The 57671-nt window shown below is 62.7% G+C and carries 49 protein-coding genes and 1 tRNA gene (1 of these 50 only partly in view); 29 read left to right on the plus strand and 21 right to left on the minus strand.

Annotated elements, in window-relative coordinates; genetic code table 11:
- The 5 genes from E8E68_RS14440 to E8E68_RS14460 all read left to right on the plus strand — a co-directional run.
- Positions 1-1673 carry the 3' portion of a TonB-dependent receptor gene (locus tag E8E68_RS14440; protein ID WP_280342407.1) on the plus strand. Its footprint begins 367 nt before the window's first position, so the window shows 1673 of its 2040 coding nt (coding positions 368-2040); its start codon lies beyond the left edge, outside the window; it ends in the stop codon at positions 1671-1673.
- Between the two features lie 386 nt (positions 1674-2059).
- Entirely contained in the window at positions 2060-3394 is a 1335-nt protein-coding gene (locus E8E68_RS14445; RefSeq protein WP_266028794.1) for a carbohydrate porin, read from the plus strand.
- Between the two features lie 30 nt (positions 3395-3424).
- Entirely contained in the window at positions 3425-5836 is a 2412-nt protein-coding gene (locus E8E68_RS14450) for a glucose/quinate/shikimate family membrane-bound PQQ-dependent dehydrogenase (RefSeq protein WP_110742739.1), read from the plus strand.
- Positions 5837-5994: 158 nt separating this feature from the next.
- On the plus strand, positions 5995-8412 hold the full coding sequence (lon, locus tag E8E68_RS14455) for an endopeptidase La (protein WP_266028795.1): 2418 nt from the start codon (positions 5995-5997) through the stop codon (positions 8410-8412).
- Positions 8413-8546: 134 nt separating this feature from the next.
- A complete protein-coding gene (locus E8E68_RS14460; RefSeq protein ID WP_266028796.1) occupies positions 8547-8939 on the plus strand; it encodes a protease inhibitor I42 family protein in 393 nt (130 codons plus the stop codon).
- A 6-nt stretch (positions 8940-8945) separates the two neighbouring features.
- On the opposite strand, the gene E8E68_RS14465 is transcribed toward E8E68_RS14460, so the two are convergent.
- Positions 8946-9881, minus strand: a complete 936-nt coding sequence (locus tag E8E68_RS14465; RefSeq protein ID WP_266028797.1) for an alpha-xenorhabdolysin family binary toxin subunit B — start codon at positions 9879-9881, stop codon at positions 8946-8948.
- Position 9882: 1 nt separating this feature from the next.
- Positions 9883-11073 (minus strand): alpha-xenorhabdolysin family binary toxin subunit A, encoded by a 1191-nt coding sequence (locus tag E8E68_RS14470; protein ID WP_266028938.1) that lies wholly within the window; start codon positions 11071-11073, stop codon positions 9883-9885.
- A 200-nt stretch (positions 11074-11273) separates the two neighbouring features.
- Between E8E68_RS14470 and cmoA the strand changes: the two genes are divergently transcribed.
- Both cmoA and cmoB read left to right on the plus strand, forming a co-directional pair.
- Positions 11274-12017, plus strand: coding sequence for a carboxy-S-adenosyl-L-methionine synthase CmoA (gene cmoA, locus E8E68_RS14475; protein WP_266028798.1), 744 nt, complete (start codon positions 11274-11276; stop codon positions 12015-12017).
- Complete coding sequence (cmoB, locus tag E8E68_RS14480; protein ID WP_266028799.1) at positions 12014-12970, plus strand: tRNA 5-methoxyuridine(34)/uridine 5-oxyacetic acid(34) synthase CmoB; 957 nt, start codon at positions 12014-12016, stop codon at positions 12968-12970. Before cmoA ends, cmoB begins: the two co-directional genes overlap by 4 nt.
- A gap of 68 nt (positions 12971-13038) precedes the next feature.
- Here the strand turns inward: cmoB and E8E68_RS14485 are convergent, their stop codons facing one another.
- Positions 13039-13242, minus strand: coding sequence for a hypothetical protein (locus tag E8E68_RS14485; RefSeq protein ID WP_266028800.1), 204 nt, complete (start codon positions 13240-13242; stop codon positions 13039-13041).
- Positions 13243-13521: 279 nt separating this feature from the next.
- Here E8E68_RS14485 and E8E68_RS14490 point away from each other — a divergent pair, with 279 nt between their 5' ends.
- Both E8E68_RS14490 and E8E68_RS14495 read left to right on the plus strand, forming a co-directional pair.
- The gene (locus E8E68_RS14490; RefSeq protein ID WP_110742726.1) at positions 13522-14196 is read left to right on the plus strand and encodes a heavy metal response regulator transcription factor; all 675 of its coding nucleotides are present in this window, start codon (positions 13522-13524) and stop codon (positions 14194-14196) included.
- Positions 14193-15575, plus strand: a complete 1383-nt coding sequence (locus tag E8E68_RS14495) for a heavy metal sensor histidine kinase (RefSeq protein ID WP_266028801.1) — start codon at positions 14193-14195, stop codon at positions 15573-15575. Before E8E68_RS14490 ends, E8E68_RS14495 begins: the two co-directional genes overlap by 4 nt.
- A 49-nt stretch (positions 15576-15624) precedes the next feature.
- On the opposite strand, the gene pdxJ is transcribed toward E8E68_RS14495, so the two are convergent.
- The 10 genes from pdxJ to rpoE all read right to left on the minus strand — a co-directional run bounded on the left by pdxJ (position 15625) and on the right by rpoE (position 25527).
- Positions 15625-16365 (minus strand): pyridoxine 5'-phosphate synthase, encoded by a 741-nt coding sequence (gene pdxJ, locus E8E68_RS14500; RefSeq protein WP_266028802.1) that lies wholly within the window; start codon positions 16363-16365, stop codon positions 15625-15627.
- Between the two features lie 43 nt (positions 16366-16408).
- On the minus strand, positions 16409-17092 hold the full coding sequence (gene recO, locus E8E68_RS14505) for a DNA repair protein RecO (RefSeq protein WP_266028803.1): 684 nt from the start codon (positions 17090-17092) through the stop codon (positions 16409-16411).
- 54 nt (positions 17093-17146) lie between these two features.
- Positions 17147-18049, minus strand: a complete 903-nt coding sequence (era, locus tag E8E68_RS14510; protein WP_003252061.1) for a GTPase Era — start codon at positions 18047-18049, stop codon at positions 17147-17149.
- Positions 18042-18731, minus strand: coding sequence for a ribonuclease III (gene rnc / locus E8E68_RS14515; RefSeq protein WP_110742722.1), 690 nt, complete (start codon positions 18729-18731; stop codon positions 18042-18044). The genes era and rnc overlap by 8 nt, the downstream gene beginning before the upstream one ends.
- A gap of 163 nt (positions 18732-18894) precedes the next feature.
- The gene (lepB, locus tag E8E68_RS14520) at positions 18895-19749 is read right to left on the minus strand and encodes a signal peptidase I (RefSeq protein WP_110742721.1); all 855 of its coding nucleotides are present in this window, start codon (positions 19747-19749) and stop codon (positions 18895-18897) included.
- 5 nt (positions 19750-19754) lie between these two features.
- Complete coding sequence (gene lepA, locus E8E68_RS14525) at positions 19755-21554, minus strand: translation elongation factor 4 (protein ID WP_266028805.1); 1800 nt, start codon at positions 21552-21554, stop codon at positions 19755-19757.
- A gap of 181 nt (positions 21555-21735) precedes the next feature.
- Positions 21736-23169 (minus strand): DegQ family serine endoprotease, encoded by a 1434-nt coding sequence (locus E8E68_RS14530; protein ID WP_110742720.1) that lies wholly within the window; start codon positions 23167-23169, stop codon positions 21736-21738.
- Positions 23170-23345: 176 nt separating this feature from the next.
- Positions 23346-24311 carry a MucB/RseB C-terminal domain-containing protein gene (locus E8E68_RS14535; RefSeq protein ID WP_266028807.1) on the minus strand — a complete coding sequence of 322 codons (966 nt, stop codon included), beginning with the start codon at positions 24309-24311 and terminating at the stop codon, positions 23346-23348.
- A gap of 12 nt (positions 24312-24323) precedes the next feature.
- Complete coding sequence (locus E8E68_RS14540) at positions 24324-24914, minus strand: RseA family anti-sigma factor (RefSeq protein ID WP_110742718.1); 591 nt, start codon at positions 24912-24914, stop codon at positions 24324-24326.
- A gap of 31 nt (positions 24915-24945) precedes the next feature.
- Complete coding sequence (gene rpoE, locus E8E68_RS14545) at positions 24946-25527, minus strand: RNA polymerase sigma factor RpoE (RefSeq protein ID WP_003252049.1); 582 nt, start codon at positions 25525-25527, stop codon at positions 24946-24948.
- Between the two features lie 435 nt (positions 25528-25962).
- On the opposite strand from rpoE, the gene nadB reads away from it, so the two are divergent.
- Complete coding sequence (nadB, locus tag E8E68_RS14550) at positions 25963-27567, plus strand: L-aspartate oxidase (protein WP_110742717.1); 1605 nt, start codon at positions 25963-25965, stop codon at positions 27565-27567.
- Positions 27568-28125: 558 nt separating this feature from the next.
- Here nadB and E8E68_RS14555 read toward each other — a convergent pair.
- Complete coding sequence (locus E8E68_RS14555; protein WP_266031768.1) at positions 28126-28584, minus strand: protein YgfX; 459 nt, start codon at positions 28582-28584, stop codon at positions 28126-28128.
- Complete coding sequence (locus E8E68_RS14560; protein ID WP_110742715.1) at positions 28568-28822, minus strand: succinate dehydrogenase assembly factor 2; 255 nt, start codon at positions 28820-28822, stop codon at positions 28568-28570. Before E8E68_RS14560 ends, E8E68_RS14555 begins: the two co-directional genes overlap by 17 nt.
- Before the next feature lie 133 nt (positions 28823-28955).
- Between E8E68_RS14560 and E8E68_RS14565 the strand changes: the two genes are divergently transcribed.
- Together E8E68_RS14565 and E8E68_RS14570 are read left to right on the plus strand one after the other, a co-directional pair.
- The gene (locus E8E68_RS14565; RefSeq protein ID WP_110742714.1) at positions 28956-29897 is read left to right on the plus strand and encodes a folate-binding protein YgfZ; all 942 of its coding nucleotides are present in this window, start codon (positions 28956-28958) and stop codon (positions 29895-29897) included.
- Between the two features lie 54 nt (positions 29898-29951).
- Positions 29952-30758, plus strand: coding sequence for an HDOD domain-containing protein (locus tag E8E68_RS14570; protein WP_266031770.1), 807 nt, complete (start codon positions 29952-29954; stop codon positions 30756-30758).
- Between the two features lie 45 nt (positions 30759-30803).
- Here the strand turns inward: E8E68_RS14570 and E8E68_RS14575 are convergent, their stop codons facing one another.
- Entirely contained in the window at positions 30804-32183 is a 1380-nt protein-coding gene (locus tag E8E68_RS14575; RefSeq protein WP_266031771.1) for a sensor histidine kinase, read from the minus strand.
- A complete protein-coding gene (locus E8E68_RS14580) occupies positions 32176-32847 on the minus strand; it encodes a response regulator (RefSeq protein WP_110742711.1) in 672 nt (223 codons plus the stop codon). Before E8E68_RS14580 ends, E8E68_RS14575 begins: the two co-directional genes overlap by 8 nt.
- Positions 32848-33046: 199 nt before the next feature.
- Here E8E68_RS14580 and E8E68_RS14585 point away from each other — a divergent pair, with 199 nt between their 5' ends.
- The 5 genes from E8E68_RS14585 to E8E68_RS14605 all read left to right on the plus strand — a co-directional run bounded on the left by E8E68_RS14585 (position 33047) and on the right by E8E68_RS14605 (position 38458).
- Positions 33047-34336, plus strand: coding sequence for an OprD family porin (locus E8E68_RS14585; RefSeq protein ID WP_280342432.1), 1290 nt, complete (start codon positions 33047-33049; stop codon positions 34334-34336).
- A 44-nt stretch (positions 34337-34380) separates the two neighbouring features.
- Positions 34381-35361, plus strand: a complete 981-nt coding sequence (locus E8E68_RS14590; RefSeq protein ID WP_110742709.1) for a tripartite tricarboxylate transporter substrate binding protein — start codon at positions 34381-34383, stop codon at positions 35359-35361.
- Between the two features lie 96 nt (positions 35362-35457).
- Positions 35458-35916 carry a tripartite tricarboxylate transporter TctB family protein gene (locus tag E8E68_RS14595; RefSeq protein ID WP_266031773.1) on the plus strand — a complete coding sequence of 153 codons (459 nt, stop codon included), beginning with the start codon at positions 35458-35460 and terminating at the stop codon, positions 35914-35916.
- A 3-nt stretch (positions 35917-35919) separates the two neighbouring features.
- Positions 35920-37434, plus strand: a complete 1515-nt coding sequence (locus tag E8E68_RS14600; RefSeq protein ID WP_110742707.1) for a tripartite tricarboxylate transporter permease — start codon at positions 35920-35922, stop codon at positions 37432-37434.
- Positions 37427-38458, plus strand: coding sequence for an AbrB family transcriptional regulator (locus E8E68_RS14605; protein WP_280342439.1), 1032 nt, complete (start codon positions 37427-37429; stop codon positions 38456-38458). The genes E8E68_RS14600 and E8E68_RS14605 overlap by 8 nt, the downstream gene beginning before the upstream one ends.
- A gap of 120 nt (positions 38459-38578) precedes the next feature.
- Here E8E68_RS14605 and ung read toward each other — a convergent pair whose 3' ends face one another.
- Positions 38579-39271 (minus strand): uracil-DNA glycosylase, encoded by a 693-nt coding sequence (gene ung / locus E8E68_RS14610; RefSeq protein WP_266031776.1) that lies wholly within the window; start codon positions 39269-39271, stop codon positions 38579-38581.
- Positions 39272-39397: 126 nt separating this feature from the next.
- Here ung and E8E68_RS14615 point away from each other — a divergent pair, with 126 nt between their 5' ends.
- Positions 39398-40504 (plus strand): enoyl-CoA hydratase/isomerase family protein, encoded by a 1107-nt coding sequence (locus E8E68_RS14615; protein ID WP_266031778.1) that lies wholly within the window; start codon positions 39398-39400, stop codon positions 40502-40504.
- A gap of 41 nt (positions 40505-40545) precedes the next feature.
- Here E8E68_RS14615 and E8E68_RS14620 read toward each other — a convergent pair whose 3' ends face one another.
- On the minus strand, positions 40546-40992 hold the full coding sequence (locus E8E68_RS14620) for a hypothetical protein (protein WP_280342441.1): 447 nt from the start codon (positions 40990-40992) through the stop codon (positions 40546-40548).
- A 212-nt stretch (positions 40993-41204) separates the two neighbouring features.
- Here E8E68_RS14620 and E8E68_RS14625 point away from each other — a divergent pair, with 212 nt between their 5' ends.
- From E8E68_RS14625 to E8E68_RS14655, 7 genes are all read left to right on the plus strand, one after another.
- Entirely contained in the window at positions 41205-42686 is a 1482-nt protein-coding gene (locus tag E8E68_RS14625) for a sensor domain-containing diguanylate cyclase (RefSeq protein ID WP_280342443.1), read from the plus strand.
- Complete coding sequence (locus tag E8E68_RS14630; protein ID WP_280342446.1) at positions 42679-42891, plus strand: cysteine-rich CWC family protein; 213 nt, start codon at positions 42679-42681, stop codon at positions 42889-42891. The genes E8E68_RS14625 and E8E68_RS14630 overlap by 8 nt, the downstream gene beginning before the upstream one ends.
- Before the next feature lie 8 nt (positions 42892-42899).
- Positions 42900-43592 (plus strand): 16S rRNA pseudouridine(516) synthase, encoded by a 693-nt coding sequence (locus tag E8E68_RS14635; RefSeq protein WP_280342449.1) that lies wholly within the window; start codon positions 42900-42902, stop codon positions 43590-43592.
- A 357-nt stretch (positions 43593-43949) separates the two neighbouring features.
- Positions 43950-44837 (plus strand): (R)-3-hydroxydecanoyl-ACP:CoA transacylase, encoded by an 888-nt coding sequence (gene phaG, locus E8E68_RS14640; RefSeq protein WP_280342452.1) that lies wholly within the window; start codon positions 43950-43952, stop codon positions 44835-44837.
- A 112-nt stretch (positions 44838-44949) separates the two neighbouring features.
- Positions 44950-45023: transfer RNA gene (locus E8E68_RS14645), tRNA-Gly, on the plus strand.
- 211 nt (positions 45024-45234) lie between these two features.
- Entirely contained in the window at positions 45235-46941 is a 1707-nt protein-coding gene (locus E8E68_RS14650) for a SulP family inorganic anion transporter (RefSeq protein ID WP_110742698.1), read from the plus strand.
- Positions 46942-47075: 134 nt separating this feature from the next.
- Entirely contained in the window at positions 47076-48086 is a 1011-nt protein-coding gene (locus E8E68_RS14655) for a DUF4917 family protein (protein WP_280342457.1), read from the plus strand.
- Positions 48087-48117: 31 nt separating this feature from the next.
- Here E8E68_RS14655 and E8E68_RS14660 read toward each other — a convergent pair whose 3' ends face one another.
- Positions 48118-49332, minus strand: a complete 1215-nt coding sequence (locus tag E8E68_RS14660; protein WP_266031791.1) for an SAM-dependent methyltransferase — start codon at positions 49330-49332, stop codon at positions 48118-48120.
- A gap of 154 nt (positions 49333-49486) precedes the next feature.
- Positions 49487-50104 carry a TPM domain-containing protein gene (locus E8E68_RS14665; protein WP_266031793.1) on the minus strand — a complete coding sequence of 206 codons (618 nt, stop codon included), beginning with the start codon at positions 50102-50104 and terminating at the stop codon, positions 49487-49489.
- Between the two features lie 186 nt (positions 50105-50290).
- Between E8E68_RS14665 and bglX the strand changes: the two genes are divergently transcribed.
- From bglX to E8E68_RS14685, 4 genes are all read left to right on the plus strand, one after another.
- Complete coding sequence (gene bglX / locus E8E68_RS14670) at positions 50291-52582, plus strand: beta-glucosidase BglX (RefSeq protein ID WP_266031795.1); 2292 nt, start codon at positions 50291-50293, stop codon at positions 52580-52582.
- A gap of 143 nt (positions 52583-52725) precedes the next feature.
- Positions 52726-54483, plus strand: coding sequence for an ATP-binding protein (locus tag E8E68_RS14675; RefSeq protein WP_266031797.1), 1758 nt, complete (start codon positions 52726-52728; stop codon positions 54481-54483).
- Entirely contained in the window at positions 54477-55808 is a 1332-nt protein-coding gene (locus E8E68_RS14680; RefSeq protein ID WP_266031799.1) for a sigma-54 dependent transcriptional regulator, read from the plus strand. The genes E8E68_RS14675 and E8E68_RS14680 overlap by 7 nt, the downstream gene beginning before the upstream one ends.
- 281 nt (positions 55809-56089) lie before the next feature.
- Positions 56090-57409, plus strand: a complete 1320-nt coding sequence (locus E8E68_RS14685; RefSeq protein WP_110742901.1) for an MFS transporter — start codon at positions 56090-56092, stop codon at positions 57407-57409.
- The last annotated feature ends 262 nt before the right edge of the window (positions 57410-57671 follow it).

The following is a 57671-nucleotide window of genomic DNA, read 5'->3' on the forward strand; positions in this document are numbered from 1 at the left end:
ACCGTGTCGAAATCGTCCGTGGCCCGGCCGCCTTGCTGTATGGCGGCAATGCCATCGGTGGCGTGGTCAACACCTTCGACAACCGCATCCCGGACTCGCCGATCGAGGGCATCCACGGTGCCGGTGAACTGCGCTACGGCGGCGCCGACACCACCCGCAGCAGCGCCGGCAAGCTGGAGGCCGGCAACGGCGCCTTCGCCCTGCACCTGGACGCCAACAGCCGCCAGTTCAACGACCTGCGCATCCCGGGCTACGCACGCAGCGCCAAAGTGCGCGATGCCGACGAGCCCGGTAGCAAACACCGCCTGGAAAACAGCGACGGCCGCCAGGACGGCGGGGCAATCGGTGGTGCCTACCACTGGGACCACGGCTACGCCGGCCTGTCGTACAGCCGCTACGACAGCAACTACGGCTCGGTGGCCGAGTCCGGCGTGCGCCTGGACATGAAGCAGGATCACTACGCCTTCGCCTCCGAGCTGCGCGACCTCGACGGCCCGTTCAGCTCGGTCAAGGTAGATGCCGGCTACACCGACTACGAACACAGCGAAATCGAGGAAGGCGAGGTCCATACCACCTTCAAGAACAAGGGCTACGAAGCCCGCATCGAAGCCCGCCACCAGCCGCTCGGGCCGATTGAAGGGGTGATCGGTGCCCAGGTCAGCCGCAACGAATTCTCTGCCCTGGGCGAGGAAGCCTTCGTCCCGCAAACCGATACCGACAGCCTGGCGCTGTTCATGCTGGAGCAGTGGCAAGCCACCGAACGCCTGAACCTCAGCCTGGGCGCGCGTATGGAGCACACCCGCGTAGACCCGGACGCCAAAGGTAACGAGAACTTCGTCGACGCCGACAGCGCCAGCAGCTTCAACGCCTTCAGCCTGTCTTCAGGCGCGGTGTACCAGCTCGACCCGGTCTGGTCGCTGGCGGCCAACCTCGGCTACACCGAGCGCGCCCCAACGTTCTACGAGTTGTATGCCAACGGCGCCCACGTGGCCACCGGTGCTTATGAAGTTGGCGATGCCAGCCTGAACAAGGAAAAGGCCATTTCCGCTGACCTGGCGCTGCGCTTCGACAACGGCACCCACAAGGGCAGTGTTGGGGTGTTCTACAGCCACTTTCGCAACTACATCGGCCTGATCGGCACCGGCAACCTGCGTGAGGGCGGGCATGATCACGATCATGACGAAGATGACCACGATCATGACGACGGCTACCCGGAATATCAGTACCAAGGTGTGCGGGCGCGCTTCTACGGAATCGAAGCCCAGGACCGCTGGCAACTGCTCGAAAACCGTTACGGCAGCTTTGCGTTGGAGTTGTCTGGTGATTACACCCGGGCCAAGAACCTGGACAGCGGCGAGCCACTGCCACGCATCGCCCCGCTGCGCCTGAACAGCGGCCTGGTCTGGGAACTGGATCGCTGGCAGGCGCGGGTAGACGTGCAGCACGCTTCGTCGCAGCACCGCAAGCCGGCCAACGAAACCAGCACCGATGGCTACACCACGCTGGGGGCCAGCGTTGGCTACCGCTTCGAGGTTGGCCAGAGCCAGTGGCTGGCATTCGTACGCGGCGAAAACCTGACCGACCAGACTGTGCGCTATGCCAGCTCGATTCTGCGCGATATCGCACCGGCGCCGGGGCGCAGTGTGGAAGTGGGGTTGCGTACGACCTTCTGAAACAGAAGCGACGAAGACGGGTGTGGGAGAGTCTATGTTTTCTGGCAATGGCATCAGGGTTGCCAAGTGCCCGTCACAGCCTCTTCAGCGCCTGTGAGATCGAGCGCCGCCCGCGCGGCGGTCGATCTCGCAGGCGCTGAAGATCTTGTGGCCAACATCTGTCAGCCCTTATGCGATCTCTGTGGCGGGTTCACCCGGCCACGACTGTTGCCAGTTCAGCAACAATCAACTGCGACAATTTGTCTTTTTTTCTTACAACTTCCCCTATATCCTCCCCGCCGGAAGCTGAAACGCTTCACTTCACCCTCTTGTCGTCATATCCATTGAAGGGCCTGCCCTTCGATGCGCTTACCGTTTTTTCCATAATCAGAAGATAGCGCTATCTCATGCTCCAACTGCCCAAATCCTGTTACATCGGCCTTGCCCTCAGCGCCTTGGCAACCCCCGTCGGCGCCAGCGAAATGTTCGCCAGCGACTCCCCGTGGATGCTCGGCGACTGGGGCGGCACCCGCAGCCAGTTGCTGGAACGAGGCTATGACTTCACCCTTGGCTACACCGGCGAGATGGGCAGCAACCTGCGCGGCGGCTACGACCATGATCGCACCGCGCGCTACAGCGACCAGTTCACCTTTGGCAGCCACCTTGACCTGGACAAGATCCTCGGCTGGCACGACACCGAGGTGCAGCTGACCATCACCGAGCGCCACGGCGACAACATCAGCAACGACCGCATCAACGACCCGCGCGTCGGCGGCTTCACTTCGGCACAGGAAGTCTGGGGCCGCGGCGAAACCTGGCGGCTGACGCAGCTGTGGATCAAGCAGAAGTACTTCGATGGCGCGCTGGATGTGAAATTCGGCCGCTTCGGTGAGGGCGAGGACTTCAACAGTTTCCCTTGCGACTTCCAGAACCTGGCTTTCTGCGGCTCGCAGGTTGGCAACTGGGTAGGCGGTATCTGGTACAACTGGCCGGTCAGCCAGTGGGCCTTGCGCGTGCGCTACAACCTCAACCCCGAGCTGTACGCCCAGGTCGGGGTGTTCGAACAGAACCCCTCCAACCTCGAGTCGGGCAACGGTTTCAAGCTCAGCGGCAGCGGCACCCAGGGCGCGGTCATGCCGATCGAACTGGTATGGAGCCCACGTATCCAAGGCCTGAAAGGGGAATATCGCGCCGGCTACTACTACAGTAATGCCAAGGCACAAGATGTTCTCAAGGACAGCAACGGCCAGCCGGCAGCCCTCAGCGGCGCCGCCTACCGCAGCAGCTCGAGCAAGCACGGCTTGTGGATCGGCGCCCAGCAGCAGGTCACTTCGCTGGCATCCGACCAGTCGCGTGGCCTGAGCTTGTTCGCCAACGCCACGGTGCACGACAAGAAGACCAATGCCATCGACAACTATGTGCAGGCAGGATTGGTATACAAAGGGCCCTTCGACGCCCGCGCCAAGGACGACATCGGTTTCGCCCTCGCCCGCGTGCACGTCAACCCCGCCTACCGCAAGAACGCCCGCCTGGCCAACCAGGCCGCAGGCATCGACGACTATGACAACCCTGGTTTCCTGCCCGTGCAGGACACCGAGTACAGCGCCGAGCTGTACTACGGCATTCATCTGGCCGACTGGCTCACGGTACGCCCCAACCTGCAGTACATCCGCCACCCGGGCGGGGTGTCGCAGGTCGATGGCGCCCTGATCGGCGGCCTGAAGATCCAGAGCAGTTTCTAACCCCTTTATCGACCTGACGGAGAACCTACGATGAGCACTGAAGGTGCCAACCATGGAAGCCGCTGGCTACCGCGCCTGATCGGCGTGCTGCTGTTACTGATGGGCCTGGCCCTGCTGGCCGGCGGCATCAAGCTTAGCCAGGTAGGCGGATCGCTTTACTACCTGATCGCCGGTATTGGCTTTGCCCTGTCGGGCGCCCTGCTGCTAGCCCAGCGCCGCATCGCGCTGGGCCTCTACGGCCTGGTGTTGCTGGGCAGCACCGTGTGGGCCCTGCTTGAAGTCGGCCTGGACTGGTGGCAACTGGTACCGCGCCTGGCGCTGTGGTTCGCCATCGGCGTGGTGTTGCTGCTGCCGTGGGCACGTCGCCCGCTGATCGGCCCGGCCAGCAAGGTCAACACTGCCCTGCTCGGCGTTGCCGTGGTCGCTTCGGGCGCCTGCGCCCTGGGCAGCCAGTTCACCCACCCCGGCGAGGTGTTCGGCGAACTGGGACGGGACAGCAGCGAAATGGCCAGCGCCGCCCCGTCGATGCCTGACGGTGAATGGCAGGCCTATGGCCGTACCGAACATGGCGACCGCTACTCGCCGCTGCGCCAGATCACCCCGCAGAATGCTTACCGCCTGGAAGAAGCCTGGCGCATCCGCACTGGTGACTTGCCGACTGAGAACGACCCGGTGGAGCTGACCAACCAGAACACCCCGCTGAAGGTCAATGGCATGCTCTACGCCTGCACCGCGCACAGCCGCCTGCTGGCCCTGGACCCGGACACCGGCGCGGAAATCTGGCGCTACGACCCGCAGGTAAAGAGCCCGACCGGCACCTTCAAGGGCTTTGCCCACATGACTTGCCGCGGCGTTTCGTATTATGACGAAAACCGCTACGTCAGCCGCGACGGCAGCCCAGCGCCGAAAATCACCGACGCAGGCCAGGCCGTAGCCCAGGCCTGCCCACGCCGCCTTTACCTGCCAACCGCAGATGCCCGGCTGATCGCCATCAACGCCGACAACGGCAAGGTCTGCGATGGCTTCGCCAACCAGGGTGTCATCGACCTGACCACCGGCATCGGCCCGTTCACGGCCGGGGGCTACTACTCCACCTCGCCTGCCGCAATCACCCGTGACCTGGTGATCATCGGTGGCCACGTCACCGACAACGAGTCGACCAATGAGCCGTCCGGGGTGATCCGCGCCTACGATGTGCACGATGGCCACCTGGTGTGGAACTGGGACAGCAACAATCCGGAAGACACCAAGCCATTGGCCGCTGGCAAGCAGTACAGCCGCAACTCGGCCAACATGTGGTCGATCGCCAGCGTCGATGAAGACCTCGGCATGATCTACTTGCCATTGGGCAACCAGACCCCGGACCAGTGGGGCGCCGATCGCACCCCGGGCGCCGAGAAGTACAGCGCCGGCGTGGTGGCCCTGGATCTTGCGACCGGCAAGGCCCGCTGGAACTACCAGTTCACCCACCACGACCTGTGGGACATGGACGTCGGCAGCCAGCCGACCTTGGTGCACCTCAAGACCAACGATGGCGTCAAACCGGCAATCATCGTGCCGACCAAGCAAGGCAGCCTGTACGTGCTGGACCGCCGCGACGGCACGCCAATCGTGCCGATCCGTGAAATCCCCACCCCGCAAGGCGCGGTGAAGGGCGACCACACCTCGCCGACCCAGGCCCGTTCCGACCTGAACCTGCTTGGCCCGGAGCTGACCGAACAGGCCATGTGGGGCGCCACGCCGTTCGACCAAATGCTGTGCCGCATCCAGTTCCGCGAGCTGCGCTACGAAGGCCAGTACACCCCACCGTCCGAGCAGGGCTCGCTGGTCTACCCGGGCAACGTCGGAGTGTTCAACTGGGGCAGCGTGTCGGTCGACCCGGTACGCCAGCTGCTGTTCACCTCGCCCAACTACATGGCCTTCGTATCGAAGATGGTCCCACGTGAGCAGGTTGCCGAAGGCAGCAAGCGCGAGAGCGAGACCAGCGGCGTGCAGCCCAACACCGGCGCGCCGTATGCAGTGACCATGCACCCGTTCATGTCGCCACTCGGCGTACCGTGCCAGGCCCCAGCCTGGGGCTACGTCGCCGCCATCGACCTGTTCACCAACAAGGTGGTGTGGAAACACAAGAACGGCACCACCCGCGACAGCACCCCGGTACCGATCGGCCTGCCGGTGGGCGTGCCGAGCATGGGCGGCTCGATCGTCACTGCCGGTGGCGTCGGCTTCCTCAGCGGTACCCTCGACCAGTACCTGCGCGCCTATGACGTGAACAACGGCAAGGAATTGTGGAGTGCTCGCCTGCCAGCAGGTGGCCAGGCCACGCCGATGACCTACACCGGCAAGGATGGCAAGCAGTATGTGCTGGTGACCGCAGGCGGCCATGGCTCGCTGGGCACCAAAATGGGTGACTACATCATCGCTTACAAATTGGCTGAGTAAGTTGCCGAGCCCTGCTTGCAGCGCTCATTCCCCTGTACCGGCCTAACGGCCGGTGCAGGCAATCAAAGATGAAACCCTCCCCCGCTCCGTTCGTTTACCATTGAAACCCATTCCCCACCGCCCCATCTAAGCACCATAGCCATTCACGCAGGTGCCCCATGAGCAACCAGCAGGATTTCCCGGAACACCCCGACGAACACAGCGAAGTCGAACACACCACCCCGGCCGAACCCGGCCACGCCCTCGCCCTGCCCGGCCAGCAGCTGCCGGACAAGGTCTACGTGATCCCGATCCACAACCGCCCATTCTTCCCGGCCCAGGTGCTGCCGGTCATCGTCAACGAAGAACCCTGGGCCGAAACCCTCGACTTGGTGGCCAAGTCCCCCGACCACTGCCTGGCACTGTTCTTCATGGACACCCCGCCAGAAGACCACCGCCACTTCGACACCGCGGCACTGCCGCAGTACGGCACTCTGGTCAAGGTGCACCACGCCAGCCGAGAAAATGGCAAGCTGCAGTTCGTCGCCCAAGGGCTGACCCGGGTCCGTATCCGCACCTGGCTCAAGCACCATCGCCCGCCTTATCTGGTCGAAGTCGAGTACCCGCGCCAGCCCGCCGAACCGACCGACGAGGTCAAGGCCTACGGCATGGCCCTGATCAATGCGATCAAGGAGCTGCTGCCGCTCAACCCGCTGTACAGTGAAGAACTGAAAAACTACCTCAACCGCTTCAGCCCCAACGACCCGTCGCCGCTCACCGATTTCGCCGCCGCGCTCACTTCGGCCACCGGCAACCAGTTGCAGGAAGTGCTCGACTGCGTGCCCATGCTCAAGCGCATGGAAAAGGTTCTGCCGATGTTGCGCAAAGAGGTGGAAGTTGCGCGCCTGCAGAACGAAATCTCGGCCGAGGTGAACCGGCAGATCGGCGAGCACCAGCGTGAGTTCTTCCTCAAGGAACAGCTCAAGGTGATCCAGCAGGAGTTGGGCCTGACCAAGGACGACCGCAGCGCCGACCTGGAACAGTTCCAGCAGCGCCTCGAAGGCAAGACGCTGCCACCCCAGGCGCGCAAACGTATCGATGAAGAGATGGGCAAACTGGCCATCCTCGAAACCGGCTCACCCGAATACGCCGTCACCCGCAATTACCTTGAATGGGCCACCGCACTGCCGTGGGGCGTGTACGGCAAGGACAAGCTAGACCTCAAGCACGCGCGCAAAGTGCTCGACCAGTACCACGCTGGTCTCGATGACATCAAGGAACGCATCCTGGAATTCCTCGCGGTGGGCGCCTGGAAGGGTGAGATCAGCGGCTCGATCGTGCTGCTGGTAGGCCCGCCCGGGGTGGGCAAGACCAGTATCGGCAAGTCGATCGCCGAGTCGCTCGGCCGGCCGTTCTACCGCTTCAGCGTTGGCGGCATGCGCGACGAGGCCGAAATCAAAGGCCACCGCCGCACGTACATCGGCGCACAGCCTGGCAAGCTGGTCCAGGCCCTCAAGGACGTCGAAGTGATGAACCCGGTGATCATGCTCGATGAAATCGACAAGATGGGCCAGAGCTACCAGGGTGACCCTGCGTCGGCGCTGCTGGAAACCCTCGACCCGGAGCAGAACATCGACTTCCTCGACCATTACCTCGACCTGCGGCTCGACCTGTCCAAGGTGCTGTTCGTGTGCACCGCCAACACCCTGGACTCCATCCCCGGGCCGTTGCTCGACCGCATGGAAGTGATTCGCCTGTCCGGCTACATCACCGAAGAGAAACTGGCCATCGCCAAACGCCACCTGTGGCCCAAGCAGCTGGAAAAGGCCGGTGTGGCCAAGACCAGCCTAAGCATCAGCGACAGCGCCCTGCGCCTGGTAATTGAAGGGTATGCCCGCGAGGCCGGCGTCCGTCAGCTGGAAAAACAACTGGGCAAACTGGTACGCAAGGCGGTGGTCAAGCTGCTGGAAGACCCGCAAGCGAAACTGAAGATTGGCCCCAAGGACCTGGAGGCCGCACTCGGCATGCCGGTGTTCCGCAGCGAGCAGGTGCTGGCTGGCAAAGGCGTGATCACCGGCCTGGCCTGGACCAGCATGGGCGGCGCCACGCTGCCGATCGAGGCAACCCGCATCCACACCCTCAGCCGTGGCTTCAAGTTGACCGGCAAACTTGGGGATGTGATGAAAGAGTCGGCTGAGATTGCCTACAGTTACGTCAATTCCAATCTGAAGCAGTTTGGTGGCGACCCGGGCTTCTTCAACGAAGCGTTCATTCACCTGCACGTCCCCGAAGGGGCGACGCCCAAGGATGGTCCTAGCGCGGGCATCACCATGGCCAGCGCCCTGCTGTCGCTGGCCCGCGACCAGGCACCGAAAAAAGGCGTGGCCATGACTGGCGAGCTGACCCTCACTGGCCAGGTGCTGCCGATTGGCGGTGTGCGCGAGAAGGTCATTGCAGCACGGCGGCAGAAGATCTTCGAACTGATCTTGCCGGAACCTAACCGTGGTGACTTCGAAGAACTGCCGGACTATCTGCGTGAGGGCATGACGGTGCACTTCGCCAAACGCTTTGCTGACGTGGCGAAAGTCCTGTTCTGAGGCTGACGCAATCGGTGCAGGAGCGGCTTTGCGGTCCTTTCACGACACATGGCCGCTGCTGCACTGACCGCGTCAGGCGCACTGTGCACCGAACATCGGTTATCCTGAGGGCATCGCCAGCCTCCGGAGCCAACATGACCACCGCCCGTCTGCTCGTTCCCCTGAGCTTCGCCCTGCTTTCTGCCTGCGCCCAACAGCCGACGCAGCCCGTCGAACTGGACGCCGAAAGTGAATGCCCCACGCGCCTGCAAGTCGGCCAGGCACTGACCCTGAGCTTGCCCAGCAACCCTTCAACCGGCTATCGCTGGCGTGTAGAAAATCCCGCATCGAGTGTACTCCGCAGCCTCGGCCCGGAGGTATACAGCGCACCCGAGGATGAAGACGTGGTCGGCAGTGCCGGTGTTTCCACCTGGCGCTTCCTGGCCAACAGCACCGGGGATGCACAACTGGTGCTGGTCTACCAGCAGCCATGGGCCGCAGACGTTGCCCCGGTGCAAACCTTCGATTGCAAGGTTGTCGTCCGTTGAGCAGGATCAGATGCGGTCATACCTCAGCTGTACCACCATCAGGTATTCGCACAGGCTCCTCAATGCAGTCGTAGCAGCGTCCAGGTCCATCGTCGCACTGAGTGGCGCGGCCTGAGCCAGCCACTCCAGTTCAACCTTGCGAAGCTCGTTTAGCCACTCATTCTTGAGTGGCACAAGACCAGCCAAAGCGCTTACTGCCTCCTGTTCATTCCGCGCCGCTTGCAAGGCTCGCTGCACCTGCCGCTGGTCACCCAATGCTTCATCGATTCTGGCATCGAGCCGGGCACGGGCCTTGCCCAGGTCGCTGAATGTCTTGGCGCCCTCCAGCGCATCTGCGTGACTGGCGAGCTTCTGCGTCACAACCTTGAGCAAGCCAGCGTCAAGTTTCGGGTCGGTGATCAACCCTGTGATCTGATCGATTTCGTCGTCACTCGGGATGAGGCCCTTCAGTGCGCTGGCAATCGAAGGCTTCTCGAACAATTCGATAGCCTGGGTGATATCTGCCCGCTGTTGACGCAACGTCGCCAACCGTTGATCGAAAGCGACCGCCTGTTCTTGAAGAACATCCGTTCGTGCTTCCGCGGCCGCCAATGCGTCGACAATGGCCGACAGCGAGAACAGCTCCAGCCGCAGGTTTTTATTTGCCAGCCGCGCATGATGCTGGCCCAAGCGCTCCAGTACACTGGCAAGCCTGTGGTGCGTACCGATGCCCCCGTTCCCCGGGATGAAATCCCGCTCGTCCAGCAACACGATGCCGCCTATCAGGCTCTCCTTGAACGCGCGTTCGACGACCAGCAACAGCGCGCGCAGTTCAACCAACTGCTCGCGCGCTGCGGGAAGCACTTTCATCTCCCAATCTTCCATGAGCTCGAACATGCGTTCCTGCACGTTTTGCATGTGTAAAAAATCGGGCATGACGGTTTCAGTCTTGGCAACATCCATATCAGGCTTCCTCGTACTCTTCAACCAACTCATTGAACAACTCGGACAGTACATGGCAAATACTGCCTATCTTTGTCCACGGCTTGATAACTTCCGAGAAGTCATGCACGAAGGATTCAAGCTGGGCTATCGTGCTCAGCTCTTTGGCCTCACTGACAGAGTTATGGGCATACGAAGCGAGGAACAACCACACATCCGCCAACCGTTTAGTGGCCGCCGAGAGGTCCTTGCACCTGAACTGCAAGTCTCTGATCAGCGTCGAAACACGCTCGACATCTTTCAGGACCGGCTCGAGGTTGCCCAACTCACGCGCCAATTCTTCGCGCTGCTCAATGAGCGCATTCTTGGTGGCCCTGATTTCTTCTGCCCTGGTACCGAACACACCACCGGTTATCACCAAGCCAATCGGCCCAAGCAGGATACCGGTGAACGCGTAACCCACATTGGCATCGTACTCGGATTTCAGCTCATCGATCTGCTCGTCCCACGCATCGAGTTGCCTGCGCTTTACCAGTGTTTTCTCCGGGGAAACTTTCTCGTCGAAGTGCTTCAACAAGCGCCCCATGCGCGGTTTGAGCTCCCGTTTGATTTCACTGTTGAACCAGTTCGCGCGGGCATCGACGGCATCGATCCGCCGCTGGGTACCTTCAATTTCCCTGACCAGCTCGGAAATGCCCCGGGTCAGGACATTGGCGATTTGCGCTTGCTCCTCTTCGCTCAGCTGCGCGGTGTAAACATCGTCGCCCTGCTCGGCCTTGCGTTTCCTGATCGCCATGAAAACTTCGCTGCTTTCAAGGTTCTCCAACAGGCTACCGCCACGCTGTACCAGGCTTTCGGCGAACAGTTCAACTTCTGGCCCCAACTGCTTTATGCTGCGTTCCAGTTTGTCCCATTCATTGGCATGCCGATGCAGCGCGACATAAAGGTCATTGACCATCGACGCCTCGATACCCAAGGCGGCGTAATTAGCCTCCCTCTCTATCTCCACCTGCGTACGGGGGAGCTGATGGACAGTACTGACGTAGCGCTTGATAACTTTCAAATTTTCAGGCGTCAGTAAACCGCCAACTTGCTGACTGCCGCCCAGCCGACTTTCAATGAATGAGAAATAGCGTTCGGGCAACACTTTGACTTTGGACACCAGGTCCAGTTCTTCTACCGGCAGTTCTTCCTGCCCTGTGGCGGTATTCATAATCACCTATGAACTCAATAGATTAAAGGCCACTGAAGTTTCCACCCGCACGCCACTCAATACAGTGGCTCGAATAACTAAACAGTGTGGGAAAGTTCACTGCCATCCGCATGAATGCTCCGACCCTGAAGCATTGCCATGGCAAGATGCGCAGCCATTGGATAAAATGCGCTCCCGTTTCACCCTGTATCGAGCCCACCGTGAGCAAACAACCAGACCGCCTTTTCTCCCAACCCTTGGAGCAGGTGCCTGACTTCGTCTTCAACGAGGACGTGGTGCGCGTGTTTCCGGACATGATCAAGCGCTCGGTGCCCGGTTACCCCACCATCGTCGAAAACCTCGGCGTGCTGGCCGCGCGCTTCGCCCAGCCAGGGACTGCGCTTTACGACCTGGGCGCATCGCTGGGCGCTGTCACCCAGTCGCTACGTCGCCATGTGCGCAGCGACGGCTGCCGGGTGATTGCGGTGGACAATTCCGCCGCCATGGTCGAGCGCTGCCGCCAGTACCTCACCGCCCAGGACTCGATGTTCCAGGAGCTGCTGCCGGTGCAAGTGCTGGAAGCGGATATCCTTGCCCTGCCCTTCGAGCCCGCCTCGGTAGTGGCGATGAACTTCACCCTGCAGTTCATCGCCCCCGACCAGCGCCTGGCATTACTGGGCCGCATCCGCCAGGCGCTGCTGCCTGGCGGCGCGCTGATCCTCTCGGAGAAGCTGCGCTTTGCCGATGAACAAGAGCAGGACCTGCTCAATGAACTGCACCTGGACTTCAAGCGGGCCAATGGCTACAGCGAACTGGAAATCGCCCAGAAGCGCAGCGCCATTGAAAACGTGATGCGCCCCGATACCCTCGAAGCCCACCAGGAGCGCCTGCGTGCCGCCGGTTTCTCGAAAGTGGTGCCTTGGTTCCAATGCCTTAACTTTGCCTCGTTGATAGCCCTGCCATGATCGATCTGTCCCCCCTCGTCCGCCGCCTGGCGGGCACGCCCCTGGCTTCCTGGTCGCAAGGCCTGCAAGCACAACTGGACGCCAAGCTGGAAAAGGGCCACGGTGACCTCGACCGTTGGCGCGGCGCACTCGATGCCCTGCCCGCCTTGAAACCCAGCGAAATCGACCTGGTCAACGGATTACGCCTGGACTGCGACTGCGACGACAGCAGCCGCGCACAGATGCGCCAGGCATTGATGGGCCTGTCGCCATGGCGCAAAGGGCCGTTTGACCTGTTTGGTGTGCACGTCGATACCGAATGGCGCTCGGACTGGAAATGGTCCCGGGTCGGCCCTCACCTGAACCTCCAGGGCAAGCGCGTGCTCGATGTAGGCTGTGGCAACGGCTACTACCAGTGGCGCATGCTCGGTGCCGGCGCCGACATGGTGATTGGCGTCGACCCCAACTGGCTGTTCTTCTGCCAGTTCCAGGCCGTACAGCAGTACCTGCCGGAACTCCCCGCCTGGCACCTACCGTTCGCCCTGGAAGAACTGCCGGCCAACCTGGAAGGTTTCGACACGGTGTTTTCAATGGGCGTGTTCTATCACCGCCGCTCACCTATCGAGCACTTGCTGGCGCTCAAGGACTGCCTGGTCAAAGGGGGTGAGCTGGTACTGGAAACGCTGGTGATCGAGGGTGACGAAAACCAGGTACTGGTCCCTGAAGACCGCTACGCCCAGATGCGCAACGTCTGGTACCTGCCGTCAGTGCCCGCGCTTGAGCGCTGGTTGCGCCGGGCCGGCTTCAGCGATGTGCGTTGCGTCGACGTGAGCGTGACCACCGTCGAGGAGCAGCGCAGCACCGAATGGATGCGCTATCAGTCGCTGGGCGATTTCCTCGATCCGCATGACCATAGCAAGACCGTCGAAGGGCTGCCGGCCCCACGCCGCGCCACGCTGGTGGCGCGCAAATAAAAAAGGCGCCCACCCGGGCGCCTGAATGCACCTGCGCCGAGGAGCTGTCGCAGCGCAGGTGCTGTTGCCTAGTCTTTGGCCACTTCGCGGGCGTTCTCTTGCGCCTTGCGCTCGCGTTCGGCCATGGCCTGCTGCTTGTCACCGTGCAGGCGCTGCTGGTCTTCGCGGAACGCTTGCCAGAACTGCCTGGAGCGTTCCGCACCGCCCTCGGCGTAAACACTGGCGCTGCCCAGGGCCAGGGCGGCCAGCAGCAGGTACTTGGTCAGGTGCATCGTGTTTGCCTCGTGATAACCGATCAGACAGGGCCATCCTGGCAGAGGCTGGCTAACGGCAAGGTGAGGCGGGGATTACAGTCCTGCAATGTGGGGTTTGATGCAGGCCTCGTCGTGGGCCTGCTCGGTAAGAGGCCGGAACAGACAGCCAGATAACGCCAGGATTACAAATCCGTTATCTGCGCTGCAGCCCTGCTCTCATGCCGTAACATCCTGCCCCTTGACCCTGATGTCACTACAGGGTCGAGAATCGCGCCCTTTCATCGAACCGAGCCCCCCATGCGCCTACTCATCATCGAGGACGAACTGCGTACTGCCGACTACCTGCACCAAGGCCTGCGCGAAAACGGCTACGTGGTCGACTGCGCCCATACCGGCACCGACGGCCTGCATCTGGCCCGCCAGCAGCCTTACGACCTGGTCATCCTCGACGTCAACCTGCCCGAGCTCGATGGCTGGACCGTACTGCAGCGCCTGCGCGCCGAATCTTCTACGCGCATCATGATGCTCACCGCTCACGGCCGCCTGGCCGACCGGGTCAAAGGCCTGGATCTGGGCGCTGACGACTACCTGCTCAAGCCGTTCGAGTTCCCTGAACTGCTGGCACGCATCCGCAGCCTGCTGCGCCGCAACGACCAGCAACTGCAGCCCAGCACCCTGCGTGTCGCTGACCTGGAGCTGGACCCCGGCCGCCATCGTGCCTACCGCGGCGGGCAGCGCATCGACCTGACCGCCAAAGAGTTCGCGCTACTTCACCTGCTGATGCGCCAGACCGGCGAAGTGCTTTCGCGCACGCAGATCATTTCGCTGGTGTGGGACATGAACTTCGACTGCGACACCAATGTGGTCGAGGTCTCGATCCGGCGCCTGCGGGCAAAGATCGACGACCCCTTCGACAACAAGCTGATTCATACCTTGCGCGGCGTCGGCTACGTCCTGGAAGCCCGCTTTTGAAAACCGCCAGCCTGTCGCTACGTCTGGGCCTGAGCGTGACGCTGATGGGCGCTGCGCTGGTGCTGTTACTGGGCTGCCTGGCCGTGTTCGCCCTCGATCACGAGCTGGACAGCCGCGCACGCAAGGACCTGACGCGCAAAATGCTGCAGGTCGAGCACAACCTGCGCGTCGACCTGCGCAGCGAGGATTTGGGCAGCCGGGCCCACCCACTGCTCGACCTGGTGATGGGGCACGATAACCTCAGCCTCAGCGTGCTGGCCCTCGAAAGCCGACACCCGCACTTGCTAAGCCTGGGGCCGGCGCTAGAGTCGCAGGTCGGCGATTTGCCCACCCATGCCCGCCTGGCCTTCTACGCCTGGCGCGACAGCAGCGGTAACCAGATCCTCACCGTGACCCGGCTGATGCAGCTGCGCGACGACACCCCGGTCAAGGTCATGATGTCGCTCAACCGCGCCGACGATAACGCCCTGTTGCAGGCCTACCTGCACTCCACCTTGCTGGCGCTGCCGCTGCTGCTGGTCCTGATCGGTGCGGGCGCCTGGTGGCTGATGCAGCGCGGCCTCAAGCCGCTGCGGCACTTTCGGCGCATTGCCGGGCAGGTCTCGGCCCAGGACCTGCAGCATCGCCTGCCCGACAGTGGTCTGCCGCTTGAGCTGGAAGAACTGGCGCACAGTATCAATGTGATGCTCGACCGCCTCGACCAAGGTGTCAGCCAGCTGTCGCAGTTTTCCGACGATCTGGCCCACGAACTGCGTACGCCATTGAGCAACCTGATGGGTAAGGCACAGGTGACCCTGGCCCGTGAGCGGGACACCGCCAACTACCGCGAAGTACTGGAAGACAGCATCGATGAGCTGACCCGGCTCAACCGCATCATCAACGACATGTTGTTCCTCGCCCAGGTCAGCCAGCCGCAGGCGCAGGTGGCACTGAAACCCTTGGCGTTGGCTGACGAGGCGGCACGGGTTGTCGAGTTGTTTGCCTTCAGTGCCGAGCTGAAAGCGGTTGAGCTACGGGTTCGCGGCTGGGGCACGGCGCTCGGTGACCGGTTGATGTTCCAGCGGGTGTTGTCGAACCTTCTGAGCAATGCCATTCGGCACAGTCCCGAGCATGAGCCCGTCGAATTGCATATCGAGCGCGCGGGCGGTGAGATACGTCTATCGGTAGAGAACCGGGGGCCTGGCATCGCGGCCGAGCACCAGCAGCGCTTGTTCGAGCGGTTTTACCGGGTGGGCTCGGGGCGCTCGCGGCTGGAGGGCGGAACCGGGCTGGGGCTGGCGATCGTGAGGTCGATCATGCAGTTGCACGGTGGAAGGGTCGAAGTGAGTAGCAGCCCGTTGGGGCCTACCCGCTTCACCCTCGTATTCGCCGCCGAGTGATCGGCTGCCTGCGCTGGCCGCGAAAGGGCCAGTACAGGCAGCCAATAAATCAGCGCGAAGCCGCGACGATCAGCGCCTTCATCTCGGCTACAGCAGCCTTGAAACCAACGAACAGGGCATGTGCCACCAGCGCATGGCCAATGTTCAACTCATTAATGCCCTTGATCGCCGCCACCGCCTCCACATTGTGGTAATGCAGGCCATGGCCGGCATTGACGATCAGCCCCTGGCCCACGCCAAAAGCCACGCCATCGACAATGCGCTGGAGCTCTTGCGCCACTTCCGTCGGGGTTTCGGCATCGGCATAACGGCCGGTGTGCAACTCGATGGCCGGCGCGCCTACCCGACGCGAAGCCTCGATCTGCCGCTCGTCTGCATCGATGAACAACGAAACCTCGGCACCAGTACGCGCCAGGCGCTCCACCGCCGCCTTGATCCGTGCTTCCTGCCCCGCAACGTCCAGGCCACCTTCGGTGGTCAGTTCCTGACGGGTTTCCGGTACCAGGCAGATGTGCGCCGGGCGAATCTTTTCGGCAAAGGCCATCATCTCTTCGGTGACGCCCATCTCGAAGTTCATGCGGGTCTGCAGCACATCCTTGAGCAGCACCACATCACGCTCCTGGATGTGCCGGCGGTCTTCGCGCAGGTGCACGGTGATGCCATCGGCGCCTGCTTCCTCGGCATCCAGAGCAGCCTTGACCGGGTCAGGGTAACGCGTGCCGCGGGCCTGGCGCAGGGTCGCCACGTGGTCGATGTTGACGCCAAGAAGCATGCGGTTGCTGTGAGTCACGAAAGGCTCTCCTGAAGATTGAGCCACACAGCATACGTCGTGATCAGCGCTTGCGAAACAGTTCGCGACTGACCAGGGGTTTTGCCCCCAGGTGAACGGCCAGCGCCTGGCGCATCAGGCGCTTCGCGGCGAGCAACGCGCCAGGTGCGTCCCAGTCGGCTTCAGCCAGGGCCAGCAACTCGATCCCGCGAAACAGGCCGGGCTGCAACAGCTCGACCCGCTCCAGGCCGGCATCCACGCGCAGGCGATACAGACCGTCGGCAGCGATAGGCTGGTCGTTGACGTCTTGGCTCAATGAAAACGCATACCCCAGCTCATCAAGCAGCCGCCATTCGAACGAACGCAGCAGAGGTTCCAGCGGGCGGCCTTCGCCCAGGGCCTGCAAGGTCAGGGTGTAGTGGTCGAAAATTGCCGGAAACGGTGCTTCGGCGGGCAGCAGCCGCATCAGCAACTCATTCAGGTACAGCCCGCTGAACAGCGCATCGCCATGCAGCCAGGCGGCGATGCCGCTGCTGTCCATGCGACCGACATTCTTTAGCTCGCCGCGCCCCCGCAGCTCTAGCTCCAGGGGTACGAACGGCCGCACCAGGCTGCCACCCTTGCCGCGTGCACGACGCAGCACGGCGCGCATGCGGCCCTGCGGGGTGAAAAAGTCCACCAGCGCGCTGGTTTCCTTGTAGGCACGGCTGTGCAGCACATAGGCTGGCTGGCCGACAGGTTGTTCCATTAAGAATCACTCGCCCCGAGGGTTGCACTCGCCCTTGTGGGAGCGGCGCGCGGCTTACAGGTCGCCGTAGCCCAGCGAACGCAGTGCGCGCTCGTCATCGGACCAGCCGCCCTTCACCTTGACCCACAGGTTGAGCATGACCTTGGAGTCGAACAGCACTTCCATGTCCTTGCGCGCCTCGGAACCGATACGCTTGATGCGCTCACCCTTGTCGCCAATGATGATCTTTTTCTGGCCGTCGCGCTCCACCAGGATCAGGGCGTGGATGTGCAGCACATGGCCCTGCTGCTTGAATTCCTCGATTTCGACGGTGATCTGGTACGGCAGCTCCGCACCCAACTGGCGCATGATTTTCTCGCGTACCAGTTCGGCGGCGAGGAAGCGGCTGCTACGGTCGGTGATCTGGTCTTCGGGGAAGAAATGATCGTTCTCGGGCAGGTGCTTGGCGATCTGTGCTTCCAGCGCTTCAAGGTTGTGCCCCTGCTGCGCGGAAATCGGCATCACCTCGGCGTTCGGCAGTTGCTCTTGGAGCCACTGCAGGTGCGGAATCAGCTCGGCTTTCTCTTCCATGCGGTCGGTCTTGTTGACCGCGATGATCAGCGGGCCGGTCACATACTGCACGCGCTCCAGAACCAGCTGGTCCTCGTCGGTCCACTTGGTACGGTCGACCACGAAGATAACCACGTCGACGTCCTTGAGGGCCGCCGAGGCGTTGCGGTTCATGTAGCGGTTCAGCGCCTTGTCGTTGGCCTTGTGCATGCCCGGGGTATCGACATAGATCGCCTGCACATCACCTTCGGTCTTGATGCCGAGCATGTTGTGCCGGGTGGTCTGCGGCTTGCGCGAGGTAATCGCCAGCTTCTGACCGAGGATGTGGTTGAGCAGGGTCGACTTGCCGACGTTGGGGCGGCCGACAATGGCTACGTAGCCACAGCGGGTCGGGTTGCTATCAGTCATTGCCATTCTCCACGCCCAGGGCGATCAGTGCAGACGCGGCAGCGACTTGCTCGGCAATACGCCGGCTGACGCCCTGACCACGGCTCTTGTTGTTCAGCAGCACCACTTCGCATTCGACGAAGAAGGTCCGGCAGTGCGGTTCACCCTGGATATCCACTACTTCGTAACGCGGCAGCTCACAGCTGCGCGACTGCAGGAACTCTTGCAGGCGGGTTTTCGGATCTTTGTTGGTGTCGACCAGGGTCAGACCTTCGAACTCGTCTGCCAGCCAGGCCAGTACGCGTTCGCGGGCCGTTTCCATGTTCGCGTCCAGGTAGATGGCGCCAATCAGCGCCTCCAGGGCATCGGCCAGGATCGACTCACGGCGAAAACCGCCGCTTTTGAGTTCACCGGAACCCAGGCGCAGGTACTCACCAAGGTCAAAGCCACGGGCCAGACGAGCCAGGGTTTCACCCTTGACCAGGCGGGCACGCAGGCGCGAAAGCTGGCCTTCGCGGGCCTGCGGGAAGCGCTCGAACAGCGCTTCGCCTGCAACGAAGTTGAGGATGGCGTCACCGAGAAACTCCAGGCGCTCGTTGTTACGCCCGGCGTAGCTGCGATGGGTCAGCGCCAGGAGCATCTGGTCCTGGTTCTTGAAGGTGTAACCGAGCTTTCGCTCGAGATGGGCAAGGGAAGCACTCATGCGGCCACCCGTTGGTTGTTCAACGCGTTGTTCAAATCAACATCCTGAAAGACTGTTTGGCTGTGGTCCGCCGCGCGATGTGCGGCGAATCTCCCGATCCCTGAGAACACAGCCTATGTCAGAAATGCATTCGGCGCTGTCTGCTGGACAGCGCCGAAGGGTATCAATGGATCAGGCCGACCCGCGACAGGTTGGGCAGGTGGCTGAGTTTCGGCTCTGGCCAGCTCATCCAGACTGCGAAGGCCTTGCCGACGATGTTCCGGTCCGGAACCATGCCGTGCAGTTCCTTGGGAATGTTCGGGTCATCCCAGAAACGGCTGTCGTTGGAGTTGTCGCGGTTGTCGCCCATCATGAAGTAATGGCCTGCCGGTACGGTCCACTGCTGGTCCGGCGGCATGCGATAACGGCTCATTTCCTTGCGGATCAGGTGTTCGGCCTCGCCGAGCTTTTCCTTGTACAGCTCGGCGCTGCCCAGGGTGCCCGGTTCGCTGCCCACCAGTTGTTCGGCAATCGGCTGACCGTTGACGAACAACCGCTTGTCGTTGGTGTAGCGCACCACATCGCCCGGCAGGCCCACTACACGCTTGATGTAGTTGACGTTGGGGTCGCTCGGGTAGCGGAATACCATTACATCCCCGCGCTGCGGATCACCCACCTCGATGACCTTCTTGTCGATCACCGGCAAGCGAATACCGTACGAGAACTTGTTCACCAGGATGAAGTCGCCCACCTCCAGGGTCGGTTTCATCGAACCCGAAGGAATCTGGAACGGCTCGACCAGGAACGAGCGCAGCACCAGCACGATGAACAGTACCGGGAAGAACGACTTACCGTATTCGACCAGCAACGGCTCTTTGTTCAGGCGCTCGACCACGGCCAACTCGGGCTGGCTTACGCTGCCCTGATAGTTGGCAATTGCCGCACGCCGGCGCGGGGCCAGGAACAGCAGGTCGATCAAGCCCAGCAGACCGCAGACGAATACGGCGATAACCAGCAACAGCGGGAAATTTAGCGACATAGGACCTAGCTATCCAACCTGAGCACGGCAAGGAAGGCTTCCTGTGGAATTTCCACGTTGCCCACCTGCTTCATGCGTTTCTTACCGGCCTTCTGCTTCTCAAGCAGCTTCTTCTTACGGCTGACGTCACCGCCGTAGCACTTAGCCAGTACGTTCTTTCTGAGCGCCTTGACGGTTGTCCGCGCAATGATCTGGCCGCCAATGGCTGCCTGGATCGCCACATCGAACATCTGCCGAGGGATCAGTTCTTTCATCTTCTCGGTCAATGCACGGCCTTTGTAAGCCGCATTGTCGCGGTGCACGATCAATGCCAAGGCATCGACCTTGTCGCCGTTGATCAGCACGTCCAGCTTGACCAGGTTGGCCGACTGGTAGCGATCGAAATGATAGTCCAGCGAAGCATAGCCGCGGCTGGTGGATTTGAGGCGGTCGAAGAAGTCCAGTACCACCTCGTTCATCGGCATGTCATAGCGCACTTGCACCTGGCTGCCGAGGAACTGCATGTCGCGCTGTACGCCACGCTTTTCGATGCACAGGGTAATGACGTTACCCAGGTGCTCCTGCGGCACCAGGATGGTCGCGGTGACGATCGGCTCGCGGAAGTCGGCCACGGCCGACACGTCCGGCAGCTTGGACGGGTTGTCGACGACGATGGTTTCGCCGGTTTTCAGTTCCAGCTCGTAGATCACGCTTGGCGCGGTGGTGATCAGGTCCAGGTCGTATTCGCGCTCCAGGCGCTCCTGGATGATCTCCATGTGCAGCATGCCGAGGAAGCCGCAACGGAAGCCGAAGCCCAGGGCGTCGGAGCTCTCCGGCATGTACTGCAGCGACGAATCGTTCAGGGTCAGCTTCTGCAGGGCATCGCGGAAGTCTTCGAAGTCGTCGGAGCTCACCGGGAACAGGCCGGCGTAGACCTGCGGCTGGATTTTCTTGAAGCCTGGCAGCACTTCGACCTCAGGGGTCGAGGACAGGGTCAGGGTGTCACCCACCGGAGCACCGTGAATGTCCTTGATGCTGGCGATGATGAAGCCTACTTCGCCGGCTTTCAGATCAGCGGTCTGGGTGTGTTTCGGGGTGAATACACCGACGCTGTCGACCAGGTGCACCTTGCCGGTGGACTTGACCAGGATCTTGTCGCCTTTCTTGACCCGGCCCTGGCGCACGCGCACCAGCGAGACCACGCCAAGGTAGTTGTCGAACCAGGAGTCGATGATCAGCGCTTGCAGCGGTGCATCGATCTCGCCTACCGGCGCAGGGATCGAGTGCACCAGGCGCTCGAGCACCTCGTCCACGCCCATGCCGCTCTTGGCGCTGCACGCCACGGCGTCGGTGGCGTCGATGCCGATGATCTTTTCGATCTCGTCCTTGACGCGGTCCGGGTCAGCCTGGGGCAGGTCCATCTTGTTCAGGACCGGCATGACCTCCAGGCCCTGCTCGATGGCGGTGTAGCAGTTGGCCACGGATTGGGCTTCGACGCCCTGGCCGGCGTCGACAACCAGCAGTGCACCTTCGCAGGCCGCCAGCGAGCGCGAGACTTCGTATGTGAAGTCGACGTGGCCGGGGGTGTCGATGAAGTTCAGCTGGTAGGTCTTGCCGTCCTGCGCCTTGTAGTGAAGCGTGACGCTGTGGGCCTTGATGGTGATACCGCGCTCGCGCTCCAGGTCCATGGAATCGAGCACCTGGGCTTCCATCTCGCGTGCCGACAGGCCACCGCACATCTGGATGAAACGGTCGGCCAGCGTCGACTTGCCATGGTCGATGTGGGCGATGATGGAGAAATTGCGGATATGACTCAAATCACTCACGGGTCAACACTCGAAAAGGCTGCGAGCCGGACGCCCGCCGAAAAATAGCCGGGAATTGTACCTTAAGCTGCTGGGTTATGGGAGATTCCTCTGTCCGACTGTACACAGCAATGCTTCACTCAATTGTGAAGATTCATGAAAAAGGGCAGCCGAAGCTGCCCTTTTCGCCTTGCCAAGCCGCTTATTCAGCGAGCTTGAAGGTAATGAAGCTGGCGCGGCCCTGACGCAGCACACGCATCGACACCGAACGGTTTTTCGGCAGTTCCTTGGCGATTTCGGTGAACTCCTTGGCCGAACCGATGGCCTGGTTGTTCAGGTGGCTGATGACATCGCCCGGGCGCAGACCAATCAGCGCAGCCGGGCCATCCTGGACTTCCTTGATGACCACGCCGCCCTTGAGCTCAAGGGATTTCTTCTGCTCTGCGGTCAGGTCGGCTACCGATACCCCCAGGCGGTTGCTGCTGCGCTCGGCGGTGCCTTCGGCGCCGGTACCGATCTCCGCGTCGTCATCCGGCATTGCACCCACGGCAACCTCCAGGTTCTGGCGCTTGCCGTTGCGGATGATTTCCAGCTTGGCCTTCTCGCCGTCCTTGAGGCTGCCGACCAGATGCGGCAGGTCGGCCGACATGACGATCGGCTGGCCGTTCATGCTCAGGATCACGTCACCCACCTGCAGGCCGCCCTTGGCTGCGGGGCCGTCTTCCAGCACCTGCGCCACCAGGGCACCAGCCGGCTTGTCCAGGCCGAAGGATTCAGCCAGGTCCTTGTTGACCTCCTGAATCACCACGCCCAGCCAGCCGCGGCTGACCTTGCCGTCCTTCTTGAGCTGGTTGGAAACGTCGATCGCCACGTCGATCGGGATAGCGAACGACAGGCCCATGAAACCGCCGGAACGGGTGAAGATCTGCGAGTTGATACCCACCACTTCGCCCTTCATGTTGAACAGCGGGCCGCCGGAGTTACCCGGGTTGATGGCCACGTCGGTCTGGATGAACGGTACGTAGGTGTCATTCGGCAAGGTACGGCCCTTGGCGCTGACGATACCTTTGGTCACGGAATGGTCGAAGCCGAACGGCGAACCGATGGCCAGGACCCACTCGCCCACCTTGAGCTTTTCGGAATCACCCAGCTTCACGGTCGGCAGGTTCTTGCCCTCGACCTTGAGCAGGGCCACGTCGGTGCGCGGATCGGTGCCGATCAGCTTGGCCTGCAGCTCACTGCGGTCCGACAGGCGAACGATGATCTCGTCGGCGTCGGCCACCACGTGATTGTTGGTCAACACGTAGCCATCGCTGGAAATGATGAAGCCCGAGCCCAGCGACATCGCCTCACGCTGGCGGTCACCGCGCGGCGAGCGCGGCTGCTGGGGCATGTTGCGCTCGAAGAACTCGCGGAACATTGGCGGCAGCCCTTCCAGGTCCGGCATCTGGCCTTGGGCGACGCGGCGGTCCGGTAGCTTCTGCTTGGTACTGATGTTGACCACCGCCGGCGAGGCTTGCTCGACCAAGGTGGTGAAGTCCGGCAGGGCTTCCTCGGCCTGGGCGCTGAGCACCTGGCCGAGCATCAGCACGGCGGCGAACATCGTTAGGTAGGATTTCAAGCGTGGTATTGACATACGGCTCCCGTCACAACGAGCGGTAGTTTAGAAAGGCCCCTGCACAAAGCAGGAAAGGCCAGGCTCCTGAGAGCCTGACCTATAGGAAATTTACCGATGGATTGCAAATGACAATGCTTTAATTTCATTTCAGCCGCATGTCCGCCTACCTTGGCACAGCCCGCAAAGGCCCGCCTTTACTGGCGTGCCTGAGCGTCCTGAGGGCGCATCGAGAGGGCGACGCGTTCTGCCGTACCCAGCGGAATTTCGCCGACCACGGTCACCATCACCTTACCCTTGGGGGTGTTAAGGCGACGTGAAACCGCCGAAGTCGGGCCCAGCTGGGTGCGCATGTCGGTACCGCCGTCATCATTTACCGGCTCGAGAAACACCGAGAAACGCGCCAGGCCGTCGTCATACATCAGGCTGCTGACCGAGCTGTTGCGCTTGGGGTCGCTGCGCATCGAGCTGTTGACCAGCTCGAAGCCCGGCGGCAGCCAGTCCGAGCGCCAGCCGGCGACGCTGTCGTCGCTGGTAGCCGTGGCATGCCGCACCGGCTTGCACTCTGCCCCGGGACGCATGTCGGCATCACTGGGCAGTTCGTCGGTATCAAGGCGGGTCATCTGGAAGCGCTCCAGCAACTGCCCTTTGTCGTTGAGCATCAACGAGCGCAGCGGCAGGCCGGTTTTTTTATCCAGGTGCAATTCGAAGGCATAGCGATGCTGGTCCCGCGGGGTAAGCGTGACAATCACGGCGTCGCGCCCGGCGACCCGTGACTTGCCCGCCACGTTCAAGTCGTACCAGCTCATCAGTTTGAGGGGATCAAGCACACGTGACGAGGTGTCCGGGGGTGCCGAGACACTGCTGGCCAGGGCCCCGCTCACGCATTCCACCTTGCCATCCACGCGCACGATTTCCTGGGCGGCGCCATCGAGCTGCAACAGCCGCTCGCTGACCTTGCCGCCTTCGACCCTGTGCCAGATGTCATGGGAGGAGAAGCTGCCGTTACGTTCGTAGACAAAAGAGCCTTGATAGCTCTGCTTTTGCTCGGCCTGTGCCAGCTTGTTCAGCCACTCGCTCGCCTCGGGCGAAGAATTGGCCGCCAACGCTGGCACCGTCATGCAGCTGCCAATCAGCAGCGACAAGAGAGGTAGCGCGCGCATGATCCTCCTTACTTAACGGTTTTCCAGGCTAGCGGCGCGAGCGTAGGGCAATGCGGTTTCAGTGCCCTTCAGCGCAGACTCCTGGGCATGCTGGCGCAGGTAGCCTGGCAGACGCTGATCCCAGCCGGCCTGGTTCTGCAGCACGCCGTTGGCCATCGGCCCGGTCGGTTGCTCACTGCTTTCACTATAGCCTGCCAAAACGGCTGGGCCCTGTGCTTGTGGCACGCTCAGGCCCTGCTGAGCAGGTTGCTGGGCAGCCAGCTCGGCGCCAGTGATCTCGTCCTGGTTGTACATACGTACGCCAGCCAGTACGGCCACGGTAACCGAAGCAGCAACCGCCAGACGGGCAATGCTGCGCCAAGGCCCTTTATTGACCTTGGCCGGCACGGCTTCGTCAGCCAGCGCGGCAGATACCGCCGAAGCGAGATCCAGGTTAGGCAGCAGCAGCTCCTTGTGCATGGCTGCACGGGCAACCTGGTAACGCGACCAGGTAGCACGGGTTTCGGCATCGTCGACGGCGTTCAACACCCGACGCAATTCCAGTTCGTCCGCTTCGTTATCCATCACCGCGGACAGCGATTCCTGCAAAGCTTCACGACTCATGGCGGTTCCTCTCTTGGCTGTCGCCGCTGTCTCAGGTTTCCTGCAACAACGGCTGCAGGGCTTTGTCTATGGCCTCCCGAGCGCGGAAGATTCGAGAGCGCACGGTACCCACCGGGCATTGCATGACACTGGCAATGTCCTCGTAACTCAGTCCGTCGAACTCGCGCAGGGTCAATGCCGTGCGCAGGTCCTCTGGCAGTTGCTGGATGGTCCGATGGACGGTGCCTTCGATTTCATCCCGCAACAACGAGCGCTCTGGGGACTCGAGATCCTTGAGGCCATGATCGCCGTCGTAAAACTCCGCATCCTCGGAGCTCACATCACTGTCTGGCGGCCGTCTTCCACGGGACACCAGGTAATTCTTCGCCGTGTTGATGGCGATGCGGTACAGCCACGTATAAAACGCACTGTCGCCGCGGAAGTTGCCAAGCGCACGGTAGGCCTTGATGAAGGCTTCCTGTGCTACATCCTGGGCCTCGTGGGTATCGTGAACGAACCGCACGATCAACCCGAGAATCTTGTGCTGATACTTCAGCACCAACAGATCGAACGCTCGCCTGTCACCACGCTGCACGCGCTCGACAAGCTGCTGATCCTCTTCCTGGGTTAGCATGAACACTCCTCAGTGAACTCGAAGGAGCGTTGCATCAGCCATCGTTCAGGCTTGCAACCATAGACTCGGGCTTTGCGCAAAAGTTCTCCCCTCCAAGCAAGTTTCCTGCTGCCCTTGGTCGGCTAGCACGGAAGACGCGGCGCGGTCACGGCCGGCTACGTCGATAATCAGGTTTCGAATACGCAGGGGTCAGCCCGGTTAGGCCTGCCGCCCTGCGTCGCCGCGGCAAATTGTGGCGTGCGGGCAGCCTTCATAGGATTTCCGGCCATGTCGGAAAGTTCCCACAAAGGTTGACGCAACCTGGCAAGTGGCATGGAAATTGGCCACCCGGGGCTGCTATAAAGGCAACCCGGCCCAGTTTAACGATAGTTTCACAATGCCATCGGCGCGTGACTATTGTGCCGTGCCCCTTCCAAAGATTACTAGTGTCCCGACATGAGCCAACAATTCCAACATGATGTCCTGGTGATCGGCAGCGGTGCCGCCGGTCTCAGCCTGGCACTTAACCTCCCCAGCCACCTGCGCGTAGCCGTGCTGAGCAAGGGCGACCTGGCCAATGGCTCGACGTTCTGGGCCCAGGGCGGTGTCGCCGCCGTGCTGGACAATACCGATACCGTGCAGTCGCATGTCGAGGACACCCTCAATGCCGGCGGTGGCCTGTGCCATGAAGACGCGGTGCGTTTTACCGTCGAACACAGCCGCGAAGCCATCCAGTGGCTGATCGAGCAAGGTGTACCCTTTACCCGCGATGAACACTACAGCGTCGACGATGGGGGCTTCGAGTTCCACCTCACCCGTGAGGGCGGCCATAGCCACCGACGCATCATCCATGCTGCCGACGCTACCGGTGCGGCGATCTTTACCACGCTGCTGGAACAGGCTCGCCTGCGCCCGAATATCCAGTTGCTGGAACAGCGCGTAGCAGTCGACCTGATCACCGAACGGCGCCTTGGGCTGCCCGGCGAGCGCTGCCTGGGTGCCTACGTGCTCGACCGCAACACCGGTGAGGTGGACACCTTCGGCGCGCGATTCACCGTACTGGCCACGGGTGGCGCGGCCAAGGTCTACCTCTATACCAGCAACCCCGACGGTGCTTGCGGCGACGGCATCGCCATGGCCTGGCGGGCCGGTTGCCGGGTGGCGAACCTGGAGTTCAATCAGTTCCACCCGACCTGCCTGTACCACCCGCAGGCAAAAAGTTTCCTGATCACCGAAGCGCTGCGTGGCGAGGGCGCCCTGCTGCGCCTGCCCAACGGTGAACGCTTCATGCCGCGGTTCGACCCACGCGAAGAGCTGGCTCCGCGAGACATCGTCGCCCGCGCCATCGACCACGAGATGAAGCGCCTGGGCGTGGACTGCGTGTACCTGGACATCACCCACAAGCCGGCCGACTTCATCAAGAGCCACTTCCCCACCGTTTACGAGCGCTGCCTGGGGTTCGGTATCGATATCACCCGCCAGCCGATCCCGGTGGTGCCAGCGGCGCACTACACCTGCGGCGGGGTGATGGTCGACGAGCGTGGCCACACCGACGTGGCGGGCCTGTATGCCATTGGCGAAACCAGCTTCACCGGCCTGCACGGTGCCAACCGCATGGCCAGCAACTCGCTGTTGGAGTGCTTCGTCTATGGCCGCGCCGCTGCTGCCGACATCGAGGCGAACCTGGAGCAGGTGGCCATGCCCAAGGCCCTGCCCGGCTGGGACGCCAGCCAGGTTACCGATTCGGACGAGGATGTGATCATTGCGCACAACTGGGACGAGCTGCGGCGTTTCATGTGGGACTACGTGGGCATCGTGCGCACCAGCAAGCGGTTGCAGCGGGCGCAGCATCGCATTCGTTTGCTGCTGGATGAAATCGACGAGTTCTACAGCAACTACAAGGTCAGCCGTGACCTGATCGAGTTGCGCAACCTGGCGCAGGTAGCCGAATTGATGATCTTGTCGGCGATGCAGCGCAAGGAAAGCCGCGGGCTGCACTACACCCTGGATTACCCGGGGATGCTGGACGAGGCCAAGGACACCATCCTCAGCCCGCGCTGAAAACCGCGTCGCGGCCGTAGCGGGCTTGTCCCGCGAAGAATCCAACACGGTGCATGGCACGGGCTTCGCCCGTGTTCGCGGGACAAGCCCGCTCCCACAGGGGTTGCGCTAGATTCTAGAAATTGAGCAAGCCAGTTGTTTCCCCAGGTACTGCATCAGCCTCAAGCCTGCGGGGGGACCTGTGGGAGCGGGCTTGCCCGCGAAGAATCCAACACGGTGTATGGCACGGGCTTCGCCCGTGTTCGCGGGACAAGCCCACTCCCACAGGGGGCGCACTAGATTCTAGAAATTGGGCATGCCAGTTGTTTCCTCAGGTACTGCATCAGCCTCAAGCCTGCGGGGTACCTGTGGGAGCGGGCTTGCCCCGCGAAAAATCCAACACGGTGCATGGCACGGGCTTCGCCCGTGCTCGCGGGACAAGCCCACTCCCACAGGGGTCGCACTAGATTCTAGAAATTGAGCAAGCCAGTTGTGTCCCAAGGCACTGCATCAGCCTCAAGCCTGCGGGGGGACCTGTGGGGGCGGGCTTGCCCGCGATGAAGCTAAGCCGAGCTTGATCTAGGCCCGGCTCACCGCAGCCCAGCGCCGCCGGCTGAACTTCAACCGCACCCGCAGGCGCCGATGCTCGTCAGCCCCAAGCGCATCCTGCGGTATGCACTGGCTCTCCCCCACCCTTCGGCCCACCCGCTCAAAGCGCAAAACCACCAACCGTGGCAACGCTACGCTATCCCGGCACAACCGCACCGGCTGCCAGCCACAACCACGGCTGAACACCTGCCAGCCGCGCGCATCACGGCGCAGGCCGATAATGGCATGCTCATGGGTCAAAAGAATTCGTCGAGGAATCGCCCAGCCAGCGTGGGCAATACAGAAGGCAACAATAGAAAAAGCCAACCACGCGGGCAGCGGGCTCGCCCATACGACAAGCCAGGCGAGTACCTGGCAAGCCATATAGGCCACCAGCAGCAGGCGCGAGCCTTGCCACCGGCATTCAAAGCAATCACTTGGGCTGGACACGGTCCAGAATGATGCGGACCATGCGTTGCAGCTCCGGGTCCTCGGACTCGGTGCGCTCCATGAACCAGCCGAACATGTCCTGATCCTCGCAGCTCAACAGACGCACATAGAGTTCGCGGTCAGTTTCGTTGAGGCTGGGGTAGACTTCCTGGGTGAAAGGCACCAGCAGCACGTCCAGTTCCAGCATGCCGCGGCGGCTGTGCCAGAAAAGCCGGTTGAGTTCAGTTTGTTCGACCATGGGGCCCTCCTCGAATGGCCCGCCAGTATACAGCCCGCCGAGCGAAGCGACACCGGGCGTTGGTCTAGTCAACTACCTATTTTGTTACCGGCGTTCTATGATGGCCGCCAGTCTTTAGCCACCGCGATGACCCATGGCCGATTCCGCTTTCTTCTGCCCCCTGTCCCACGAGGGCATTCTCGCCGTCCGCGGCTCCGATGCAGGCAAGTTCCTGCAAGGCCAGCTGACCTGCAACATCAACTACCTCAGCCAGGAATATGCCAGCCTCGGCGCTCGCTGTATGGTCAAGGGGCGCATGCAGTCGAGCTTCCGCATCTTGCCCGAAGGCAATGGCTACCTGCTGGCCATGGCCAGCGAGCTGCTGGACGCGCAACTGGCCGATCTGAAGAAATACGCCGTGTTCTCCAAGGCCACGCTGACCGACGAAAGCCCCGCCTGGGTGCGCTTCGGCCTGCAGGGTGGCGCAGCGGCACTTCAGGCCCTGGGGCTCGATGTGCCTGCTGCCGCTGGCAGTACCGTACGCCATGAAGGGCTGATCGCCATTACCGTGTCCCCTGGCCGCGTAGAGCTGTGGGCACCGGCAGACAACGCCGAGCCGGTGCGCCAGGCGCTCGCTGCTGCCCTGCCCGAAGGCAGCCTCAACGACTGGCTGCTGGGCCAGGTTCGCGCCGGTATCGGCCAGGTCATGGGGCCAACCCGTGAGCTGTTCATCCCCCAGATGATCAACCTGCAAGCGGTCGATGGTGTCAGCTTCAAGAAGGGCTGCTACACCGGCCAGGAAATCGTCGCGCGCATGCAGTACCTTGGCAAGCTCAAGCGTCGTCAGTATCGCCTGGCCCTGGACCAGCAGGCCATCCCTGCCCCAGGGGCCGAGATTTTCTCGCCCACTCATGGTTCGTCAGTCGGTGAAGTGGTGATTGCTGCCGGCAACGGCGCAGGCTGCGAACTGCTTGCGGTACTCAGTGCCGAAGCGGTTGAGGACGACAACCTGCACCTGGGCAGCCTGGAAGGCCCTCGCCTGCAAGTGCTGACCCTGCCTTACGAACTGGACCGCGACCGAGAAATCCAGCGCTGACCAGCCTGCCCCGCCCTGCGGCGGGGCCGCACCACCACTGCGGTAGACACGCCCATGAACAAGCTGGCCGAGATGGTTCAAGCACAATTGCTCGACGCCATCGAAAAGGATGACCTGGTCCTGCCAACCCTGCCCGAGGTTGCCTTGAGCATCCGCGAGGCGGCAGAAGACAGCGAGATCAGCGTAGCGGCCCTGAGCAAGGTGATAGGTCGCGACGCGGCCCTTTCAGCGCGCCTGATCAAAGTCGTCAACAGCCCGCTGCTGCGCGCGGCGGTCGAGGTTACCGACCTGCACACTGCGATCACGCGGCTGGGCATCAACTACAGCTGCAACCTGGCCATTGGCCTGGTAATCGAGCAGATCTTCCACGCACGCTCGCCGGCAGTTGAACAAAAATTGCGGGATATCTGGGCCAACAGCTTGGAAGTGGCAGGTATCAGCTACGAAATATGCCGACGCTACACCCACCTCAAGCCGGACCAGGCCACCCTTGGCGGGTTGGTCAACCAGATTGGCGCCCTACCGGTGCTGATCTATGCCGAAGAGCACAATGAGCTGTTGTCCGACCCGGTATGCCTGCATTACGTGATCGAGCAGATCCAGCCAGTGCTGGGTGACAAGATCCTCAAGCTGTGGGAGTTTCCGGAGCAGTTGGTCAACTTGCCAAGCCAGATGCAGGACCTGGACCGGCAGACTGACAAGGTCGATTACATCGACATCGTGCAAATCGCCCGCTGCATCAGCCAACGCGGCCGTAACCGGCCGTTGGCAGCACTGCCGGCCTACCGCCACCTTGGCCTGCCGTTCGGTACCGAGCTGGAGGTAGATGAGTTACTCGAGGCGCGGAGCATGTTGCGCTGAGCCGTGTAAGCCGATGCTGGCGCCAGGGCCAGCACAGGCAACCCGTCAATCAGCGATAAAGCTCACCCGCACCCGCAACCCACCCTTGCCACCATCATGCAGGCTCACCTGCGCCAGGTGCGCCCGGCAGATCTCGCCAACGATCGCCAGCCCCAACCCGCTGCCCTGCGCACTCTTGCGGTAGAAGCGCTCGAACACCCGCTCGCGCTCGGCCTCGGGAATCCCCGGCCCGTCATCCTCCACCTCCAGCACGGCCGGCGCCAAAACCCGCAAAATCACGTTGCCGCCCGCCGGCGTATGCGCCAGGGCATTGTCCACCAGGTTGCTCAACAATTCGTTGAGCAACGTCGGCTCACCTTTCAGCCACACCGGCGCCTCAGCCTCCAGCGCCAACGCCACCCCGCGCTTGTGCGCCAGTGGTGCCATGGCCATGCCCAGCTCCCGCGCCAGCTGGCTCAGGTCCAGACGCTGGGCACCACCTTCGGCTATCGCCCGGGCGCCGTTCTCGACTCGCGCCAACGACAGCAACTGATTGGCCAGGTGGGTCAGGCGATCGGTCCCCTGGGCCGCAGACTCCAGGGTCTGCCGCCACTCCTGCGGCTCGGACGAGCGCAAGCCCAGTTCGACCCGCGCCTTGAGGGCCGCCAGCGGTGTACGCAGTTCGTGGGCCGCATCGGCGATGAACTGCGCCTGGCGCTCGAACTGGCCGCGCAAGCGTTCGGTAAAGTGGTTCAAGGCCCGCACCAGGGGGCTCAACTCCCGTTGCACCTGCACCACCGGCAACGACCGCAGGTCGTCCGGCTGGCGCTCTTCCACTGCCGTACGCAGGCGCTCCAGCGGCCGCAATGCAGCACTTACGGCAAACCACACCATCACCAACGCGCCCAACGCCAGCATTCCCAGGCGCAGCAGGGTGTCAGCCATCAACCCACGGGCCATGCGCACCCGCGCTTCCTCGGTCTCGGCTACGCGGATTTCCGCCATGCCGTTCATGTTCGGCTCGCTCACCGGCTTCAGCAAGCTGACCACGCGGACGTCCTGGCCCAGATAAGTGGCGTTGTAGAACCGCGCCAGCGCCGGGTAGTCGTCGGTACGCGGTGTGCCCGGCGGCGGCGGCGGTAGGTTCTCGTAGCCGGAAATCAGCCGCTGCTTGATATCCAGCACGGTGTAGTAAATGCGCCCGGCGCTGTCGTAGGCAAAGGTGTCCAGGGCCACATAGGGCACGTCCGCGCTCAACGACCCATCGCGCTGCGAAAGGCCGGCGGCGATGGTCCGCGCCGAGGCCAGCAAGGTGCGGTCATACGCCGTGTCGGCGGCCTCGCGGCCGTTCCAGTAGGCACTCAGGCCGCTGGCCAGCATCAGCACCACCAGCAGCAACGCCAGATTGCCGAGCAGGCGCCCGCGCAGGCTGCCATTGTCACGCATCACGGTGCTCGAGCAGGTAACCCAGGCCGCGGAAGGTGACGATGGCCACCGGTTGGCCATCAAGCTTCTTGCGCAGGCGGTGGATGTAGATTTCGATGGCGTCGGGGCTGGCCTCTTCGTCCAGGCCGAATACCTGGGCAGCCAACTGTTCCTTGCTCATCACCCGGCCCGGGCGGGCGATCAGCGCTTCCAGGACGCTCTGCTCCCGGGAGGTCAGGGTCAGGTTTTCTGCGCCCAGGGAAAAGCGCCGGGTGTCCAGGTCATACACCAGCGGACCACAACGTTGCTGGCGCTCGCCACCCAGCACGCTGCGCCGCAGCAGGGCCTTGACGCGGGCTTCCAGTTCGGTCAGCTCGAACGGCTTGGCCAAGTAATCGTCCGCGCCCAGGTTCAAACCATGGACCCGGTCCTTGACGTCGCTGCGTGCGGTCAGCATCAGCACTGGCAAGGTCTTGCCACGGCCACGCAGACGCGCCAGCACCTCGAAACCGTCCATGCGCGGCAGGCCGACATCCAGCACGGCCACCGCATATTCCTCGCTGGCCAGGGCCAGGTCGGCAGCCACGCCGTCATGCAGTACATCCACGGTCAGGCCGTGGCTTTTCAAGGCTTGGGCAACGCTTTCGGCCAGTTGCAGGTGGTCTTCGACCAGCAGCACACGCATCGGATTCTCCTGCTCGGGTGGGGCGGTGGCGCGGAGTGTACCGCTGTCGTCAAGCCTGTGAAGCCCCTTGTAACAAACCTTTCACGCTGAAAGGTTAGCGAAAGGTTCGTTGCCTAGCATCGCACCACGGTCGCGCTTCGCGCCGAAAAAAGCACCAGCAAGGTGCAACGAATAAGAACAATAAACGGAGTCATCGACGATGCTGTCATCGCAGCCGCAGGCGTTCGCGCCTACCCGTTCGTTTGCCGCACGCCCCTCCGCCATCGCCAGCGCCCTTGCGCTTGCCGGTGTCGCCCCAATGAGCCAGGCCGCCTTCTTCGAAGACAGCACGGCCACCTTCGAAACCCGCAACATGTACTTCAACCGCGACTTTCGCGACGGCACAAGCGCGCAACAATCCAAGCGCGACGAATGGGCCCAGGGCTTCATGCTCAACTTCGAGTCGGGCTACACCGAGGGCACCGTAGGCTTCGGCCTGGACGCACTGGGCATGCTCGGCATCAAGCTCGACTCCAGCCCCGACCGCACCGATACCGGCCTGCTGCCGACCCACGATGACGGCAAGGCTGCCGACGAATACTCCAAACTTGGCCTGACCGGCAAGGTGAAGATCTCGCAGACCGAACTGAAGATCGGCACGCTGATCCCGGAACTGCCGACCTTGCAGCCCAACGATGGGCGCATCCTGCCGCAAACCTTCGAAGGCGGCCTGCTGACCTCGAAGGAAATCAAGGGCCTGACCTTCACCGGCGGGCGCCTGGACAAGGCCAAGGACCGCAACGACACCAACTGGGAAGACCTGGCCCTGAACAACAAGAACGGCCGCTTCGGTGGCTCGTTCAGCGCCGACAACCTTAGCCTGGGTGGCCTCGACTACCAGTTCACCGACCGCATCACCGGCAGCTACCACTTCGCCCAGCTCGACGATATCTACCGCCAGCACTTCATCGGCATGGTCGCCACCCAGCCGTGGGGCCCAGGCACTTTCGGCGCCGACCTGCGCCTGGCGGTCAGCGACGACGCTGGCGCCGCCAAGGCCGGCAACATCGACAACACCACGGTCAACGGCATGCTCAGCTACGCCCTGGGCGGGCACAAGGTCAGTGCCGCCTGGCAGCAACTGTCCGGCGACAGCGCCTTCCCGTATGTCGATGGCGCCGACCCGTACCTGGTCAACTTCGTCCAGATCAACGACTTCGCCGGTGCCGACGAGCGCTCCTGGCAGGCGCGCTACGACTACAACTTTGCCGCCCTCGGTGTACCGGGCCTGACCTTCATGACCCGCTACATCAGCGGCGACAACGTCAGCCGTGCCGCCGGTGGTGAAGGCAAGGAGTGGGAGCGCAACACCGAACTGAAGTACGTGGTACAAAGCGGCCCGTTGAAGAACGTCGCCGTGCGTTTGCGCAACGCCACCTTCCGCTCCAACTTCGCCCGCGATGCCGACGAAGTGCGGCTGCTGGTGAGCTACAGCGTGGCCCTTTGGTAAGCCAATAGCAGTAACCCGATAACAACAACTCACGGAGATCGACGATGACCTTTTCACTGCGCCGCCTCGTCCTCGCTACCGGCTGCCTGCTGTTGGCCGGCAACGCCCTCGCTGCCGAACCGAAACGCCCCGAATGCATCGCCCCTGCCTCGCCTGGCGGTGGTTTCGACCTGACCTGCAAACTGGTGCAAAGCGCGCTGGTGCAGGAAAAGATCCTCAGCAAGCCGATGCGTGTCACGTACATGCCCGGCGGTGTCGGCGCGGTGGCCTACAACGCCGTGGTCGCCCAACGCCCGGCCGATGCCGGCACCTTGGTGGCGTGGTCCAGCGGCTCGCTGCTGAACCTGGCCCAGGGCAAGTTCGGCCGCTTCGACGAGAACGCAGTGAAATGGCTGGCGGCCGTCGGCACCAGCTACGGCGCCATCGCCGTGAAAAGCGATTCACCCTACAAGACCCTCGATGACCTGGTCGCGGCGCTGAAGAAAGACCCGAGCAAGGTCGTGATCGGCTCCGGCGGCACCGTCGGCAGCCAGGACTGGATGCAGACCGCATTGATCGCCAAGGCTGCCGGTATCAACCCGCGCGACCTGCGTTACGTGGCCCTGGAGGGCGGTGGCGAAATCGCCACGGCACTGCTGGGCGGGCATATCCAGGTCGGCTCTACCGATATTTCCGACTCCATGCCGCACATCCAGGCCGGCAACATGCGCATCCTCGCGGTGTTCTCTGAAAACCGCCTGGACGAGCCGGAGATGAAAGACATCCCCACCGCCAAGGAACAGGGCTACGACATCGTATGGCCAGTGGTACGCGGTTTCTACCTGGGGCCAAAGGTCAGCGACGAGGATTACGCCTGGTGGAAGCAGTCGTTCGACAAGATGCTGGCCTCGGAAGACTTCGCCAAGTTGCGTGACCAGCGCGAGCTGTTCCCGTTCGCCATGACCGGCGAAGAACTGGACGGCTATGTGAAGAAGCAGGTGGCTGACTACAAGGCGCTGGCCAAGGAATTTGGCCTGATCCAGTAAGCCTGCCGGATTCACCACGATCCCTGTGAGAGCGGCCTTGCGGCCGCTCTCACAGGATTTGCATCTCGCTTGCGCGTTCCCAACGAGGATTTCTTCATGATCCTGCAACGCATCTTCGCCCTGGCCCTGCTGGCGGTGTGTGCCGCCCTGGCCGTGATGGCCTGGCCCTACCAGGCAGCATTCTCCTACGAACCAGTAGGCCCGCGCGCCTACCCACTGCTGATGCTCGGGCTGATGGGCCTGGGCCTGCTGTACCTGGTGTTCCGCCCCACGCCAATCGTGCGCAAGGACGACGAACCGGAGCTGGACCGCGAGACCCTGATCAAGATCGCCGCCTGTGTCGGCTTGCTGGTCATCTTCGCAGCCACCTTCGAGCTCCTCGGCTTCATCCTCAGCGCCATCCTCGTTGGCCTGCCCATGGCGCGCCTGTATGGCGGCCGCTGGCTGCCAAGCGCCGTCGTGGTGGTGTGCATGAGCGTCTTCCTCTACTGGCTGTTCGACCGCGTGATGGACGTGCCCCTGCCCCTTGGCCTGCTGAGCGTACTGGAGAACTGACACATGGATACCTTGAGCTACCTGGGCCAGGGCTTCGGCGTCGCCTTGTCCCCCTACAACCTGGTCACCGCCCTGTCCGGCACCCTGATCGGCACCGTGGTTGGCCTGCTGCCCGGTCTGGGCCCGATCAACGGCGTGGCACTGCTGATTCCCATCGCCTTCGCCCTGGGCCTGCCGCCTGAGTCGGCACTGATCCTGCTGGCCGCGGTTTACCTGGGCTGCGAATACGGCGGGCGCATCAGCTCGATCCTGCTGAACATCCCAGGCGAAGCCTCGACCGTGATGACCACCCTCGACGGTTACCCCATGGCCCGCCAGGGCCTGGCTGGCGTGGCGCTGTCGCTGTCGGCCTGGAGTTCGTTCATCGGCGCCTTCATCGCCACCTGCGGCATGGTGCTGTTTGCCCCGCTGCTGGCGAAATGGGCCATCGCCTTCGGCCCGGCGGAATACTTCGTGCTGATGGTGTTCGCCATTGTCGCCCTTGGCGGCATGGCCGGTGACAAGCCGCTGAAAACCTTCATCGCCGCACTGATCGGCCTGTTCCTGTCGGCAGTCGGTATCGATGCCAACAGCGGCGTGTACCGGTTCACAGGTGACAGCGTACACCTGGCCGATGGCATCCAGTTCGTGGTGCTGGTGCTGGGCCTGTTCTCGATCAGCGAAATCCTCCTGCTGCTGGAAAAGACCCACCACGGTCACCAGGCGGTCAAGGCTACCGGCCGCATGCTGTTCAACTTCAAGGAAGCCGCGTCGGTGTTCGCGGTCAACATCCGCTGCGGGCTGCTGGGCTTCGTCATGGGTGTTCTGCCTGGCGCCGGGGCAACACTGGCGAGTGCCGTGGCCTACATGACCGAAAAGCGCATGGCCGGTGAAAAAGGCACTTTCGGTAAAGGCGATGCCCGTGGCCTGGCTGCCCCGGAAACCGCCATTGGTGCATCCTGCTGTGGCGCACTGGTGCCCATGCTGACCCTCGGGGTACCGGGCTCCGGCACCACAGCGGTGATGATCGGTGCACTGACCCTGTACAACATCACCCCCGGACCGCTGCTGTTCGAACAACAGCCAGACATCGTCTGGGGCCTGATCGCCTCGCTGTTCATCGCCAATATCATGCTGGTGATCCTCAACATCCCGATGATCCGCATCTTCACCCGCATCCTCGCCGTGCCGAACTGGGCGCTGGTGCCGGTAATTGCCATCATCACCGCGATCGGCGTTTATGCCGTGCATGCCACCACCTTCGACCTGTTCCTGATGGTCGGCATCGGCATCATGGGCTATATCCTGCGCAAGCTGGACTTCCCGCTGTCGCCGATCCTGCTGGGCTTCATCCTCGGCGGGCTGATGGAGCAGAACCTGCGCCGGGCGCTGTCGATTTCCAACGGTGAGCTAGGCATTCTCTGGTCCAGCCCGATCAGCATGTCGGTATGGGTACTGACCCTCTGCATGCTGACCCTGCCGCTGCTGCGCACCTGGCGTAAACGCGCCCAGCAGCGGCGGGCCATGGCCGATGCCTGATCGGTCTTTCCCGCTGTTCGTTGCGACCGGGCTGGTCGGCCTTGCTGGCGGTTTTGCCGCCAGCAAGGTCGGCTGGCCTTTGCCGTGGATGGTCGGTTCGCTGTTGACGATCATCCTGGTGCGCTGCCTGACGCCCTGGCAACTCCCGGAAATCCCCAATGGCCGCAAATGCGGCCAGTGGATCATCGGTGTCGGCATCGGCCTGCACTTCACCCCGGCGGTGATCGAGCAGGTGGCCAGCCACTTCGCGCTGATCTTCTTCGGTGCGCTGTTCACCACCCTGTCCAGCGTGATCAGCGTGTGGCTGCTGCGGCGTACCGGTGAAGACCGCGCCACGGCGTTCTTCGCCAGCATGCCCGGCGGCTCGGGGGAAATGGTCAACCTTGGCGCACGCAACGGCGCGGTGCTCAGCCAGGTCGCAGCGGCGCAAAGCCTGCGGGTGCTGGCCGTGGTGCTGTGCATACCGGCGTTGTTCAAGTTCCTGCTGGGTGATGGGGTACCGCTGAACCACTCAGGTAGCGTGAGCTGGGGCTGGCTGGTACTCATTGCTCCGCTGGGTGTTGCGGTGGCATTGCTCTGGCAGCGCTTGCGCCAGCCCAACCCGTGGCTGTTCGGGCCATTGCTGGTGGCGGCCACGGTAAGCCTGGCGGGCAACCTGCAAATTGCGCTGCCCAATGGCGCCAGCCAGATTGGCCAGTGGTTGATCGGCAGTGGCCTGGCCTGTCACTTCAACCGTGCGTTCTTCCGCCGCGCACCCTCGTTCCTGGGGCGTACGCTGGTGGCGACGGCGTTGTGCATGGCGATTGCCGGCTGTGCGGCCTGGGTGTTGAGCGTGATGACTTCACTGGACTTGCGTTCGCTGACGCTGGGAATGATGCCAGGCGGGATTGCCGAGATGAGCCTGACGGCCGAGACCCTGCAATTGTCGGTGCCACTGGTGACGGCGCTGCAGGTGATGCGGCTGCTGTTCGTACTGTTTCTGGCGGAGCCTTTGTTCCGCGCATGGAACGCCAAAGCGCGATGACTGTGCCGGCCTTTTCGCGGATAACCACGCGCCCACAGGGACCGCAAAACGCCTGAGCCCTGCGCAGTACCCGTGGAAGCGGGCTCACCCACGATAAAGCGGCCCGCTCTGGCAGGGCCATCACAGCGGCGGCAGTGCCCAGTTGATCGGCGCCATCCCACGCTGTTCAAGGAAGCTGTTGGTCCGGCTGAAATGCCCACACCCCAGGAACCCGCGGTAAGCCGACAACGGCGACGGGTGCACCGACTTCAGCACCAGGTGCTTGGTGCCATCGATCAGTTTCTGCTTGCTCTGGGCATGCGCCCCCCACAGCAAGAACACCACATTCGGGCAGTGCTCGCTGACTACCTGGATAATCCGGTCGGTGAAGAACTCCCAGCCCTTCTTGGCATGCGACGCCGCATTTGCACGCTCCACCGTCATGGTGGTATTGAGCAACAACACGCCCTGCTCGGCCCAGCTCTGCAGATAGCCATGGTTGGGGATCGGAATATTCAGGTCGCGGTGCAGCTCCTTGTAGATATTGACCAGCGACGGCGGCGTGGCCACACCCGGTTGCACCGAGAAGCACAAGCCATGTGCCTGGCCTGGCCCGTGGTAAGGGTCCTGGCCAAGGATCACCACCTTGACCTGGTCCAGCGGTGTCGAGTTGAGCGCGTTGAAGATCAGCGGCCCTGGCGGGTAGATCTCCTTGCCGGCAGCGTACTCGCCACGCAGGAACTCGCGCAGCTGATGCATGTAGGGCTGTTCGAATTCGCCGCGCAATGCGGCCTTCCAGCTCGGTTCGAGTTTGATGCGATCATCGTCAGTCATGGGGCCTTCCATAAACAATGGCGCGACACTAGGTAAGCCCTACCCGCTTGTCAAACGATCCGACCGACGACCGGCATGATCGGCCAGGCAAGCCATACTTGGGCCATGACTTGCGCGAGGTAGTTCATGGCCATTCATTGCGAGGTACTCACCGGCGCCGATGGCGCCCGCATCGGCATCGCGACCCTGGATGCACCCAAGGCGCTCAATGCCCTGAACCTGCCGATGATCGAGGTGTTGGGCGAGCAACTGCACAGCTGGGCCCGCGACCCCGGCATCGTCTGCGTACTGCTGCGCGGCAACGGGGCCAAGGCCTTTTGTGCAGGGGGTGATGTGCGCGCCCTGGTGCAGGCCTGCCGCGACCACCCCGGCAGCGTGCCACCGCTGGCGGCTACCTTCTTCGCTGCCGAATACCGCCTGGATCATGCCCTGCACACCTACCCCAAGCCGCTGCTGTGCTGGGGCCACGGGCATGTACTGGGCGGTGGCATGGGCCTGCTGCAGGGCGCCAATGTGCGCATCGTCACCCCCAGCAGTCGATTGGCCATGCCGGAAATCAGCATCGGCCTTTATCCCGACGTAGGCGCCAGCTGGTTCCTGGCCCGGCTACCGGGCAAGCTTGGGCTGTTCCTCGGCCTGACCGGTGCACCGATCAATGCCCGCGACGCCCTTGACCTGGGCCTGGCAGACCGCTTTCTGGGTGAATATCAGCAGGAAGCACTGATCGAGGAACTGCTGCAACTTAACTGGCAGGAACAGACCGCCCTGCAACTGAACAGCCTGCTCAAGGCCGAACAGCATCGTGCCTGGGCCGAGTTGCCGGCAGCCCAGTGGCTGCCGCGCCGACAAATAATCGACTCATTGCTCGATGTGGCCGATGCAGCAGCGGCGTGGCGCGCACTGGAAGCGCTCAAGCAGCATGACGATCCGCTGCTGGCGGAGGCCGGCCAGCGGCTGCATGAGGGTTGCCCGCTCACGGCGCACCTGGTGTGGGAGCAGATCCGCCGAGCGCGCCATTTGTCATTGGCGCAGGTGTTCCAGATGGAATACAGCATGAGCTTGAACTGCTGCCGCCACCCGGAGTTCAGCGAAGGCGTGCGCGCCCGCTTGCTGGACAAGGACAACCGGCCGCGCTGGCATTGGCCGGATGTGGCGCAAGTGCCGGCAGCGGTGGTGGAGGCGCACTTTGCCAAGGCATGGGAGGGGCGGCATCCGCTGGCGGACATGGGGTGAAGTTTGCCAAAAAGGGGCGCGGAGCGCGCCCCTTCATTCACCTAGCGCTGCCAGTTGCCACCTCGCCCCTGCCCACGCTGCCCGTCCCAGCGCCCATCACCATTGCGCTGCCCATTGGAATGCCACTGGCCATGCTGGTACCGCTGGCTGCCGTCACGATAATCGTGCCGGTCCCGGCCACCCCGGTAGTCATTGCGCTGGCGGTTACCGTAGTCGTTGCGCGGGTTACCGTGCCACTGGTTGATTCCCGGCTGCGGATGCGAGCGGTAATAAGGCGCCGGCGCCGAACGGTAATAGCGCGGCGCCGGCTGATAGTAATAACGCGGTTGTGGCGCCACGTAGTAACGGTCATAGCGGTAATAACCCGGCGCGACATAGCGGTCGGTGGAGTAATAGTCCGAACGGTAATAGCCCCCGCTCTCGTAATAGGGAGCGCAGGCGGCAGTCATCAGCCCCAATAGGGCTATCAACAGGATTCGATAGGACATGGCGGCCTCCTGGACCGCTGGAGTGCCCGAACAGCGGCGCTGGCGAGCGTCGACGCGAAACGCGTTCATCGACACTGAATAAGACAGTCCCGCCGGGGTGCAGTGCCATTTACGCAACAAATTGATACAGGTGCGATGACCCCGAAAAACTTGCAGTCATTTCCCGGTCATCTCACTAGAATGAGCGGCTTGGCACATATCATGGGAAGATCATGCCCTCACGTTCCGCTCTGTTCTCGCAGCGCTCGCTGATCCTTACCCTGTTGCTGCTGTTGGCCTGCGGCTTCCTGGCCACGTCACTGCTCAGCTACTTCGCTTCGCGCAGCGCCATCCGCGACGGCATCATCAATACCGAACTGCCGCTGACCTCCGACACGGTCTATTCGGAAATCCAGAAGGACCTGATCCGCCCGGTGCTGATCGCCTCGATGATGGCCCAGGACACCTTCCTGCGCGACTGGGTGTTGTCCGGTGAACAGGATACCGCGCGCATGACCCGCTACCTGGGCGAGGTCATGGGCAAGCAGGACACCTTTACCTCGTTTTTCGTCTCTGACCGTACCCTCACCTATTACCAGGCCAAGGGTGTGCTCAAGCAGGTCGAACCTGGTAACTGGCGCGATGTCTGGTACTTCCGCCTGCGCGATCTCAAGGCGCCCTATGAAATCAACGTTGACCTGGACATGGCCAACCATGACAGCCTCACTGTATTCATCAACTACCAGGTGCATGACTACCAGCACCGCTTCATCGGCGCCGCCGGGGTCGGGCTCAGCGTATCCTCGGTGGTCAAGCTGATCGACCAGTACCAACGCCGCTACCAGCGCTCGGTGCTGTTCACCGATGCCAACGGCAAGGTCATGCTGACCGGTTCCGAAGGTGGCCCGCATGGGTTGAGGGTGGGCCAGGCGCTCAGCGACAACGCCGAACTGAATGCCCTGCTGACCGAGCAGCCGGTGCCCGGCGAAGGCAGCCACGAGTACCGTGACAGCGACAACCGCAGCCACTTCCTCAATGTGCGCCAACTGCCCGAGCTGAACTGGTACCTGCTGGTGGACAAGCGTGAAACAGGCGCCCTCGACCGCATCCGCCACTCCCTGTACCTGAACCTTGCGATCTGCGCGATGATCACCTTGGTGGTGCTGGCGCTGGTGCATGCCATGGTCCGCCGCCACCAGGCCGCCACCGAAGCCCTGGCAACCCTGGACAGCCTGACCGGCCTGCCCAACCGGCGCAGCTTCGACCTGCTCGCCGCACAGGCCCTGCTCGAGGCCCAGCGCGACAACGGCCCGCTGGTGGCCTTGCTGATCGACCTGGACCACTTCAAGGCACTCAACGACACCCACGGCCACCTGGCAGGCGACGAAGTGCTGCGCCAATTCGCCAATGTGCTGCAAGGCAGCCTGCGCCAGTCAGATATACTGTGCCGCTGGGGCGGTGAGGAATTCATCGTGCTGCTGCGTGAAGCCGAAGGGCGGCAGGCCATCGAGGTGGCGGAAAAGATTCGTCGGCGCACCGAACAGCTGACCTTCAGTTACGACGACAGGCCGCTGCGCCTGACCACCAGCATTGGCCTTAGCAGCCTGCAACCCGGGGATACCCTGCACGCCCTGCTAACCCGCGCCGACCGCGCGCTTTATCGTGCCAAGCAGGCCGGTCGCAACCGTGTCTGCAGTGAAACCCGCCATGACTGACCAGCAACACTGCCCCGCTTGCGGAGCCCTTAACCAATGCAACCTGGCCGACCCACGTCGCGCCACCCAGGCCTGCTGGTGCTATAGCGTCAGCATTGACCCGGCCGTGCTCCAGGCCCTGCCTGCCGAACTGCGCGACAAGACTTGCCTGTGCCCGCGCTGCGCCGCGGTTGAAGACCAACTCCGCCCGTCCCCCAGCCACTGACTATTTCAATGCGCCTCGACCGTTTCCTCGCCAACCTCCCCAGCCACAATCGCCAGCAAGCCCGTTTGATGCTGGCGCAGCGCCGTGTGCGGGTGGATGGCCAAGTGGTCAGCGACCCACTGACCGAAGTGCGCGAATTCAGCCGTATCGAACTGGACGACCAGCTGTTGCAGCTCGGCCGCCCGGCCCGCTACCTGATGCTGCACAAGCCGGCAGGCTGCGTCAGCGCCACCCATGACCTGCAACACCGTACCGTGCTCGACCTGCTGCCGGCGGCGTTGCGTGATGATCTGCACATCGCCGGGCGCCTGGACTTCAACACGACCGGCCTGATGATCCTGACCAACGATGGGCAGTGGTCGCGGCGCCTGACCCAGCCGGCCACCAAGCTGCCCAAGCATTACCTGGTCGAGACCGAGGACGAGATTGGCGAGCACTATGTCGCCAGCTTCCGTAAAGGGTTCTACTTCGCGTTTGAGGGGCTCACCACCCAACCCGCCCAGCTGGATATTCTTGGCCCGCGTCAGGCGCGGCTGGCGATCGTCGAGGGCCGTTACCATCAGGTCAAACGCATGTTCGGGCATTTCAACAACAAGGTGGTGCGGTTGCATCGCGAAAGCATGGGGGCGATCCGGCTCGACCCTGCGTTGGTGCCTGGGGCTTTTCGCGAACTTACAGTCGGCGAAATAGCGACTGTCTAGGTCCGCGAACGGGCCGGAACAGACTGCACGCGCTCGTCGTACGACCGCTCAGCGACAAAAGTCACATTTTCCCCCGAACGGCACTTGCGGGATCCGCGACCCACTGCTTGAATCCAAATCGTCAGTCCGCATGTGACCGCCAAGTCACAGTCGCGGATCTGCACACTTTTTGCCGGCCACCCAGGGCCTTGATGCCTTGGGGCACGGCGAATTGCCCGCCAAAAACAATACCGTCGACGCACGTGCCAAGGATCGACACAGGGCCCCCCGGTTACTCTTCAGGCGAATGCCTACCTGTCATAAAGAACGTGCACCCTAGGTGACGCGAATGCCCTTTTTGCGCCAGGAGTCGATGACATGAGGCCAGAAATCGCTGTACTTGATATCCAAGGTCAGTATCGGGTTTACACGGAGTTCTATCGCGCGGATGCGGCCGAGAATACGATCATCCTGATCAACGGCTCGCTGGCCACCACCGCCTCGTTCGCCCAAACGGTACGTAACCTGCACCCGCAGTTCAACGTTGTACTGTTCGACCAGCCCTATGCGGGCAAATCCAAACCGCACAACCGCCAGGAAAGGCTGATCAGCAAGGAAACCGAGGCGCATATCCTCCTCGAGCTGATCGAGCACTTCCGGGCCGACCACGTGTTGTCGTTCTCGTGGGGTGGTGCAAGCACACTGCTGGCGCTGGCGCACCAGCCCAAGTGCGTGAAGAAAGCCGTGGTGAGTTCGTTCTCGCCGGTGATCAACGAACCCATGCGCGACTACCTGGATCGCGGTTGCCAATACCTGGCCGCATGCGATCGCTACCAGGTGGGCAACCTGGTCAACGACACCATCGGCAAGCACTTGCCATCACTGTTCAAGCGCTTCAACTACCGCCACGTCAGCAGCCTGGACAGCCACGAGTATGCGCAGATGCTCTTCCACATCAACCAGGTGCTGCAACATGACCTGGAGCGGGCGCTGGAGGGTGCGCGCAATATCAACATCCCGGTGCTGTTCATCAATGGTGACCGCGATGAATACACCACGGTCGAGGACGCGCGGCAGTTCGGCAAGCATGTGGGGCGCAGTCAATTCAGCGTGATCCGCGATGCGGGCCACTTCCTGGATATGGAGAACAAGGCCGCCTGCGAGAACACCCGCAATGTCATGCTGGGGTTCCTCAAGCCGACTGTGCGTGAAACCCGTCAACGTTACCAGCCGATACAACATGGGCAGCATGCATTGGCCATCTGAGCGCCTCGGCACTCTGTAGCTGAGACCCGCAGGTTATGGGGTGCCGACAAGCTTTTTTTATAACGTGGGCTTCTAATTCGTGGAGAGTTCTGGTAAAAAGTGACGCGCAGACGCGGGTATAGTTTAGTGGTAAAACGAAAGCTTCCCAAGCTTTAGTTGAGGGTTCGATTCCCTCTACCCGCTCCACATCGCATTTCAGCATGACGTTCCAGCAACGTCATCGCAGTCAAAAGGAGCCTTGGCTCCTTTTTTCGTTTCTCATCCCCACCTTGACCTGGCCCATGGCCATTTTCCTGCCGTTCCGCTTCAATGCGCAGCGGGTGTTTGCGCGCACAAGCGAAACAGCTTGTGGCGGGTATGCTCAATGGATTTATGAAACATTTCGAAAGGATGACGCATGTTTCTTTCCCGCTGGCTACCGGGCCTTGCCAACCTGCTGCACTACCGGCGCGAGTGGCTGCAGGCCGACCTGCAGGCCGGCCTCTCGGTCGCGGCGATCCAGATCCCCATTGCCATCGCCTATGCGCAAATCGTCGGCCTGCCGCCACAGTATGGCCTGTATGCCTGCGTTCTTCCGATGATGGTCTATGCCCTGGTCGGCAGCTCGCGCCAACTGATGGTCGGCCCCGATGCTGCCACTTGCGCGATGATCGCAGGTGCGGTGGCACCACTGGCCATGGGCGACCCGCAGCGCATCGTCGAACTGTCAGTGATCGTCACCGTGCTGGTGGGTGTGATGCTGATTGCCGCCGGCATTGCCCGTGCCGGCTTCATCGCCAGCTTCTTCTCGCGGCCAATCCTGATCGGTTATCTGAACGGCATCGGCCTGAGCCTGATCGCCGGGCAGCTGTCCAAGGTGGTAGGGTTCAAGATCGAAGGCGACGGTTTCATCCTCAGCCTGATCAATTTCTTCCAGCGCCTGGGAGAAATTCACTGGGTCACGTTGCTGATCGGCCTGGCCGCTCTGGGCCTGCTGATCTGGCTGCCGCGACGCTACCCGCGCCTGCCCGCAGCCCTCACCGTAGTGGCGCTGTTCATGCTGCTGGTCGGCCTGTTCGGCCTTGACCGCTTCGGCGTCGCCATTCTCGGCCCGGTACCTGCCGGCATCCCGCAGCTGGCCTGGCCGCACAGCAACCTGGAGGAGATGAAAAGCCTGCTGCGCGACGCCCTGGGTATTGCCACCGTCAGCTTCTGCAGCGCCATGCTGACTGCCCGCAGCTTTGCCGCCCGGCATGGCTATGCGATCAACGCCAACCACGAATTCGTTGCACTGGGCGTCAGCAACCTGGCGGCCGGGGTTTCTCAAGGCTTTGCCATCAGCGGCGCCGACTCGCGTACGGCAGTCAACGACATGGTCGGTGGCAAAAGCCAGTTGGTGGGCATCATCGCTGCGCTGGTCATCGCCCTGATCCTGCTGTTCTTCACCGCACCCATGGCGTGGATCCCACAGGCTGCACTGGGCGCAGTACTGCTGATGGCCGGCTGGGGGCTGATCGATGTCAAGTCGCTGGGGCACATCCGCCGCCTCAGCCGCTTCGAGTTCTGGCTGTGCCTGCTGACCACGGTCAGCGTGCTAGGCCTGGGCGTGCTGCCCGGTATCGTATTTGCCGTAACCCTGGCGATCCTGCGCCTGCTGTACAGCATCTACCAACCGACTGACGCCGTGCTGGGCTGGCTACCCGGTACCGAAGGCCAGGTCGATATCCGCAAGTTCAAGGACGCCCGTACCGTGCCCGGCCTGGTGGTTTACCGCTTCGACGACGCGATCCTGTTCTTCAACGCCGACTACTTCAAGATGCGCCTGCTCGAAGCGGTACAGAGCCAGGCCGAACCCAAGGCGGTGCTGTTCGATGCCGAGGCAGTGACCAGCATAGACGTCAGCGGCATGGCCGCCCTGCGCGAGGTACGCGACACCCTGGCAGCCCAGGGCATCTTCTTCGCCATCGCCCGCGCCCGCGGCACCTTCCTGCGGATGCTGGTGCGCTCAGGCATGGCGCGGGAAATGGAAGACAAACTGCTGTTTGCCTCAGTGCGGGCGGGGATTCGGGCGTACCGGGTGTGGCGTAACCGGCACCGCAGCGTGCAAGCGGCCGAACAGGGTTGAAACGGGTTTCAGTGCTACCGGCGATACGGCCAGTGCAGGCCACACAATGCGTTTGCCAGGACACCAACCCTCGCACACCTTGCATGACATGCTAAAGTCGCCCCCGTTCCCCGCTCCACCCAACGGACCCCAGCATGCCCGCACTCGACGCCACCCTCACCCCCTGGCCAGAACTCGTCGCCCGCCACCCCTGTGACGCCCTGCTGCTGGGCAACGGCGCCAGTCGCGCAGTGTGGAAGCCGTTCGGCTACTTCTCGCTGTACGAGGAAGCGCAACGCGCCGGCCGCAAGAAAGGCTTGGCCATCAGCGACCAGGCCTTGTTCAAGTCCCTGTCCACAGAGCTGTTCGAGCCGGTGCTCAGCGCCCTCAACACCACCGTGCGCACCAATGCGGCGCTGGCCATCAACTCCACCGCGCCGCTGAACCGCTATTACTCGATCAAGGAAGCGTTGATCCACGCCGTGCGCACCGTGCACCTGCCCTGGACACTGATGCCCAGTGCGACGCTGGAGGCGATCAACCAGGCCTTGCGCGGATACCGCAGCGTTTACACCAGCAATTACGACCTGCTGCTGCCATGGGCCGTGCACCACGCCCCGCACGGCTTTGCAGAGCTGTTCGACGAGCAAGGCTTCTTCGACGTACGCCGCAACAGCTGCGAAGGTATCCGCGTCATGCACCTGCATGGTGGCCTGCACTTGCTCAAGCTGCCCGACGGCACCACCCGCCAACGCAGCGCCGACAACGCCGAGTTGCTCGATGGCTTTGCGGTGAACATTCCGGGAGAGGTACCGCTGTTCGTCAACGAAGACCGCAGCGACGAAAAACTGCGCGCGATCCGCAACTCTGACTACCTGGGCTGGTGCCTGGGCCAGCTGGCACGGGAGAGCCAAGGGCTATGCCTGTTCGGGCAGCACCTGGACAGCAGCGACCAGCACCTGCTTGAAGCTATCCGCCAGGCGCGACCAAAGCATCTGTCTATTGCCATAAGGCCACTGAGCGAGGCCTCGGTGATCAACCAGAAGCAACATCATCTGGACCGGTTTGGGGATCTGGCGGGGACGCAGGTGCATTTCTTTGATGCCAGCACGCATCCGTTGGGGATGGCAAATCTGGCGATCGAGCAACCCGCAGCGCGACGCTAGATTACCCCCGCAGGCCTGCTGGTGGTTGACGTCAGAGCAACCCATCCGCCCGCAACAGCGTCTCCAGGCAATGCTCCTGCACCCCATAGAACGCCTTGAGCTGGGCAATCTTCTCCATCAACGCGCTGTTATCCGCCGGCTGCCGCCGCTTCACCGCAAGAATCATCTTGTTCTTGTTGGTGTGCTCCAGCGAGATGAACTCGAACACCTTGGTCTCGTAACCGCAGGCTTCCAGGTACAGCGCGCGCAGGCTGTCGGTCAGCATTTCGGCCTGCTGGCCCAGGTGCAGGCCGTACTGCAGCATAGGCTGTAGCAGGCCTGGGCTGTGCAGTTGCGGGCGGATCTGTTTGTGGCAGCACGGCGAGCACATGATGATCGCGGCGTTGCAGCGGATGCCGGTGTGGATGGCGTAGTCGGTGGCGATATCACACGCATGCAAGGCGATCATCACCTCGATGGCCTCAGGCACCACGCTGCGCACGTCACCACACTGGAACGCCAGGCCAGGGTGCTCGAGGCGTGCGGCAGCGCTGTTGCACAGGTCGACCATGTCCTGGCGCAGTTCCACACCCGTCACCTGTGCGTCGCGGCCCAGGCTGTTGCGCAGGTAATCGTGCATGGCGAAGGTCAGGTAGCCCTTGCCCGAGCCGAAGTCGGCCACCCGCAGTGCCTGCTCGGCCGGCACCGGGGCACTGGCCAAGGCGTGGTCGAAGACCTCGATGAACTTGTTGATCTGCTTCCATTTACGCGACATCGACGGAATCAGCGCGCCTTGGGCATCGGTTACACCCAGGTCTCGCAAAAACGGGCGCGACAACTCCAGGTATCGCTTCTTCTCACGGTCATGGCCGCTGCTCGCAGTGACCTCACGCGGTGCCTGTGCGCCATGACGCTGCAGCATCGGTTTGCCCTTCTTGCTGAAGGTCAGTTGCACTTCGCCGTCAGCATCGAACAGATGAGCGTTGCGGAAGCTGTCTGGCAGCAGCTCGGCAACCAGCGCCTGGGCCTGGTCCAGTGGCAGGTTTCGAGTGATGTCACGGGTCTGGTGGCGGTACACCAGCGATAGGCACGGCTGGCCCTTGACCTGCAGCGGCTTGGCAATGATCCGTTGCAAGGTCTGGTCGGCACCGACATGGCGCGCCAGCACCAGTTTGACCAGGGTATCGCCGTGCAGGGCGGCGTAAAGCAGGTCGAGAAACTGAGCGCGCGCATCCGGCGCGGAGGGGGCGGAAGTACTGGCGGACATGGAGAAACGGTGCCTCGAATAGCGGGAAGCGCATTCTACAGTGCGCCGGTTGACCTGTGGGCGCCGGATGTTCATGGCTTGCCAGAGGTGGGGGCGCTGATACCGAGCGCCCAGGCGCAGAAGATGTGGTGACAAACCCGCCACCACCAGCCCCTCAATCGAGAATTACCAGCCGGTTAGGCAGTTCGTTACGCGCATGAGTAGCCGGCACATGCTCACTGAGCAGCTCACCGCAGGCCTCGATGCACTCGACAAAGCCCTGCAAGGTCCGGCCCTGGCGCACCTGCTCGGCAAAGCGGGCACCGATGGTCGCGCGGGCTTCAGCATCCAGGCAGTGTTCGATACCCCGATCGACCAGTATCTCCACATGCCGCTCCGCTTCACTGACGAAAATCAGCACACCCGTGGCGCCTGCGGTGCGCTGCAGGTTCTGCTCGCGGAATTGCTGGCGCGCCAGGCGTGAGGCACGCCAGCGGCGCAAGGCACGGGGGATCAGCCTGTCGGCCAGGCGCGGGTTACGCAGCAGCAGGCACAGGCCGACGAACAGCAGCACGTTGCCCATCAGCACCCCACGCACGCTGGGCCAAGCCAGCAGCCAGTGCAACAGCCCCGGTACGGCCAGTGCCAGCACGGCGGCCCAGAGCAACGGCCAATAGGCATAATCGTCGGCACGGCGGGCCAGCACCGTCACCAGTTCGGCATCGGTGCACCGCTCGGCACGGGCAATGGCTTCGGCAATCTGCCGCTGATGGTATTCGTCGAAAGGGGTCATGCCGTCGGTCTCTTGAACGTTCTTATAGTTGTTGTCCCGGCATACGGGGCTTCGTCCGCGGGGGACATATTCAGGCATAATCCGCCGCTGGAAGAATCGCCTGCGAATCGTACAACAATAGCCGCCTGAAAACTTCGGCCGCGCGCGTATCACCGTGGATACGGCACAGGCCCCAAAACGGAATTGATGATGAAACTGTCCTTGCTGGGCCTGGCCATGGGCCTTGCCAGTCAGGCGGCCCTTGCCGCCCCCTCCGCTCCGCCCCTGCAAGACAAGCAGGCATTCATCGACCATCTGATCAGCCAGATGACCGAAGCCGAGAAAATAGGTCAATTGCGCCTGATCAGCATCGGCCCGGAAATGCCCCACGAAAAGATCCGTGAAGAAATCGCAGCCGGGCGCATTGGCGGTACCTTCAACTCGCGCACCGCGCCGGAAAACCGGCCAATGCAGGATGCGGCCATGCGCAGCCGCCTCAAGATCCCGATGTTTTTCGCCTACGACACCATCCACGGCGAACGCACGATCTTCCCGATTGGCCTGGGCATGGCCGCCACCTGGGACATGGACGCCGTGGCCAAGGTCGGTCGCACCGCCGCCATCGAAGCCTCGGCCGACGCCCTCGACATGACCTTCGCCCCCATGGTGGATATCGCCCGCGACCCACGCTGGGGCCGCACCAGTGAAGGCTTCGGCGAGGATACCTACCTGACCTCGAAAATCGGCCAGGTAATGGTGCGTTCGTTCCAGGGCAGCAGCCCGGCAAACCCCGACAGCATCATGGCCATCGTCAAGCACTTCGCCCTGTACGGCGCGGTGGAGGGCGGGCGCGACTACAACACGGTCGATATGAGCCTGCCAAAAATGTACAACGACTACCTGCCGCCCTATCGCGCCGCGCTCGATGCCGGTGCCGGCGGGGTGATGGTGGCGCTGAACTCGATCAACGGCGTGCCGGCCACCTCCAACACCTGGCTGATGAACGACCTGCTGCGCAAGGAGTGGGGCTTCAAGGGCGTGACCATCAGCGACCACGGTGCCATCCAGGAGCTGATCCGCCATGGCGTCGCCCGCGATGGCCGCGAAGCGGCCAAGCTGGCGATCAAGGCCGGCATCGACATGAGCATGAACGACACCCTGTACGGCGAAGAACTGCCGGGCCTGCTGAAGTCCGGCGAGGTGACCCAGGGTGAGCTGGACCAGGCCGTCCGCGAAGTGCTCGGTGCGAAGTACGACATGGGCCTGTTCAAGGACCCGTACGTGCGCATCGGCAAGGCCGAAACCGACCTGAAGGACTACTACGGCAACGACCGCCTGCACCGCGAGGCCGCACGGGATGTGGCGCGTCGCAGCCTGGTGCTGCTGGAAAACCACAGCCAGACCCTGCCGCTGAAAAAGGCCGGCACCATCGCCCTGGTCGGCCCGCTGGCGGATGCCCCGATCGACATGATGGGCAGCTGGGCTGCCGACGGTAAGCCAGTGCATTCGGTAACCGTGCGCGAAGGCCTGCGCCGCGCTGTGGAAGGCAAGGCCAAACTGGTCTATGCCAAAGGCTCCAATGTCACCGGCGACAAAGCCATTCTCGATTACCTGAACTTCCTCAACTTCGACGCCCCGGAAATCGTCGACGACCCACGCCCTGCAGCCGTGCTGATCGACGAAGCGGTCAAGGCAGCGAAGCAGTCCGACGTGGTAGTGGCAGTGGTTGGCGAGTCGCGCGGCATGTCCCACGAGTCGTCGAGCCGCACCACCCTGGAGATTCCGGCCAGCCAGCGCGAGCTGATCAAGGCGCTGAAGGCCACCGGCAAACCGCTGGTGCTGGTGCTGATGAACGGCCGACCGTTGTCGATCGCCTGGGAGCGTGAACAGGCCGATGCCATCCTCGAAACCTGGTTCGCCGGCACCGAAGGCGGCAATGCGATTGCCGACGTGCTGTTCGGTGACTACAACCCGTCTGGCAAGCTGGCCATCACCTTCCCGCGCTCGGTCGGGCAAATCCCGATGTACTACAACCACACCCGCATCGGCCGGCCGTTCACGCCAGGCAAGCCGGGCAACTACACCTCGCAGTACTTCGAAGAGCCCAACGGCCCGCTGTACCCGTTCGGCTACGGCCTGAGCTACAGCAGCTTCGAGCTGTCGGGCCTGGCCCTATCGAGCAAGGACCTCAAACGCGGCGGTACGCTGGAAGCCAAGGTCACAGTGAAGAACACCGGAAAAGTGGCAGGCGAGACCGTGGTGCAGCTGTACCTGCAGGATGTGTCAGCGTCGATGAGCCGCCCGGTGAAGGAACTGAAGAACTTCCAGAAACTGATGCTCAAGCCGGGTGAGACGCGCACCTTGGCCTTCCGTATCAGCGAGGAAGACCTGAAGTTCTACAATGGCCAGCTGCAGCGAGTTGCCGAGCCAGGTGAGTTCAATGTCCAGGTTGGGCTCGACTCCCAGGCGGTGCAGCAGCAGAGCTTTGAATTGCTGTAAGTAGTCTGTACCCAGTACCTGCCTTATCGCCGGCAAGCCAGCCCCCAATGGGCCGTCACAGTCTGATGGACCTGTGCAACCTGTTGGGGGCTGGCTTGCCGGCGATAGGGCCCTGACAGGCACACCACTTTCGGATCCGCCCCATGCCCTTTTCCGTTCGCGCCCTGCGTCTGGGGCTGATCACCCTGCTCATTCTGCTGGGCACCGCCCTCAGTGCCGGCTGGGCCATGCACCAAGCCAAGCGCCAGGCCATGGAAGACGACGCCAAGCGTGCCAATCAGCAACTGGGCCTTTATGCCAACACCCTGCACACCCTGATCGACCGCTACCGTGCCCTGCCCGCCGTACTGGCACTGGACCCGGAACTGATCGCCGCCCTGCGCGGCCCGGTCAGCGAGCCGGTGCAGGACGCCCTGAACCGCAAGCTTGAACGCATCAACGGCGCGGCAAACTCCTCCACCCTCGAACTGCTTGACCGCACCGGCCTGGCCATCGCCGCCAGCAACTGGCGGCTACCTAGCAGCTACGTCGGCTCCAACTACGGCTTTCGCCCCTACTTCAAGCAAACCCGCAGCCAAGGCAGTGGCCGCTTCTACGCCGTTGGCGTGACCAGTGGCGTGCCAGGCTACTTCCTCGCCAGCGCAGTAAACGACGAGCATGGCCGTTTCCTCGGTGCCATGGTGGTAAAGCTGGAGTTCCCCGAACTGGAACGCGAATGGCGCCAAGGCAGCGATATCCTGCTGGTCAGCGATGCACGCGGCATCACCTTCATCGCCAACCAGGACGGCTGGCGCTACCGCGAATTGCAGCCACTCAGCGGCGCCGACCGTGCCGAGCTGGCCGAAACCCGACAGTACGACAAGCAACCGCTGGTGCCGCTGCAGCATCAGGTCCTCACCCGCTTTGCCGCCAACAGCACCCTGAGCCGTGTGCAGGGGCCGGAAGGCAGTGCCGAGTACCTGTGGGAAAGCCTGCCGCTGGAAGGCGAGAACTGGACCTTGCACCTGCTGCGTAAACCGCAGGTCGCCGCAGACGGCCGCAATGCCGCCCTTGGCGCCGCCGCCGTGTGGCTGAGCCTCGTGTTCGCCGGGCTGTTCGTCAGCCAGCGCCTGCGCCTGGCCCGCCTGCGCCAGCGCAGCCGGCAAGAGCTCAAGCGCCAGGTCGAGGAGCGCACCCGCGAGCTGCGCACCGCCCAGGAGGGCCTGGTGCAATCGGCCAAGCTGGCCGCCCTGGGGCAAATGTCGGCGGCCATGGCCCACGAAATCAACCAGCCACTGACCACCCAGCGCATGCAGCTGGAAACCCTGCGGCTGCTGCTCGACCATGGCCGTCATGACGAAGCGCGCCAAGCCCTTGAGCCGCTGGAGCAGATGCTCACACGCATGGCCGCACTCACCAGCCACCTGAAGACCTTCGCCCGCAACAGCCCGGTGGGCCTGCGCGAGCGCCTCGACCTGGCCACCGTAGTTGACCAGGCCCTGCACTTGCTGGAAGCACGCATCCGCAGCGAACAGGTGGAGGTAGCCCAGTACCTGGCACGCCCGGCTTGGGTGCGCGGCGATGCCATTCGCCTGGAACAGGTACTGATCAACCTGCTGCACAATGCCCTCGACGCCATGGCCGACAAGCGCTACAAACGCTTGGAGATTCGTATCGAGCCTGACGGCGAGCTGTGGCGCCTGAGCGTGCTCGACTCGGGTGGCGGTATTGCCGAAGCCGACCTGGCCAAGGTCTTTGACCCGTTCTTCACCACCAAGCCGGTGGGCGAAGGCCTGGGCCTGGGCCTGGCGATTTCCTATGGCATCGTCCATGAGGCCGGCGGCCAGCTGCAGGCCGAAAACCTGCCCGGTGGTGCACGCCTGAGCCTTACCCTGCCCCGAGACCTGGAGCCTGTATGTTGAATTCAGTGATCGTCGTCGATGATGAAGCCAGTATCCGCACGGCGGTGGAGCAATGGCTAAGCCTGTCCGGTTTCAGCGTGCAGCTATTCCCCCGCGCCGAAGACTGCCTGGCCCAGCTGCCGAAACACTTCCCCGGGGTGATCATCAGCGATGTGCGCATGCCGGGCATGGATGGCCTGCAGTTGCTCGAGCGGTTGCAGGCGGACGACCCAGACCTGCCGGTGATCCTGCTGACCGGCCACGGTGATGTGCCGATGGCGGTTGAGGCCATGCGCAACGGGGCCTATGACTTCCTCGAAAAGCCCTTCACCCCGCAACACTTGCTGGGCAGCCTGCGCCGGGCACTGGAAAAACGCCAGCTGGTGCTGGAAAACCGCCGCTTGCACGAGCAGGCCGACCTCAAGTCACGCCTGGAGGGCACGCTGCTCGGCATGTCCCAGGGCCTGCAACAGCTGCGTCGCCAAGTACTGGACCTGGCCAGCCTGCCGGTCAATGTGCTGATCCGTGGCGAGACTGGCAGCGGCAAAGAGCGGGTGGCGCGGTGCCTGCACGATTTTGGCCCGCGCGCGGCCAGGCCGTTCGTTGCCCTCAACTGCGCGGCCATCCCCGAAGCGCTGTTCGAAGCCGAACTGTTCGGCCATGAGAGCGGCGCCTTTACCGGTGCCCAGGGCAAACGCATCGGCAAACTGGAGTACGCCAACGGTGGCACGGTGTTTCTCGATGAGATCGAAAGCATGCCACTGGTCCAGCAGGCCAAGCTGCTGCGGGTAATCCAGGAGCAGAAGCTTGAGCGCCTGGGGGCCAATCAGAGTATCAACGTCGATTTGCGCATCATTGCCGCGACCAAGCCTGACTTGCTTGAGGAAGCCCGCGCCGGGCGCTTCCGCGAAGACCTGGCCTACCGCCTGAACGTAGCCGAACTGCGCTTGGCCCCGTTGCGCGAACGGCGTGAAGACATTCCACTGCTGTTTGAGCATTTCGCCCGGGTCGCTACCGAAAAGCTTGGCCGTGTTGCCCCACCGCTGTCGGGTGCACAACTGGCGCAACTGCTGTCGCACGACTGGCCGGGCAATGTGCGCGAGCTGGCCAATGCGGCGGAGCGGCATGCCTTGGGGCTGGGCTCGCCGAATATCGAGGTGGCACCGGCCGGGCAGTCGCTGGGCGAGCAGATGGAAGCGTTCGAGGCACAATGCCTGCGCGCAGCGTTACGCCAGCACGGCGGGGCCATCAGTGCGGTGATGGAGGCGTTGCAGCTGCCGCGGCGCACGCTGAACGAAAAGATGCAGCGCCATGGGTTGGTACGTGAGGATTTTGTGGAACGGTAATGAGCGGATTTCCGCTTATCAAAAATTCCCGATAAGCAGAAATCCGCTTGCCCAGAGGGGGGTTTCGGGGCTGCGCTGCAGTCCTTCGCCGGCAGGCCCGCTGCCACCAGGAAATCGGAAATCCCAGGCGTGACGCGGTCTCTATGGGAGCCGGCGTAGCCACGGAAGGCGCCCAGCGCCCCCATTTGGATCATTACGCACCCATTTGGCACACCTTCTGCAATCACCTGTGTAAGCTGCGCCACGGCGCGCTCCACAAAAACAACGAGAAGGTATCCCTGATGGATAACGCAACCTCCCTGCCCGCCGGGGCGGCCACCGCGCCTGCCGCAGAAAAAACCACCGCCAGCCGCCTGAAGTCGATCTTCAGCGGGTCCATCGGCAACATGGTCGAATGGTACGACTGGTACGTCTACGCCGCATTCTCGCTGTACTTCGCCAAGGCCTTCTTCCCGGCCGGCGACTCCACCGCACAACTGCTCAACACCGCCGCGATCTTCGCCGTGGGCTTCCTGATGCGCCCGATCGGGGGCTGGCTGATGGGTCTGTATGCCGACCGTAAAGGCCGTAAAGCGGCACTGATGGCGTCAGTACTGCTGATGTGCGCAGGCTCGCTGGTCATTGCCCTGACGCCAGGTTATGAAACCATCGGCGTTGCCGCACCGATCCTGTTGGTCATTGCCCGCCTGCTGCAAGGCTTGTCGGTAGGCGGTGAATACGGCACCTCAGCCACCTACCTCAGCGAAATGGCCAGCAAGGACCGCCGTGGCTTCTTCTCCAGCTTCCAGTACGTAACCCTGATCTCCGGCCAGCTTATCGCTTTGGCGGTACTGATCGTGCTGCAACAGACCCTGACCACCGAGCAGCTGTATGCCTGGGGCTGGCGCGTGCCGTTCGTGATCGGCGCCCTGTGCGCGGTGGTGGCCCTGTACCTGCGTCGCGGCATGGAAGAAACCGCCTCGTTCACCAAGAAGGAAAAGGCCAAGGAAAGCCTGATGCGCACCCTGCTGCGCCACCCCAAGGAACTGATGACCGTGGTCGGCCTGACCATGGGCGGTACCCTGGCGTTCTACACCTACACCACCTACATGCAGAAGTACCTGGTCAACACGGTGGGCATGAGCATCAGCGACTCGACCACCATCTCGGCCGCCACGCTGTTCCTGTTCATGTGCCTGCAGCCGGTGGTCGGTGGCCTGTCCGACAAGATCGGCCGTCGCCCGATCCTGATCGCCTTCGGTGTGCTGGGCACCCTGTTCACCGTACCGATCCTCAGCACCCTCCACACCATCCAGACCTGGTGGGGCGCGTTCTTCCTGATCATGGCCGCGCTGATCATCGTAAGCGGCTATACCTCGATCAACGCCGTGGTCAAAGCCGAGCTGTTCCCGACCGAAATCCGCGCCCTCGGCGTGGGCCTACCCTATGCGCTGACCGTTTCGATCTTCGGCGGCACTGCCGAGTACGTGGCTCTGTGGTTCAAGAGTGCGGGCATGGAAAGCGGCTTCTACTGGTACGTCACCGCCTGCATCGCCTGCTCGCTGCTGGTTTACGCGACCATGAAGGACACCAAGCAGCACTCGCGCATTACTACTGACTGACGCTGGCCTGGCAAGACTGAAAGGGGCGCTCCATTGCATGGGGCGCCCCTTTTTCATGACGCAAGACAACCTGTGAGACGGTTAACGGGGCGATTACGCTCACGGGATGGATCGGCAGAATCATGAACAGCCTATTGACCGGATACTGGCAGGCACATCGCAAGGCTTGCCGGGTTCGCCTGCAAGGCGGGGGCCGGAGTACCCGCTGCCGCATCAACACTCTGGACATCAACGCCTGACGGCACGTTGAAACACATATTCC

Origin of the sequence: Pseudomonas sp. BN607, from assembly GCF_029871175.1 — a bacterium.
Classification (GTDB): Bacteria; Pseudomonadota; Gammaproteobacteria; order Pseudomonadales; family Pseudomonadaceae; genus Aquipseudomonas.

What these genes read in the sequence shown, in the direction of transcription:
- nadB (WP_110742717.1), top strand. Translation starts at nt 25,963, where the DNA reads ATGAGCCAACAATTCCAACATGATGTCCTGGTGATCGGCAGCGGTGCC.
- E8E68_RS14590 (WP_110742709.1), top strand. Translation starts at nt 34,381, where the DNA reads ATGACCTTTTCACTGCGCCGCCTCGTCCTCGCTACCGGCTGCCTGCTG.
- rpoE (WP_003252049.1), bottom strand. Translation starts at nt 25,527, where the DNA reads ATGCTAACCCAGGAAGAGGATCAGCAGCTTGTCGAGCGCGTGCAGCGT.
- E8E68_RS14675 (WP_266031797.1), top strand. Translation starts at nt 52,726, where the DNA reads ATGCCCTTTTCCGTTCGCGCCCTGCGTCTGGGGCTGATCACCCTGCTC.
- era (WP_003252061.1), bottom strand. Translation starts at nt 18,049, where the DNA reads ATGACTGATAGCAACCCGACCCGCTGTGGCTACGTAGCCATTGTCGGC.
- E8E68_RS14685 (WP_110742901.1), top strand. Translation starts at nt 56,090, where the DNA reads ATGGATAACGCAACCTCCCTGCCCGCCGGGGCGGCCACCGCGCCTGCC.
- rnc (WP_110742722.1), bottom strand. Translation starts at nt 18,731, where the DNA reads ATGAGTGCTTCCCTTGCCCATCTCGAGCGAAAGCTCGGTTACACCTTC.
- bglX (WP_266031795.1), top strand. Translation starts at nt 50,291, where the DNA reads ATGATGAAACTGTCCTTGCTGGGCCTGGCCATGGGCCTTGCCAGTCAG.
- E8E68_RS14485 (WP_266028800.1), bottom strand. Translation starts at nt 13,242, where the DNA reads ATGCACCTGACCAAGTACCTGCTGCTGGCCGCCCTGGCCCTGGGCAGC.
- E8E68_RS14605 (WP_280342439.1), top strand. Translation starts at nt 37,427, where the DNA reads ATGCCTGATCGGTCTTTCCCGCTGTTCGTTGCGACCGGGCTGGTCGGC.
- E8E68_RS14630 (WP_280342446.1), top strand. Translation starts at nt 42,679, where the DNA reads ATGACTGACCAGCAACACTGCCCCGCTTGCGGAGCCCTTAACCAATGC.
- E8E68_RS14490 (WP_110742726.1), top strand. Translation starts at nt 13,522, where the DNA reads ATGCGCCTACTCATCATCGAGGACGAACTGCGTACTGCCGACTACCTG.
- E8E68_RS14625 (WP_280342443.1), top strand. Translation starts at nt 41,205, where the DNA reads ATGCCCTCACGTTCCGCTCTGTTCTCGCAGCGCTCGCTGATCCTTACC.
- E8E68_RS14535 (WP_266028807.1), bottom strand. Translation starts at nt 24,311, where the DNA reads ATGCGCGCGCTACCTCTCTTGTCGCTGCTGATTGGCAGCTGCATGACG.
- E8E68_RS14540 (WP_110742718.1), bottom strand. Translation starts at nt 24,914, where the DNA reads ATGAGTCGTGAAGCTTTGCAGGAATCGCTGTCCGCGGTGATGGATAAC.
- E8E68_RS14465 (WP_266028797.1), bottom strand. Translation starts at nt 9,881, where the DNA reads ATGGATGTTGCCAAGACTGAAACCGTCATGCCCGATTTTTTACACATG.
- E8E68_RS14660 (WP_266031791.1), bottom strand. Translation starts at nt 49,332, where the DNA reads ATGTCCGCCAGTACTTCCGCCCCCTCCGCGCCGGATGCGCGCGCTCAG.
- cmoB (WP_266028799.1), top strand. Translation starts at nt 12,014, where the DNA reads ATGATCGATCTGTCCCCCCTCGTCCGCCGCCTGGCGGGCACGCCCCTG.
- E8E68_RS14650 (WP_110742698.1), top strand. Translation starts at nt 45,235, where the DNA reads ATGTTTCTTTCCCGCTGGCTACCGGGCCTTGCCAACCTGCTGCACTAC.
- E8E68_RS14530 (WP_110742720.1), bottom strand. Translation starts at nt 23,169, where the DNA reads ATGTCAATACCACGCTTGAAATCCTACCTAACGATGTTCGCCGCCGTG.
- E8E68_RS14620 (WP_280342441.1), bottom strand. Translation starts at nt 40,992, where the DNA reads ATGTCCTATCGAATCCTGTTGATAGCCCTATTGGGGCTGATGACTGCC.
- ung (WP_266031776.1), bottom strand. Translation starts at nt 39,271, where the DNA reads ATGACTGACGATGATCGCATCAAACTCGAACCGAGCTGGAAGGCCGCA.
- E8E68_RS14445 (WP_266028794.1), top strand. Translation starts at nt 2,060, where the DNA reads ATGCTCCAACTGCCCAAATCCTGTTACATCGGCCTTGCCCTCAGCGCC.
- E8E68_RS14635 (WP_280342449.1), top strand. Translation starts at nt 42,900, where the DNA reads ATGCGCCTCGACCGTTTCCTCGCCAACCTCCCCAGCCACAATCGCCAG.
- recO (WP_266028803.1), bottom strand. Translation starts at nt 17,092, where the DNA reads ATGGAACAACCTGTCGGCCAGCCAGCCTATGTGCTGCACAGCCGTGCC.
- phaG (WP_280342452.1), top strand. Translation starts at nt 43,950, where the DNA reads ATGAGGCCAGAAATCGCTGTACTTGATATCCAAGGTCAGTATCGGGTT.
- E8E68_RS14565 (WP_110742714.1), top strand. Translation starts at nt 28,956, where the DNA reads ATGGCCGATTCCGCTTTCTTCTGCCCCCTGTCCCACGAGGGCATTCTC.
- E8E68_RS14575 (WP_266031771.1), bottom strand. Translation starts at nt 32,183, where the DNA reads ATGCGTGACAATGGCAGCCTGCGCGGGCGCCTGCTCGGCAATCTGGCG.
- E8E68_RS14595 (WP_266031773.1), top strand. Translation starts at nt 35,458, where the DNA reads ATGATCCTGCAACGCATCTTCGCCCTGGCCCTGCTGGCGGTGTGTGCC.
- E8E68_RS14585 (WP_280342432.1), top strand. Translation starts at nt 33,047, where the DNA reads ATGCTGTCATCGCAGCCGCAGGCGTTCGCGCCTACCCGTTCGTTTGCC.
- E8E68_RS14460 (WP_266028796.1), top strand. Translation starts at nt 8,547, where the DNA reads ATGACCACCGCCCGTCTGCTCGTTCCCCTGAGCTTCGCCCTGCTTTCT.
- E8E68_RS14570 (WP_266031770.1), top strand. Translation starts at nt 29,952, where the DNA reads ATGAACAAGCTGGCCGAGATGGTTCAAGCACAATTGCTCGACGCCATC.
- E8E68_RS14560 (WP_110742715.1), bottom strand. Translation starts at nt 28,822, where the DNA reads ATGGTCGAACAAACTGAACTCAACCGGCTTTTCTGGCACAGCCGCCGC.
- E8E68_RS14450 (WP_110742739.1), top strand. Translation starts at nt 3,425, where the DNA reads ATGAGCACTGAAGGTGCCAACCATGGAAGCCGCTGGCTACCGCGCCTG.
- E8E68_RS14470 (WP_266028938.1), bottom strand. Translation starts at nt 11,073, where the DNA reads ATGAATACCGCCACAGGGCAGGAAGAACTGCCGGTAGAAGAACTGGAC.
- lepB (WP_110742721.1), bottom strand. Translation starts at nt 19,749, where the DNA reads ATGTCGCTAAATTTCCCGCTGTTGCTGGTTATCGCCGTATTCGTCTGC.
- E8E68_RS14580 (WP_110742711.1), bottom strand. Translation starts at nt 32,847, where the DNA reads ATGCGTGTGCTGCTGGTCGAAGACCACCTGCAACTGGCCGAAAGCGTT.
- E8E68_RS14615 (WP_266031778.1), top strand. Translation starts at nt 39,398, where the DNA reads ATGGCCATTCATTGCGAGGTACTCACCGGCGCCGATGGCGCCCGCATC.
- lon (WP_266028795.1), top strand. Translation starts at nt 5,995, where the DNA reads ATGAGCAACCAGCAGGATTTCCCGGAACACCCCGACGAACACAGCGAA.
- E8E68_RS14600 (WP_110742707.1), top strand. Translation starts at nt 35,920, where the DNA reads ATGGATACCTTGAGCTACCTGGGCCAGGGCTTCGGCGTCGCCTTGTCC.
- E8E68_RS14680 (WP_266031799.1), top strand. Translation starts at nt 54,477, where the DNA reads ATGTTGAATTCAGTGATCGTCGTCGATGATGAAGCCAGTATCCGCACG.
- E8E68_RS14665 (WP_266031793.1), bottom strand. Translation starts at nt 50,104, where the DNA reads ATGACCCCTTTCGACGAATACCATCAGCGGCAGATTGCCGAAGCCATT.
- E8E68_RS14655 (WP_280342457.1), top strand. Translation starts at nt 47,076, where the DNA reads ATGCCCGCACTCGACGCCACCCTCACCCCCTGGCCAGAACTCGTCGCC.